This window comes from Paenibacillus sp. FSL R5-0810 (genome assembly GCF_038002285.1).
Taxonomy (GTDB): Bacteria; Bacillota; Bacilli; order Paenibacillales; family Paenibacillaceae; genus Paenibacillus_AQ; species Paenibacillus_AQ lactis.
In genome coordinates this window covers 1,556,418-1,614,088 of the sequence record NZ_JBBOCF010000001.1, presented here as the reverse complement: position 1 = coordinate 1,614,088, position 57,671 = coordinate 1,556,418, and the positions used below count along the sequence as shown (strand labels likewise).

52 protein-coding genes, 1 pseudogene and 2 other annotated features (2 of these 55 cut by a window edge) are annotated in these 57,671 nt (G+C 48.5%); of the genes and pseudogenes, 11 read left to right on the top strand and 42 right to left on the bottom strand.

The annotated features are described in order from the left end of the window. The 7 genes from MKX76_RS07295 to MKX76_RS07265 all read right to left on the bottom strand — a co-directional run. Positions 1-298, bottom strand: the start of a protein-coding gene (locus MKX76_RS07295; RefSeq protein ID WP_007128108.1) for a YhfT family protein. The gene continues 998 nt to the left of window position 1, outside the view; 298 of the gene's 1,296 nt are visible here — the first part of the coding sequence; the start codon lies at positions 296-298; its stop codon lies beyond the left edge, outside the window. A 31-nt stretch (positions 299-329) separates the two neighbouring features. Next, a complete protein-coding gene (locus tag MKX76_RS07290; protein ID WP_007128109.1) occupies positions 330-686 on the bottom strand; it encodes a DUF2620 domain-containing protein in 357 nt (118 codons plus the stop codon). Between the two features lie 27 nt (positions 687-713). After that, complete coding sequence (locus MKX76_RS07285) at positions 714-1,058, bottom strand: PRD domain-containing protein (RefSeq protein WP_007128110.1); 345 nt, start codon at positions 1,056-1,058, stop codon at positions 714-716. Positions 1,059-1,076: 18 nt separating this feature from the next. Next, positions 1,077-1,994, bottom strand: a complete 918-nt coding sequence (yhfZ, locus tag MKX76_RS07280; RefSeq protein ID WP_007128111.1) for a GntR family transcriptional regulator YhfZ — start codon at positions 1,992-1,994, stop codon at positions 1,077-1,079. A gap of 416 nt (positions 1,995-2,410) precedes the next feature. Next, positions 2,411-3,313 carry an RCC1 domain-containing protein gene (locus tag MKX76_RS07275; protein ID WP_007128112.1) on the bottom strand — a complete coding sequence of 301 codons (903 nt, stop codon included), beginning with the start codon at positions 3,311-3,313 and terminating at the stop codon, positions 2,411-2,413. A gap of 88 nt (positions 3,314-3,401) precedes the next feature. After that, positions 3,402-4,316 carry a class I SAM-dependent methyltransferase gene (locus MKX76_RS07270; protein ID WP_341033319.1) on the bottom strand — a complete coding sequence of 305 codons (915 nt, stop codon included), beginning with the start codon at positions 4,314-4,316 and terminating at the stop codon, positions 3,402-3,404. Positions 4,317-4,478: 162 nt separating this feature from the next. Next, complete coding sequence (locus tag MKX76_RS07265; protein WP_007128114.1) at positions 4,479-5,378, bottom strand: LysR family transcriptional regulator; 900 nt, start codon at positions 5,376-5,378, stop codon at positions 4,479-4,481. A gap of 144 nt (positions 5,379-5,522) precedes the next feature. On the opposite strand from MKX76_RS07265, the gene MKX76_RS07260 reads away from it, so the two are divergent. Further along, complete coding sequence (locus MKX76_RS07260; protein ID WP_341033318.1) at positions 5,523-6,554, top strand: alpha/beta fold hydrolase; 1,032 nt, start codon at positions 5,523-5,525, stop codon at positions 6,552-6,554. 180 nt (positions 6,555-6,734) lie between these two features. On the opposite strand, the gene MKX76_RS07255 is transcribed toward MKX76_RS07260, so the two are convergent. The 3 genes from MKX76_RS07255 to MKX76_RS07245 all read right to left on the bottom strand — a co-directional run bounded on the left by MKX76_RS07255 (position 6,735) and on the right by MKX76_RS07245 (position 8,807). Next, positions 6,735-7,115 (bottom strand): DUF6463 family protein, encoded by a 381-nt coding sequence (locus tag MKX76_RS07255; protein WP_340900483.1) that lies wholly within the window; start codon positions 7,113-7,115, stop codon positions 6,735-6,737. A gap of 73 nt (positions 7,116-7,188) precedes the next feature. After that, positions 7,189-7,977 (bottom strand): CPBP family intramembrane glutamic endopeptidase, encoded by a 789-nt coding sequence (locus MKX76_RS07250; protein WP_251534765.1) that lies wholly within the window; start codon positions 7,975-7,977, stop codon positions 7,189-7,191. Between the two features lie 329 nt (positions 7,978-8,306). Then, on the bottom strand, positions 8,307-8,807 hold the full coding sequence (locus MKX76_RS07245) for a DinB family protein (RefSeq protein ID WP_251534763.1): 501 nt from the start codon (positions 8,805-8,807) through the stop codon (positions 8,307-8,309). Positions 8,808-9,013: 206 nt separating this feature from the next. Here MKX76_RS07245 and MKX76_RS07240 point away from each other — a divergent pair, with 206 nt between their 5' ends. Further along, the gene (locus tag MKX76_RS07240; RefSeq protein WP_251534762.1) at positions 9,014-9,559 is read left to right on the top strand and encodes a DUF3995 domain-containing protein; all 546 of its coding nucleotides are present in this window, start codon (positions 9,014-9,016) and stop codon (positions 9,557-9,559) included. A gap of 77 nt (positions 9,560-9,636) precedes the next feature. Here MKX76_RS07240 and MKX76_RS07235 read toward each other — a convergent pair. Next, a pseudogene (locus MKX76_RS07235) lies at positions 9,637-9,758 on the bottom strand (ABC transporter permease); the annotation flags it as partial. A 95-nt stretch (positions 9,759-9,853) separates the two neighbouring features. On the opposite strand from MKX76_RS07235, the gene MKX76_RS07230 reads away from it, so the two are divergent. Further along, positions 9,854-11,587, top strand: coding sequence for a DUF7948 domain-containing protein (locus MKX76_RS07230; RefSeq protein WP_210094839.1), 1,734 nt, complete (start codon positions 9,854-9,856; stop codon positions 11,585-11,587). A gap of 16 nt (positions 11,588-11,603) precedes the next feature. Then, entirely contained in the window at positions 11,604-14,408 is a 2,805-nt protein-coding gene (locus MKX76_RS07225; RefSeq protein ID WP_341033317.1) for a DUF7507 domain-containing protein, read from the top strand. Positions 14,409-14,761: 353 nt separating this feature from the next. Here the strand turns inward: MKX76_RS07225 and MKX76_RS07220 are convergent, their stop codons facing one another. Beyond that, positions 14,762-15,307: a TetR/AcrR family transcriptional regulator gene (locus MKX76_RS07220; protein ID WP_007128120.1), complete on the bottom strand. Its 546-nt coding sequence runs from the start codon at positions 15,305-15,307 to the stop codon at positions 14,762-14,764. Positions 15,308-15,518: 211 nt separating this feature from the next. Between MKX76_RS07220 and MKX76_RS07215 the strand changes: the two genes are divergently transcribed. From MKX76_RS07215 to MKX76_RS07205, 3 genes are all read left to right on the top strand, one after another. Next, positions 15,519-16,559: an NAD(P)-dependent alcohol dehydrogenase gene (locus tag MKX76_RS07215; protein ID WP_213615683.1), complete on the top strand. Its 1,041-nt coding sequence runs from the start codon at positions 15,519-15,521 to the stop codon at positions 16,557-16,559. Positions 16,560-16,973: 414 nt separating this feature from the next. Further along, positions 16,974-17,855, top strand: a complete 882-nt coding sequence (locus tag MKX76_RS07210; RefSeq protein WP_144872942.1) for a helix-turn-helix domain-containing protein — start codon at positions 16,974-16,976, stop codon at positions 17,853-17,855. 108 nt (positions 17,856-17,963) lie between these two features. Beyond that, complete coding sequence (locus MKX76_RS07205) at positions 17,964-19,250, top strand: glycoside hydrolase family 27 protein (protein WP_341033314.1); 1,287 nt, start codon at positions 17,964-17,966, stop codon at positions 19,248-19,250. 159 nt (positions 19,251-19,409) lie between these two features. Here MKX76_RS07205 and MKX76_RS07200 read toward each other — a convergent pair whose 3' ends face one another. Continuing rightward, a complete protein-coding gene (locus tag MKX76_RS07200) occupies positions 19,410-20,357 on the bottom strand; it encodes an ArsR/SmtB family transcription factor (RefSeq protein ID WP_144872945.1) in 948 nt (315 codons plus the stop codon). Between the two features lie 170 nt (positions 20,358-20,527). Here MKX76_RS07200 and MKX76_RS07195 point away from each other — a divergent pair, with 170 nt between their 5' ends. Beyond that, positions 20,528-22,018: a glycoside hydrolase family 43 protein gene (locus MKX76_RS07195; protein ID WP_213615687.1), complete on the top strand. Its 1,491-nt coding sequence runs from the start codon at positions 20,528-20,530 to the stop codon at positions 22,016-22,018. Between the two features lie 324 nt (positions 22,019-22,342). On the opposite strand, the gene MKX76_RS07190 is transcribed toward MKX76_RS07195, so the two are convergent. Beyond that, a complete protein-coding gene (locus tag MKX76_RS07190; protein ID WP_213615784.1) occupies positions 22,343-22,837 on the bottom strand; it encodes a hypothetical protein in 495 nt (164 codons plus the stop codon). Between the two features lie 156 nt (positions 22,838-22,993). On the opposite strand from MKX76_RS07190, the gene MKX76_RS07185 reads away from it, so the two are divergent. Continuing rightward, entirely contained in the window at positions 22,994-23,587 is a 594-nt protein-coding gene (locus tag MKX76_RS07185) for a TetR/AcrR family transcriptional regulator (protein ID WP_341033312.1), read from the top strand. A 69-nt stretch (positions 23,588-23,656) separates the two neighbouring features. Here MKX76_RS07185 and gltX read toward each other — a convergent pair whose 3' ends face one another. Further along, positions 23,657-25,330: a glutamate--tRNA ligase gene (gene gltX, locus MKX76_RS07180; RefSeq protein WP_213615689.1), complete on the bottom strand. Its 1,674-nt coding sequence runs from the start codon at positions 25,328-25,330 to the stop codon at positions 23,657-23,659. 45 nt (positions 25,331-25,375) lie between these two features. Beyond that, positions 25,376-25,617, bottom strand: a binding site (T-box leader). Positions 25,618-25,697: 80 nt separating this feature from the next. Continuing rightward, complete coding sequence (locus tag MKX76_RS07175) at positions 25,698-26,150, bottom strand: hypothetical protein (RefSeq protein ID WP_007128130.1); 453 nt, start codon at positions 26,148-26,150, stop codon at positions 25,698-25,700. A gap of 232 nt (positions 26,151-26,382) precedes the next feature. On the opposite strand from MKX76_RS07175, the gene MKX76_RS07170 reads away from it, so the two are divergent. Then, the gene (locus MKX76_RS07170) at positions 26,383-27,351 is read left to right on the top strand and encodes a bile acid:sodium symporter family protein (RefSeq protein ID WP_341033309.1); all 969 of its coding nucleotides are present in this window, start codon (positions 26,383-26,385) and stop codon (positions 27,349-27,351) included. A gap of 105 nt (positions 27,352-27,456) precedes the next feature. On the opposite strand, the gene MKX76_RS07165 is transcribed toward MKX76_RS07170, so the two are convergent. The 23 genes from MKX76_RS07165 to MKX76_RS07055 form a co-directional block, all read right to left on the bottom strand. Further along, positions 27,457-27,876 (bottom strand): hypothetical protein, encoded by a 420-nt coding sequence (locus tag MKX76_RS07165; RefSeq protein ID WP_341033307.1) that lies wholly within the window; start codon positions 27,874-27,876, stop codon positions 27,457-27,459. Positions 27,877-27,907: 31 nt separating this feature from the next. Continuing rightward, positions 27,908-28,501 (bottom strand): hypothetical protein, encoded by a 594-nt coding sequence (locus MKX76_RS07160; protein ID WP_341033305.1) that lies wholly within the window; start codon positions 28,499-28,501, stop codon positions 27,908-27,910. A 46-nt stretch (positions 28,502-28,547) separates the two neighbouring features. Further along, complete coding sequence (gene vat(I), locus MKX76_RS07155; RefSeq protein WP_341033304.1) at positions 28,548-29,177, bottom strand: streptogramin A O-acetyltransferase Vat(I); 630 nt, start codon at positions 29,175-29,177, stop codon at positions 28,548-28,550. 404 nt (positions 29,178-29,581) lie between these two features. Then, positions 29,582-29,869, bottom strand: coding sequence for a hypothetical protein (locus MKX76_RS07150; RefSeq protein ID WP_341033303.1), 288 nt, complete (start codon positions 29,867-29,869; stop codon positions 29,582-29,584). After that, positions 29,866-30,432 carry a copper amine oxidase N-terminal domain-containing protein gene (locus tag MKX76_RS07145; protein ID WP_341033302.1) on the bottom strand — a complete coding sequence of 189 codons (567 nt, stop codon included), beginning with the start codon at positions 30,430-30,432 and terminating at the stop codon, positions 29,866-29,868. Before MKX76_RS07145 ends, MKX76_RS07150 begins: the two co-directional genes overlap by 4 nt. 217 nt (positions 30,433-30,649) lie before the next feature. Then, the gene (locus MKX76_RS07140) at positions 30,650-31,060 is read right to left on the bottom strand and encodes a DoxX family protein (RefSeq protein ID WP_007128135.1); all 411 of its coding nucleotides are present in this window, start codon (positions 31,058-31,060) and stop codon (positions 30,650-30,652) included. Positions 31,061-31,496: 436 nt separating this feature from the next. Next, on the bottom strand, positions 31,497-32,348 hold the full coding sequence (locus MKX76_RS07135) for a sulfurtransferase (RefSeq protein WP_341033301.1): 852 nt from the start codon (positions 32,346-32,348) through the stop codon (positions 31,497-31,499). Positions 32,349-32,388: 40 nt separating this feature from the next. Beyond that, entirely contained in the window at positions 32,389-33,162 is a 774-nt protein-coding gene (locus tag MKX76_RS07130; protein ID WP_341033300.1) for an ABC transporter ATP-binding protein, read from the bottom strand. A 22-nt stretch (positions 33,163-33,184) separates the two neighbouring features. Beyond that, complete coding sequence (locus tag MKX76_RS07125; RefSeq protein WP_341033299.1) at positions 33,185-34,201, bottom strand: ABC transporter substrate-binding protein; 1,017 nt, start codon at positions 34,199-34,201, stop codon at positions 33,185-33,187. Between the two features lie 40 nt (positions 34,202-34,241). Further along, on the bottom strand, positions 34,242-35,018 hold the full coding sequence (locus tag MKX76_RS07120; protein ID WP_007128139.1) for an ABC transporter permease: 777 nt from the start codon (positions 35,016-35,018) through the stop codon (positions 34,242-34,244). A 5-nt stretch (positions 35,019-35,023) separates the two neighbouring features. Then, entirely contained in the window at positions 35,024-36,364 is a 1,341-nt protein-coding gene (locus MKX76_RS07115) for an LLM class flavin-dependent oxidoreductase (RefSeq protein ID WP_028406851.1), read from the bottom strand. Between the two features lie 56 nt (positions 36,365-36,420). Next, positions 36,421-37,401, bottom strand: coding sequence for an aldo/keto reductase (locus MKX76_RS07110; RefSeq protein WP_251534748.1), 981 nt, complete (start codon positions 37,399-37,401; stop codon positions 36,421-36,423). 483 nt (positions 37,402-37,884) lie between these two features. Beyond that, positions 37,885-38,520, bottom strand: a complete 636-nt coding sequence (locus MKX76_RS07105) for a hypothetical protein (RefSeq protein ID WP_007128142.1) — start codon at positions 38,518-38,520, stop codon at positions 37,885-37,887. 16 nt (positions 38,521-38,536) lie between these two features. After that, positions 38,537-38,899 (bottom strand): hypothetical protein, encoded by a 363-nt coding sequence (locus MKX76_RS07100; protein WP_007128143.1) that lies wholly within the window; start codon positions 38,897-38,899, stop codon positions 38,537-38,539. 1,012 nt (positions 38,900-39,911) lie between these two features. Beyond that, positions 39,912-40,889, bottom strand: a complete 978-nt coding sequence (locus MKX76_RS07095; protein ID WP_341033297.1) for a hypothetical protein — start codon at positions 40,887-40,889, stop codon at positions 39,912-39,914. Then, positions 40,879-41,457 carry a sigma-70 family RNA polymerase sigma factor gene (locus tag MKX76_RS07090; RefSeq protein ID WP_341033296.1) on the bottom strand — a complete coding sequence of 193 codons (579 nt, stop codon included), beginning with the start codon at positions 41,455-41,457 and terminating at the stop codon, positions 40,879-40,881. Before MKX76_RS07090 ends, MKX76_RS07095 begins: the two co-directional genes overlap by 11 nt. A gap of 234 nt (positions 41,458-41,691) precedes the next feature. Further along, positions 41,692-43,035, bottom strand: a complete 1,344-nt coding sequence (locus MKX76_RS07085; protein WP_341033294.1) for an FAD-dependent oxidoreductase — start codon at positions 43,033-43,035, stop codon at positions 41,692-41,694. 191 nt (positions 43,036-43,226) lie between these two features. Beyond that, entirely contained in the window at positions 43,227-44,030 is an 804-nt protein-coding gene (locus tag MKX76_RS07080) for an undecaprenyl-diphosphate phosphatase (RefSeq protein WP_341033292.1), read from the bottom strand. Positions 44,031-44,148: 118 nt separating this feature from the next. Continuing rightward, complete coding sequence (locus MKX76_RS07075) at positions 44,149-44,925, bottom strand: NAD-dependent epimerase/dehydratase family protein (protein WP_341033291.1); 777 nt, start codon at positions 44,923-44,925, stop codon at positions 44,149-44,151. A 181-nt stretch (positions 44,926-45,106) separates the two neighbouring features. Beyond that, complete coding sequence (thrS, locus tag MKX76_RS07070; protein ID WP_341033290.1) at positions 45,107-47,014, bottom strand: threonine--tRNA ligase; 1,908 nt, start codon at positions 47,012-47,014, stop codon at positions 45,107-45,109. A gap of 337 nt (positions 47,015-47,351) precedes the next feature. Next, positions 47,352-47,589: a binding site (T-box leader), on the bottom strand. 45 nt (positions 47,590-47,634) lie between these two features. Beyond that, positions 47,635-49,089 (bottom strand): Msr family ABC-F type ribosomal protection protein, encoded by a 1,455-nt coding sequence (locus MKX76_RS07065; protein WP_341033289.1) that lies wholly within the window; start codon positions 49,087-49,089, stop codon positions 47,635-47,637. Between the two features lie 535 nt (positions 49,090-49,624). Further along, on the bottom strand, positions 49,625-49,981 hold the full coding sequence (locus MKX76_RS07060; RefSeq protein ID WP_232239373.1) for a hypothetical protein: 357 nt from the start codon (positions 49,979-49,981) through the stop codon (positions 49,625-49,627). 23 nt (positions 49,982-50,004) lie between these two features. Next, entirely contained in the window at positions 50,005-50,487 is a 483-nt protein-coding gene (locus MKX76_RS07055; RefSeq protein ID WP_007128154.1) for an SRPBCC family protein, read from the bottom strand. 172 nt (positions 50,488-50,659) lie between these two features. Between MKX76_RS07055 and MKX76_RS07050 the strand changes: the two genes are divergently transcribed. Next, positions 50,660-51,475 (top strand): AraC family transcriptional regulator, encoded by an 816-nt coding sequence (locus tag MKX76_RS07050; RefSeq protein WP_341033287.1) that lies wholly within the window; start codon positions 50,660-50,662, stop codon positions 51,473-51,475. A 209-nt stretch (positions 51,476-51,684) separates the two neighbouring features. On the opposite strand, the gene ppsA is transcribed toward MKX76_RS07050, so the two are convergent. The 3 genes from ppsA to MKX76_RS07035 form a co-directional block, all read right to left on the bottom strand. Then, positions 51,685-54,339: a phosphoenolpyruvate synthase gene (gene ppsA / locus MKX76_RS07045; protein WP_007128156.1), complete on the bottom strand. Its 2,655-nt coding sequence runs from the start codon at positions 54,337-54,339 to the stop codon at positions 51,685-51,687. 270 nt (positions 54,340-54,609) lie between these two features. Then, a complete protein-coding gene (locus tag MKX76_RS07040) occupies positions 54,610-56,817 on the bottom strand; it encodes a glycosyl hydrolase family 95 catalytic domain-containing protein (RefSeq protein WP_341033286.1) in 2,208 nt (735 codons plus the stop codon). 34 nt (positions 56,818-56,851) lie between these two features. Continuing rightward, a protein-coding gene (locus MKX76_RS07035; protein ID WP_341033285.1) for a glycosyl hydrolase family 95 catalytic domain-containing protein crosses the window boundary here: on the bottom strand, positions 56,852-57,671 show its 3' portion. It continues 1,574 nt past the right edge of the window; only the last 820 of its 2,394 coding nucleotides appear in the window; its start codon lies beyond the right edge, outside the window; the stop codon is at positions 56,852-56,854.

Here is a 57,671-nt window from a genome sequence, read left to right as displayed (position 1 = left end):
CTCCGGCAGCAGCTGTGCTCAATTTGCCTCGTTTAAAAGACAACCCGATGATATCGGTCCCGAGTAGAATGCTATGGATAAGCAAAATGCTTCCTGATATCGAAATGGGGATCCCGTAACCGATCACAAGCCCGAAGCTCATGGCAAAAGCGGTGACGCCCAGCTCCTTCCGGCTCATCCGCCCTTCCAGATTCTCAGGGACGATCGGTCTAAGACCGTCATTAAATACGGCGATCCCCAAGTTGGCCATAATTGCAGTCACGATCCCTAGCCCGATTAACAACAAAGCTTCCAGCATAAGATGTCCCCCTAATCATTTGACGTAACGCTTACTTGGTAAGTGCTTTCATAAGAAATTCTACTGCCTTCTCTTTGTGGTCTCCGGTAAAGCCGAATGCCTTAGCGCCTTGCGCGACGGCCTGATCGACTTTCTCTTGGGTCGGCGGCTGTCCCGGCATGGAAATCGTAGCACAATTCGACTTGCCTACCATCGCGATGGCCATGGCCAAAGCTCCGCCCCCTCCGGTATAGCAAGCGCCCACGTAGTAATCGGCTTGTCCCATCTTCAGAGCCATTGCAGCTTCCAGATCCGATTTAACGGTTACTTCCACATCGGCTCCGCCATGCTGTTTGACCAAAGCTTCAATTTCTTTCTTTTCCACTTGCCCGCCAATCACGATTTTCATGACAATTCTCCTCTTTTCGTTTGTTTTTTAGATTTCTGAAGCGTTAACGAAATGCATGATCAGGTACTGTCTTTCCTCATCCGGAAGCTCGCCGTCCATTTGGGACTCGATCCACTTTACGTTTTCTGCAGCTTGGGCAAAATGAGGAGAACGTCTGATTTCCTGCATAATCTCCTCAGGCGGAGCATTTAGCTCCTCGCTGCGCTCGATCCGGGTAACGGCCATCCCCAGATGAGTCACCAGCTTTTTGTATTTCTTCTCATTGTCCGGCTGTACGAATCTTTCAATCGTTGCCTCGCACAGCTTCATGGCGCCAGGTGTAATCGTGTTGGTAGAAAATAATATATCCAGTCGTTCTCTCAAAGCACTCACGCTTCTCCACACTCCCTGTCAGTATTTAGGAATGAGCACGCCACGCTCCACCTGCTTCTGGATCTGCATGACATGATCGGTTGATATCTGATCGAACATAAACTCCATTTTCTTATTGTTTTTGTTTACGACGCATACAGCCTGACTCATTTCCTTGTCCATTTCCAACGCTTCCTTGGAGGACAGCTCGGACAAATAGAATGAACCGTTGTCGATTTCATCCACATTCCATACCATTGCGTCGATCGACTTGGCTTTTAAATGCTCCAGCAAATGCATATAGTTCAGGTTGATCAGCTCGACATCCTTGCCCTTAACTTCAAGATTCGTTAATACTTGTTGGTCAATAGAGTAGCTGTCGATTCCGATTTTCATCCCGTCTTGGATCCCGCTTGTTTCCTCCGCAAAAACTACCGCATGACGCGAAACGTATGAACCGCTTCCGAATTCCTTTACAATCACGAGTTCTTCGGATTTGCGGATCGCCGTCATTGCGGCATATTTGGAAACAAGTGCGAAATCATATCGACCATCAATGACATTGTCCAGACGAACGGTCGCACCGCGCATAAAGGCACAGTGCAGAGGGATGCCGATTTTTTCGAAGCTTGCGTGCATTGCCGTTGCCAATCCCTCGTATTTACGGGAGTAAGGAAGCGGCATAACGCCGATGATACTGCTCACCCCGCAGCATTGAAGCAGCAGGTCCATGTTCTTATTTCGGAGAAAGGTGCCTAGATGCCCTCTGGACTCGAGCGAAATACATTGGCTTTCCTCCATTTTTTTCAAAACATTTTGAATCGTGCCGCGGCCAACGCCGTATTTACCCGACAGCTCCTCAATTCGGGGAATACGGGAATCCAGTTCAATAAAGAGAAGCTCTTCCGCTAGGTTTTTTAAAACCACGCTGCTTTTGGAATTCAATCCTTGAATCAAGTTACCCGGTTCACCTCCTCAATATACAATATTCTGTATTTTGTATTTGATGACATCATATCATCGTGCTACAGGGACTTCAATACTTTTTTCTGAATTTAAGTCAACTTATTTCACATCGTTATCGGGAAGTGTTGGATCAACATCGAATGTAATGCGTTTTCATGCGGGTTTTTGAACGTTCATCCGGGGAACAGGGGCTGTATCGACTCTTTTTTTTGTAATTATTTATGTTTTATTTTCAGAAAGTTTCACTTGTTGTCATTATATATAACATCATCAGATGTAGCTGACATCGCTGACAGTAGACAAACTGGATTCAACAAAAACCGGACAATGTAGATAAAAAAAAGCCGCATATTATGCGACTTTCAAATAAAAACCCCGACCCCTTTCTTCACCACGTAATGGATACCTCAGAACGATCTGCCAGGCAGTTGGATGCCCTGCCATTCGCCTACATCGCATTGGCCATTACTATTTCCACCCGCAGCAACCACCGAGCCGTCCGATTTAAGACCGAGCGTATGAGTGCAGCCCGCCGCAACGGCCACAATATCCCGCCAGCCGCTTACATTGCATTGGCCGTGCTCATTCATACCCACAGCCGTTACCGAGCCGTCCGATTTAAGGCCGAGCGTATGATAGCTTCCCGCCGCGATCGCCACAATACCGCGCCAATCGCTTACATCGCATTGGCCATGCCTATTCAAGCCCACGGCTACCACCGTCCCGTCCGATTTTAGGCCGACGGTATGAAGGTAACCCGCTGTTACCGCGACAATGTCGTGCCATTCATTTACATTACATTGGCCATAACGACTATTACCTACAGCCGTCACCGTGCCGTCCGATTGAAGACCGATGGTATGCCAGTCCCCCGCCGCTACTGCCACAATATCACGCCAGCTGCCAACATCGCATTGCCCCTCATCATTCCGACCCGCTGCCACCACCTTGCCATCCGGTTGAAGCCCGACGGTACGACGCCAACCTGCTGCAACCGTCACAATATCACGCCAGCCGCTTACATTGCATTGGTCATGCTTATTCCAACCCACTGCTACCACGGTGCCGTCCGATTTAAGCCCCACGGTATGAGCTCTGCCCGTGTTCGTCGCCATATGAACATTACCAACCGCAACCGCCACAATATCGCGCCAGCCGCTTACTTCACATTGACCATCATTATTGTCCCCCACAGCCGTCACCGTGCCGTCCGATTGAAGACCAACGGTATGACGACGCCCAGCGGCTATGGGATGTTTAGGCCACCATTTCACCTTTAGCACCGCTTCTTTCGGTGAAGTGTACTCCATGTTTTGCCTCCTTGAACACAAGAATTATTCTACTGTAATACGTCTCTTTACAGGCAAATGTCGCAATCGGGCTTCAGAGCTGCACATCTTATTTCTTTACGGCATGGATAAAATGAATGGTCTCGAAAGCAGATAAATAATCCGTCCGATCACGGAAGAAAAGCTCTTGGATCTTTGTTGGCGATAGATGTTCATAAATCAATAAACCGGATCTTTCCAGTAATTTTTCAATTTTTTGATAAGAAAAGCTTGATTTCATCGGCTCTCCACTTGCATAAGCCATTTTCACCATATTTTCAACTCTATTAAACTTTCCTTTTTCTATAAAGAAATTCTCATCCGCATAATCAAAAACAATAGAACTTCCAGATGGGACATTGGCAAATAATTGAAGAATCAAGGATGCATTTTCCTCTTCCGTTAGATAATAAGAGACACCCAAAAGGCTAAAGAACGTTTTTTGGTTTTTAAATCCATTGTCTAATAAGGATTCATAGGGAAACTTAGTAGTAAAGTCTATTGAAACAAAATGAAGATTACTCGGAATATGGAGTTCTGCGGCCTCCAGCTTCTTCCTTTTCATTTCCTGTGTAGCTGGGTGATCGATTTCAAATACATTTAAGCTGTGCTCCAGCTCCGGATATCGGAAACAAAATGTGTCTAGGCCAGCTCCAAGTATGACATACTGCTTTACACCAAGCATAATTTCGTTAAGTAATACTTTTTCACAATAGGCGGAGCGTGCTAAGGAAACTGGGGAAAGCTGGATCTGTGTGATCCATTTCAATATTTCCGCTGGACTATCTTTAAATTGTTGCCCAATCTCACTATTGATAAACTGGATTCCATTAATCATGTTGTTACTGATTGCCGAGAATTCTTCTTCGGATATCAAACGGTTCGCGATAAAATCATCAAAAATTATCGGTGTGTCATATTTGCTATGATATGACCGGCCAAAAGCCGATATCAAGGACGTTATACTGGATTCATTTTGTTTCATGCTTTGTTCTCCCATAAAAAAATAAGATTCCCCTGGCCAGGAGAATCTTATTGTAAATCATATTATTAAGAATGTAAATTATAGCATAAATAAATTATTTTGTCAAGCATTTTACTCACACCCCCGCTCCACGCCGGGTCTCAACACCCTAAGCTAAATGTATTAGTTCTCCTCCTCTACCGCAATAACCTCCCTTGCTGCCTCGATGAAGGATAATATGATCGGTGAAAGCCACTTGTCTTTATGCCATAGCATCTGTGTATACACGTGCAAGTCCGGAATTTGCCATGGAAGAGCAACAAGCTCACCCCGTTCAACCTCGGCTTCTACGACGATTTCAGGAAGAAAGGCAATGCCGATTCCCGTAATTGCGCATTGTTTAATAGCTTCAGCACTTTGAAACTCTAAATACGTAATACTATCAATGCCCTCTTTCTCAAATGATCGGTCAAACATGGTTCGATAGGGGCAGCCCTTTTCATTCGTCAGGAACACTTCTCCGTGAAAATCCTCCAGCTGCAGCACCGTACGTTGTGCGAGCGGATGGTCCGGAGCGGCGAATAAGCGGAACGTTTCTTCCAGCAACGGCTCCACCGCAAGTCCGCTTGAGCGAATGGGTTCGTCCAGCATAAAGACGACATCAGCGGTTCCCTCAAAGAGCGATTGCTTGAGTTCCTGATTGGGAACGGAGCGGAAGATGAGGCGCACGCCCGGATGGCGCGAACGAAAAAGCTGAAAGACAACCGGAAGGCGATAGGCGCAAAGCACCTCGTTGGCGCTAATCGTTAGGGTGCCGCTTAAGTTTTCATTGTCATGAACAACACTGCGAGCCTCGTCCAATTGGTTTAGCACGCCTTCGACATGACTCAAAAAGCGTTTACCCGCAGTTGTAAGAACGAGCTGCTTGCCCAAGCGGTCAAAGAGACGAACCCCCAGCTCCTCCTCCAATGCTTTCATTTGCATCGTTACGTTGGAGGGGACGTAGTTCAACACTTCCGCTGCCCGGCTGAAATTTAAGGTGGATGCCACCGTGCGGAACGTGTTCAGTTGGCGCAATTCCATCATACGCTCCCCCTTTTACCTTCAATATGATTGAATATAGCTTTGAAATTCATTCACTTTTATTGAGAGTATCACGGAACTATACTAACAACAAGAATTACATTCTTAATAAATGGTTTCATTTTGAAGGGAGCAAACAATTCGATGGATTATGAAATATTTGATTTGGGTGACGTTACCTTGCAGTCCGGCGTGACGTTACCGAACGCTTTTCTTGCTTATAAGACTTACGGACGATTGAATGAAAAAAAGGATAATGTCATCGTCTATCCAACGGCATTTGGCGACCATCATGTTCAGAATGAATGGTTGATTGGAAACGGCATGGCACTAGATCCGCGAGAATATTTCATTATCGTACCCAATTTGCTCGGCAACGGGTTATCCTCGTCTCCCAGCAACACGCCACCCCCATTCGACCGGGCTAATTTTCCGCAGGTAACCATCTATGATAACGTTCAATTCCAGCATCGGCTGGTGACCGAAAAATTCGGCATTCAAAAAATCGCGCTCGTCGTTGGATGGTCGATGGGAGGCATTCAAGCTTTCCAATGGGGAGCAAGTTATCCCGACATGGTGGAGCGAATTGCTCCCTTCGCCGGTGTTGCAAAGACTTGGCCTCAAACGTATGTCGTCTTGGAAGGAATGAAGGCTGCACTTATGGCCGCAGTTCGCTTCGATTTAAGTAAACTTAACCAGTTGACTGCTGCAGACATGCGTGCCGTTGGCCGTGTATATGCGGGATGGGGCTTATCGCAGGCGTTTTACAGAGAGGAACTTTATCGTGAGCTGGGATTTGATACATTAGCCGATTTTGTGGCTGGCTTTTGGGAAGAGAGCTTTATGCAGATGGATCCGCACAATGTTCTGGCCATGTTATGGACAGGTCAGAATGCAGATATTAGTGCAAATCCATCCTATAACGGAGATTTCGATCAGGCGCTCAGAAGCATTCAAGCACTCGCCTGCGTCATGCCAGGGAGCACGGATCTCTTCTGCACGGCGGACGATAACGAATACGAGGCTAAGCGTATGCCTAATGCAGTTTTTAATCCGATCGAGTCGATCTGGGGACACTTTGCCGGTCGCGGCATCAACCGTGCCGATAATGAATGGATTGATGACAATCTTAAGCGCTTGTTGGCGCTGCGGACGAACGGGTCGTTCGACAATTGATACTACTCTTCAGTCGTTTCCTTTAAGAGATAATGATCTTGCCCGAAGATCATAGGATGAGGTCACCAGATTTTCTGGTCGACCTCTTTTTTTGTATTTCGTACTAGTTGGACAGTTTTGCCGGTTAGCTGAATATGTCGCCAATTTCCATCCGGACATAAACTTGATTCGCCCTTCACATCACTTTCGTAATAATAACCATGCCTGAGGCAAGCCAAGCCAAAAACCCGAAGCCGGCATTACGATGGCGCCGAACAAACAGATAACCAGCAGGATCCAACCGAAAATTGCGGGAGGAGCGATTCCATTCTTTTTAATCAGCCAATCTACCATATAGCCAAGCAACATTAGCAGAAAGCCGAACATCATGTACCAGAACGCGGTTCCACGATCCCACTGATCATCAGCCACCGTACTCCACAAGCCTTCGGTAACGATGGGCTGTAATTGACCTGTGTAAGCAAATAGTCCAAAAATAACATGGAGCAACCCCGTCAACATAAGCATTATTCCAACATGGCGCTTTATCCCACTTATCATAGTGCCCCCTCCTTTCTTCATAACCCACTCGCCTCCCTATTTCGCTCCAAGCAATCCTCAAACATGATTTTATCCTCAAACAGATTTCAAAGCATCAATGGGTGCGATAAGGATTTAAGGTCTTAGGATCCCAAAAAAACAATAGGCTTACAATCGTGATTACCAAAAAAGCTGACGTTATGACCGGGTCATAATGTGAACCATTATCGGGGAATACCGTTATACTGACGTTTACGAAAGCATGGAACAAGATTATCGCAAAAATGCTTTTTCCGGTGTTGTTATAGAGCCATACCATGAGGATTCGAAGCAGGATTGCCGTGAAGCACTGCCATACGATCCACGTTACACTATGGTTTGTTTGAATATATGGAACCAAGTGCCATATCCCCCACAACGTCCCCATGATCATGCTGGTGGTAAGTGCGTTCCAACGGTTTAGCATGGGCTCTACGGCATATCCCATCCAGCCCATTTCCTCGCAGGCAGCTGCAATGAAATACATTAGCACAAGGATCGGTATCGATAGAAAAGGTATGTTCGGTTCGGGGAGCGATCGCCCGATCAAGCTCATGAACCAATATGACAGTAACATGATCATTGGCATCAAAAATAGTATGGGTAAATACCAGCTCTTCTGCTTGATTCGCTTATAATCGAATATTCGTTTCAATAACCTCCGTACGCCACTTTCTCCCTCTTCTCGGTAAGTGAGTATCAATGCGGCTGCCATTGGACAGAAGAACATAAGTGCACTGACAGGAAGATTCATTGGAAGCCATTTAACCGGCATAGAACCAAATAGCCAAAATGGTATCGAAAGGGCGAAAACCAATACATAAAATGTTCGTGGCGACCTATTCAATGAACGTTCTACATTCATGACATGCAACCTCTTTTAATACGAATTCGTAGTATTTACAAATAATGATTAGCCCGCTGGGGGCAGTTACTCCTTAACTCTGATCTTCACCGGATGATTTGACGCGTTGCCGGTCATTGAACGATTTGGCGACTCTATCCTGATTGGCGGCCTTTTTATTACGATTTCGTAGTAAGCCCTGCACACAATTTAATACGTTTTCGTAGCATTGTCAAGATGCAATTAGCGCTGCTATGTTGTATGCAGAAGTTATTTTGTAAATATGCCCTCTTCGCCCGCTTCATTCGTTACCTTGAATAACCCGCTTCACCCCCCCCTTCACATTAATATCAAAGCTCCAGTTTTTGTTCCAGTTCGGCCTTCTGGCGTAAGTGATGGCGGAAATGCATACCGACCAAATCGAACCACTCCCGTGCGTTAAGCCACCCAAACCCTTCATGCCTCACTTTATAATTGGGGTTTATTGCATTTGCCTTCTCCTCCCATTCATACATTCCCTTAAGCACCGTATCGAGTCCTTGAATGAGTTCATCCACGGTTTCGGAATTACTTGGGGTATTTTCAGGTCCATCCGGTAATCTGATTTTTATCGGAGGAAATGAACCGGCGCAAAACAATTGTGCGCCAGCCTCTGTCTTTCCTTGGGGTTGCACTTCACTCGAGGATGCGCATTTTTGGACTTGGACAAGGTAATCGAGAGCTGTGAGGATCATATGATCATACATTTGACCGAGAGACCATACTCCTGGTTCAGATATATGTCTTAATTGGTCGATGGAATACTGCTGCAGATTGATCTTGTAAAAATCGATTAGTTCCGAATAATTCAATGGCATCATCTTTCCAAAACGTCAAGCTCAATTCATTTTAATGCTATTCCAGAAGTGGATTTGATATTTCTTTTCATTTGCTATGTTGATCAGTTCGTTTTTCGAAACCCTTATTGATTAACCTTTCATCATTGGATAGTATTTGTGTAAGTATGGACTTCGGAATTTTTAACATAGCTTTTTTTATATTCGCAGCACGACGAATCATGAATCACGAACGAACATCCTTGAAAGGCGGTGTCGATATGTCCATTCAACAAAAGCGATGGCCGATCACTTGGGGAATCGTCTGGTCTTTACTGTTCGCCTTGATGAGCTTTTATTGGGCGAGTGGCGGCAAACTTGGGGTCCATACGCTCGGGCCGGAAATTTCGCGTCAAGCCGATTTGCGCGATGGCGGCTTCATTCTCATCGTATGGTTAACGGGGGTGGCCAAGGTTGCAGGGGCTCTTCTATTACTCGCATTAAAGATCAGATGGAACAACAGTCTGGTCCTAGCAGTTTTCCGAATCGCAGCCATGGTGGGCGGAGTACTTCTTGTCCTCTATGGGCTATTTAACTTCGTAGCAGTGCTGCTCGTGCTGGCCCAAGTTCTGGATTTGCCAGCAATTGACTCTTATTCGGCGTGGTGGCGACTCTTCTTCTGGGAGCCGTTCTGGATGCTGGGCGGGCTGTTATATTTCTTTGCCGGCCGGACGGCGGGAGCTGGTAACGCTGCCAGCCGGAATGGGGCAAGTACGTTTCGCAAATGAATTAACGAATACTCCCTTTTTCAAGAATATAGTCTTCATTGGAATTCCTTATCTCCATCACTGAATTTTTCTCAACAGGCGCTTGAGCCATCCACCGATTTTCCGGATAGTCCGGCGATCGCCGCCACCCAAGTCAGGGCCAGCGCAAACCACAAGAGTATACCGGCTTCGTACGCCAAGTCAGAATCCCCGCAGACGAACAATAATCCCATACATATGGAAAGTCTTCAATTGAACCTTTCAGACAGGATGTTCATACCCTAATGATAAATGTCTTGAGAGGAGTTTATTTCGTTGAGCGTATTAGAATCCGGTTCAAGAAAAAGCATTCTTCCCTACGGAAAGCTGCCGCTCTTGTTCACGCAAAATGTCGGTCAATTCGACCCAAACACGCTTTATTTCGCGCAAGATTCGGGATTGCGCGGTTCATTCGAGGCGGATCGAATCTTGCTGACGCTCTACAAGTCCGATTCCACGGAAGCGGAGCGAACGATGAGCGGCGTCGTATTGGCGTGGCGTTTCGAATCCCCAGGGAAGACATCCAGGCTTGAAGGGATGTCAAAGGATGAGGGCAAGTTTCATTATTTTCGCGGCAATGATCCAAAGCGTCATATTACGCATGTCGATACGTATCGGGGAGTGGCATACCGGGAGCTATGGCCAGGTATCGACGCCGTGATCCAAGGAAGTGGCGGAAAGCTCAAATTTGACTGGCTGCTAAGTCCGGGTGCGCGGGTGGAGGATATTCAGCTGGTATGCAGCGGCTCAGACGAGGTTCAACTCGACGAGGAAGGCAATCTGCTCTTGATCACGCCTTATGGTACGCTTATTGATCAGAAACCCATCGCCTACCAGGAAGTAGACGGCGTACGTAAGGAATTGGGGTGCCGATATGTCGTGGAATCCGGACAGGAAGGCAGGAGTCGGATCGGGTTCGAAATGATCGAAGCGTATGACCGTGAACTTCCCTTGGTCATTGATCCGGTCATCTTGTATTCGACTTATCTTGGCGGATCGGACATTGACGATGGCATGGACATTGTGGTCGATGAATTCGAGCAGGCTTATGTGACTGGGACTACAGCCTCGGCCGATTTCCCCGTGACACCAGGGGCTTTCCAGGTGTCGTTTCAAGGAACGGATGACGTCTTTGTCAGCAAGATCGATGCTTCGGGAACATTTTTAATCTATTCTACCTTCATCGGAGGAAGTGCTTCGGATACGGGCAGAAGCATTGCCATTGACTTCGCCGGGAATGCTTACATTACCGGCACCACTTTTTCCAGCGATTATCCGACAACCCCCGGTGCTTTTCAAACCACGGCCGTATTCACTAGCAGTAATGCGTTTGTAACCAAATTAAGCCCTGATGGCGGATCGCTCGTATATTCCACCTATTTGGGAGGCTCCGCAGAAGATACAGGATTCGACATTGCCATCGATACTTCTGACAACGCGTATGTGACCGGTCACACGATGTCAAGCGATTTCCCGGTGACCCCGGGTGCTCTTAGAACTATCAAACCCATTTCACCAACTTCGTTCGTAACAAAATTGAATGCCGATGGAACGGGGTTGATATACTCGACCTACTTGGGGGGAGACTTGGGAACAACTGACACCTTCGGTATTGCCGTGGACGACTTCGGCAATGCTTACCTCGCCGGTCAGACGGTAGCCTCGGATTTCCCGACAACGCCTGGGGCGTTTCAAACAAGCACTCAAGGCGATGTCGACGGATTTGTCGTGAAGCTCAACCCAACGGGAACCGCGCTCGTATATGGAACTTTCCTGGGCGGCAGTTTGAGCGATGTTGTGCGTGATATTACGATCGATACGGCGGGTAATGCTTATGTTACCGGATTATCGGCCTCTCCCGATTTTCCGACGACGTCCGGATCGTTTGTCACGCCTCTAGGGACTGCCTGGGCTTTCGTTACAAAACTGAACCCCACGGGAACCGGTCTCATCTATTCCGCGCTGATCGGGGGGGAACGGCTCCAATACGGGCCTTGCCATCACCATTAATTCGGCGCGCAGTGCTATGATTACGGGACAAACAACGTCTACGGATTATCCATTGACCGGTGACGCGATTCAATTCTCCCTCTTCGGCACCACCGACGCTTTCGTCACGGTTCTCGATCCTACCGGCTCGTTTCTTGAATTTTCCACCTATTTGGGTGGCAGCTCGACCGACATCGGCAACGGAATAGCCGTGGACTTGAATAATCAGATTTATATTACCGGCCAAACGTTCTCCTTCGACTATCCGGTGTCTTCCTTCACCTTACAACCTTTCCTCAACGGGGTGAGTGATGCGTTTATTACAAAGCTCGGGGAGCAAGCTACTATATTTGTTAATAAATTCGCCACCCGATTCGAAGTTCGCCCGGGAGAAGTAGTCGAATTTATTATAGAGGTCATAAATGAAAGCAGCATTCCGCTTACCAATGTATTCATTGAAGATCCGTTCCTTGGTTTTTTTCATATACTTCCTGTTCTCAATCCGTTTGAAGCGTTCGTCATTCCTCTCCCCTTCTTTGTTCCAGATCAGTTTCCTCCGGGCTTTATCATTAACGAAGTGTTCGTTAGAGCAGATCAAGTACGGGACCCGGTCATTGCAAAAGCTGAAATCTTCGTTACGGAAAATCCCATACTCGAAGCAACGAAAACAGTGAATCCATCTTCGGCCGCTCCCGGTGAAACCGTCGTGTTTACCATTACGCTTACCAATTTTGGGAATGTGGATTTGTTTAACGTCCGGATCGTCGATCCGCTGCTAGGACTGGATCAATTGATTGGCACGCTCCCTGTAGGCTCCAGTTTCACGATTGATTGGCCTTTCGTAATTCCTCCCGGACAGCCGGCTGGTTTGTCGATTGCAAATCGGACCGAGATTACGGCCGATAATCTGCCAACACCGCAAACGGTGGGAACCGTGGTTGAGGTGCTTCCTGCGCCGCGGCTCAGTCTGGTGAAATCCGCGGACCGTATATCGGTATTACCTGGTGAAACCATTCAATTCTCGTTTGAAGTTACCAATACGGGAAATACCGACTTGAACAATATCATCATTACCGATGATACGATCGTTAGCGAGATCCAGGTGCCAAGTCTCGCCATTGGTGAGACCCAAGTGCTTACGGTACCGTTTCTCGTACCGCTGGAGACACCTTCACAGACCTACACCAATACGGCGATGGCCACCAGTGATCAGGCACCAAGCGTCACATCGAGCTTTGACGTACTGGTCGTTGAAGCGCCGCAGCTCGGCGTACGAAAGATCCCTTCCGTGACTTCCGTCATGCCGGGCCAGACGTTCCAATACTCGATTGTCATCGATAATATCGGCAATGTCCCTCTAACCAGTATTGTCCTTGAGGACCCATCGCTCGGCTTTGCCGAGACGATCGAAAGTTTCGCCATCGGCGAACGACGCGAGTTTATTATTCCTTTTACGGTCCCGCTGGATGCTGAGCCGGGATCAAATATCATGAACGAGCTCACCGTTCAATCCACGCAAACCGGATCGCAGCAAGTCTTGGCAACCGTTACGGTAACGGCAATTGGGCTTGCGCTCACCAAGACGGCAGATCTTGCCGTTGCGGCACCGGGCGATACGGTTGTGTTTACCCTTACGGTGACAAATACCCTTACCGAGCCACAGACCAATGTCGTCCTGAGCGATCCGCTGCTTGGCCTAAGCGAGACGATACCCCTCATTCCTGCTGGCGGAACGATTACCCGGACGGGTTCCTTTACGATACCCGCTGATGCTGCGAACGGAAGCGTAATTACGAACAGCTTTACGGCCGTTTCAGACCAGACACCGCTGCAAACCGCTGAAGCCGAGGTTGTCGTTGTATCCATACCCGGCGCCACGACGACACTGACGGTAACCAAGCTGCCGGACCGCAGTGTAGCCGCAACGGGTGAAACGGTAACCTATACGGTTGAAGTAACGAACACCGGCAGCAATCCTGCAACCAGCGTTACCGTCGTCGATTCCTTGACCGGAACCGTGGTCGTGATCCCAGTCATTGCGCCGGGAGCAACAGAAGTCGTGATGTTTACTTTCCAAATACCGACAAACGCACTCCAGGGGACCGTATTTGCGAACCGCGTCACCGTGAGCTGGCCGGAAAATCCGGTGTCCTCTCCGATATTTAGCGAAACGCGCGTTGTAGTAGCTCTGCCTTCCACGCTAGTTGACATTAACGTCGTAGCCGATCCGCCTACAGCCAGTCCGGGATCAGTAGTTAATAAAACGATCAGAGTTACAAACGTATCGAATGTAACGTTGACGGATGTTCCAAACCGAACGTTGACGGATGTGCGCGTTATTGATTTTCTCCTGGGTTTCAATGTCGTTATCCCATCCTTGGGACCGGGTGAAACGCGGGTCTTTACGCTTCCGTTTACGATTCCTGCGACCTCTGTGGGAGGCGAGATCTTCCAGAACAACGTTGTTCTTTTCTCGAACCAATCTCCGCTGCAGACGGCATCGGTCGATATCGTAACCGAGCTGCTGCCGAATGTCATATTAACCGAAACGGTGGACCGTCCGATAGGAAGACCGGGTGAACTCGTCCATTTCTTCATCTTCTTTCAAAATACGGGAAATGTGGTCCTTCGAAATGTCGTAGTGACCGCACCGCTCTTCAACCTTCAGGTACGACTCGAGCAACTGGACATCGGTGCAGATGAAAATATTCGTATTCCGTTTATTTTGCCGGATGTTGAAGAAGATACTATTATAACAAGCCCGGTAACTTTGACTTCGGACAATGGACCGACAAGGAATGCATCGGCGCTCGTCCGGGTTATTGCTGAGGAAGAGGAATAAGCTCGCCCAAAGCGTCCAGCAGCTCTTCTCCCTCTGAGTCATATAGATGAGTTGGATACCTTACTAACGATTCTGAGTGCTCACTCATTGCTAACGATGTAAGCTCTTGACTCACACGAGATAAGGGCTTACATCGTTATAGCTAATATAACCCCCGGTACACGCGAAGCTTCGGGAGCACGCAATTATTGGCTTTTACATAAAGTCGGGCAAATATCATTGGTACAGGGCACGAGGGCTTGTACGAAGAAGCCGGCTCAATTGCTTAAAACGGTGGGATGTCGCGTTGAGCGGCTCTGCTCTTCATCATGCATCCATTTTTGAATCCTCTTCGTCTCGGCGAACCCATACAGCTAAATAATTCTCTCTAATAAATCCCCCACTTTTTCTGCCATTATCCGCGGTGGATAGGGCATCTTATTCTTGATCCACCATTCCACAACGCCAACATAAGCATTCGCTGCAAATTCAACAACGACATCTTCATTTTGACCAAGATTTTTACCTTTGGTGATATCCACGTCTTTTTTGAACTCCTCGATATGATGTTGAACAAACCGGCTGCGAAAATAACGGGCTCCTTCACTCGCCAGCATCGTTGAAAAGAATAAATAATTTCGTTCAAGATATTCCATGCAGTGAACCGTTCCTTCAATCCAATCCAAATCGGCTTCCGCTTCGCAAATATCGCTCATATTCTTGATGTGTTCTTCGATGACCTTATCCAGCAAATCAAATTTGTCCATATAATGAAGATAAACCGTCGCACGGTTAATATTTGCCCGGTCCGAGATCTCCTGAATCGTAATGCTGTCGAAATCCTTTTCGGCCATCAATTCAAGAAATGCTTTTTTAATGGCTTCTTGAGTTCTAATAATTCTCCGATCCACCTTCGCCATGTATACCACCTCATACTTTTCAAAAGATCATCGACAATTTTTATGAATTTGTTGTTTAAACAATAAAATCGATAAAATTAACGATTTATATGTCTTGTTTTCAACATTCGTATATTTTAAATTATAGACAGATGTCGTGAATACATCAATCGTCGTGGTTTTTACTGATCAAGAAGAGGTTCAACATGTTATACCATAGGAGGTTTTATTCATGATTACTGCTAAAGCAAGAGCTGTAGATGGACCAGATAAACCGTTTCGAGCTGCTGAAATCCAAAGACGAGATCTTGATTCGCATGATGTGCTGATTGAAATCAAATATGCCGGCATCTGCCATTCTGACATCCATACGGCTCACGGTGAATGGGGACCTGTAAACTATCCGCTCGTTCCTGGACACGAGATCGCGGGAATTGTCACGGGTGTAGGCGCAGAGGTTACAAAATACAAGGTTGGCGACCGGGTTGGGGTTGGATGCATGGTGGATTCCTGCGGCGAATGTGAGAACTGCCGTAAAGGAGAAGAACAATACTGTCTTAAAGGAAATATCCCCACCTACGCCGGCGTTGATAAATACGGCGAGCCAACACAAGGCGGATATTCTACCCACATTGTTGTTACTGAGAACTTTGTAGTCAGAATCCCGGATAACATTGAGCTTGATGTGGCTGCCCCATTGCTTTGTGCAGGGATCACGACTTATTCGCCGCTCAACCACTGGGGTGCTGGTCCAGGTAAGAAGGTAGCTGTACTTGGTATGGGCGGTCTCGGCCATATGGCTGTCCAAATTGCTCATGCCATGGGTGCCGATGTCACCGTTCTGTCGCAATCCTTAAAGAAAAAAGAGGATGGGTTGCAATTGGGGGCGGATCACTACTACGCCACTAGCGACCCGGAAACATTCGAGAAACTTGCGGGAACCTTCGATTTAATCATTAACACGGTGAGCGCAAAGATCGACATGGATGCCTATTTCTCATTGCTCACGCTTGACGGCACTTTGGTTAATGTTGGTGCACCGGGAGAACCGTTGTCGCTGAACGTAATGTCGCTCATCGGTCATCGCCGTTCGTTCGCGGGCTCAATGATTGGAGGTATTCAAGAGACTCAGGAAATGTTAGAGTTCTGTGCCAAGCATAACATTTCTCCTAAGATCGAAGTGATCTCAGCGGACCAAATTGATGAAGCCTACGAACGTGTATTAGCTTCAGACGTAAAGTATCGATTCGTCATTGACATTAGCACGATGTGAGAAATGGATGTGTTAACTTAACTCTCTCATATCCTTATTATTAAAAATGCCCCCAAGCTTCTTGGGGGCATTTTGTTTGAAGACAGGAGGTATTTAGAGACTTCAATGTTGCAACGTTCTTGGTACGCAGCATTTTCGTACCTTCCATGTTTAAAAACGGCCAGCCCCATTTGGTGACCAGCCATTCATACCTGCTTATACCCCAATTACCGCCAAAAATGAAGCGCTGTCCATCGCCCTGCTTTCTCGGCATTTATCATTTATTATATAATCGCATTTGAGGTAAAGTTTAATCCAAATCCGATAGGATTTTATACTGAATCAAGATCGTTATACACTTCAATCCGGACGCGGATCAAATTCTTTACACACCGCTCTAACTATTATTGCATCATCCCTGCGAGGAGGACGATTATGGACATTCCCAAGGGTACTTACGGCTTTCGGTTCGCCGAAGATAAGGAGCTCCAGTTGTGCGTATTATTTGCTGCCGGCTATGATTCGATCACAACTTCTTCTTATCGCTGGGACGGACTTGAGCGGGCCGATGGCCCTCTCCTGCTGTTCCAATATACCCTCTCTGGCGAAGGCGTATATGAATCCGGGAACCGGACGCACCGCGTCACCGCCGGACAGGCTTTTCTCGCCGAAATTCCGGGCCCCCATCGCTACTATTACCCCGCGGAGTCGAACGAGCCTTGGGAATTCATCTTCTTGCTGTTCCGGCCCAATCTCATTCTCCCCCATTGGCGCAGATTCCTGCGCGAGGCCGGGGAAGTCCCTTATCTGCCTGTAGATAGTGCGCCAGTCCGCTTATCTCGAATCATTGTGGCCGATGCGGGAGCAGGCCGAATCTCCGATCCCCTGATCGCGTCGTCTTGCGTCTATCAGTTTATGACAGAACTGACCAGAATGCACGTCACAACGCTGCGGAACCGGGAGAACTGGCCGGAGAACGTAAGGCGCGCAGCTGAATTCATCGAGCTCAACTATTCACGGATGATCAGCATCGACCAGCTTTCTGAGCATGTATCCCTATCCAAATACCATTTGATCCGCCGGTTTTCCGCAAGCACGGGCATGACGCCCGGCGCTTACTTAACTCGTATCCGCACCGAAAAAGCCATGGAGCTGCTTCGGGGAACCGGCCTTAGCCTGGAGACCATCGCCGAGCGGATTGGTTATTCCAGCGGTAGTTATTTCATTAAATCGTTTCGCAACTTGACGGGGCTCACGCCGGGAGAATTTCGAAGCGGAGTCGACAGCCTTGCTTATCGTAAGCTGTTCTTCGATTAACCGCAATATTCTGCTATCGAGTCTTCAAAATTACTATAGATGTGGCTAGGCTCCTTTATTATGATGAACATGGAAAGAGCAATAATGAATCAGTAAAGGAGCTTGGACATGGATCATAAGCTTGCAGCACCTACACCGCCGCTTGGCTGGAACAGTTGGGACTGCTACGGCGCGGCCGTAACGGAAGACGAGATTCGAGGCAATGCGGAATACATGGCGAAGCATCTAAAGGCATTCGGCTGGAGCTACATCACCGTTGATATCCAGTGGTACGAGCCCTATGCGAATTCTTCGCAGTACCGTCCGTTTGTTCCGCTCGTAATGGATGGATATTCCCGGCTCATGCCTGCCGAGAATCGGTTCCCCTCCGCTGCTGGCGGTCAAGGCTTCAAACCGTTAGCCGATTATGTACACAGTCTTGGACTGCAATTCGGCATTCACATCATGCGCGGCATTCCCCGGCAGGCTGTTCACGCGGCCGCTCCGATTCTGGGGACGACGGCAACGGCACGTGATATTGCGCATACGAATTCGATCTGCCCATGGAATACGGATATGTACGGCGTGGATGCCTCCAAGGAAGGAGCACAGGCCTACTACGATTCGCTCTTTGAATTGTATGCAGAATGGGGCGTAGACCTGGTGAAGGTTGACGATATCGCAGCTTCCAAACTGTACGATACCCATCAGCCGGAGATCGCCATGATCTCTAAAGCGATCGAGCGATGCGGCCGGCCTATGGTGCTTAGTCTATCCCCTGGCCCTGCTCCAGTGGAATATTCTCCGTTCTTCGCAGAGCATGCCAACATGTGGCGAATCACGGACGACTTCTGGGACCGGTGGCCGCTCTTGCTTGATATGTTTGACCGCTGCCGGGCATGGCAAGGCGTTCCTCAAGGTGGCTGCTGGCCGGACTGCGACATGCTGCCGCTCGGTCACATCGGCATTCGCTCGGTGGATGGCGGGGGATCAGACCGCTGGACCCGCTTCACGCGCGACGAACAGTTGACCATGATGTCGCTATGGAGCATTTTCCGCTCGCCACTTATATTCGGCGGCGAGTTGCGGGATTGCGACGACTGGACGTTGTCGCTGCTTACTAACCGAGAGGTTCTGCGCATGCACCGGGAGAGCCGCGGCGCGAAGGAAGCATTACGTGAGGGCGATCTCATAGTCTGGACATCCGAAGAGCCGGAGGGCTCCCGCTATGCGGCCGTATTCAACATTGGAGAGAATCCGCTGCCATTGAATCTGATCCTTGAACGGATCAGCCTGACGGGCGCCGCCTCAGGCACCGAGCTGTGGAGCGGAGCGCCAGCCGAGCTTGCGTCAGATGTGCTGCAGGCCACGGTGCCGCCACATGGGGTACGCCTTTATCGGTTCTTTTATTCATAGCATCACGACGTATTCTTCAATGAGCCAGACCGCGTTCACCGATAGCTTCATTGCGGTATCAGGCTGCTGATGTTCCGAAGTTATCCTTTCAATTTTTTAACCAAGAGATCCGTCCGCGATGAGACGGATCTCTTTTTATCCTCTAAGTCTCAACGATATTCAAAGCATAACTCCCGTCCTGTTGCTGATTTTATGGTCATCGTTAAGGTATGCACGAATCACGATGTCTTGATCGTGATTGCCGAATCCGGCTCCGTAGAGCGTCAATCCCCCTACATTAACCGCATGCTCATCCACCGCGAAGCGAAGTGTCCAGAACGGTTCCCACAGCTTGAGATCCCCCAGGGTCACCTCCGACATCCGTTCTTGATCCATGTACGTACCCGATGCATCAATCCGAATCGTCTTCAATAACCCGTATTGATTCACGTTTCGATGCCACCATTCAGGTGTAAATCTCCCCCGGGCCGCTCTTCCGAAATCAGCCGGACTCGTCCATGTGCCAAGGGAGATCCCGTTGAAGGTAAATTCAATATCCGATGGCCAATAATCTCTTAAGCCTGGAGCTTCCGAAGCAATCTCCATGGAGATTTCAATCGCTTCCGCGGTTTGATCAGCCAGCAAAAAGTTAGGCATTTTGTATTCTACAAAGCCCCAGCCAAACCACAGAATGGCGGCGTGTACCCGTTCGGGATCTAGAAAGTAGCGCGGATCGTCCCAAACTCCGATTTCTTTCTCGCGTGTACCTAGCCCGCAAGTCGGATGGACCTCAAAAGCGGTGTAATGACCGACTGAGATCCGCTGCTCTCTGATTCTCGCGGGCTCGCTGGCAAAAGGCAGCTCAATCTCGATGGTTTTTTGTTTGAGAAAACACATTTTGTGCGTCCCCCCGCCCTGCCGGACCCTCCGACTTCCGATGAGTCCGGCTTGTTCGAGTTTTCGGATATGCATGGTGACGATAGATGGACTGAGTTCCAATCGATTGGCAATATCCTTCACATTCATCTCGTGATCGGCAATGAGACTCATGATGCTCCATCTGACCTCGCTGGCTAAAGCTTCATACAACGGCATAAATTTCGGTTCCCCGTTTGCTTTGATGATCATCATAATCTCCTCACCGCTTCTATTGGATTCACATATATATTAATTTAATGGATTTAACATGCATCTTCAAACCGAATCCATTGCAAGACTTTAATCCATGGTGTTTAATTTCATTAGCTGCTCATCCTGTTAGATTTATATACATGTGAATTTATGAAAGAGGTGCCCCAATGAAATACAATAACCCGGTCATCAAAGGCTTCTATCCTGACCCCAGTGTATGCAAAGTTGAAGATACATATTATCTAGTATGCAGTTCCTTTCAATACTTCCCCGGTGTTCCGATTTTCGAGAGCAATGACCTGATCAACTGGAAGCAAATCGGTCATTGCCTAACCAGAGAGAGTCAAGTTCAGCTCGGCAAGGTAAGCAGTTCCGGCGGCGTCTTCGCCCCTACGATCCGGCATCACAACGGAAGATTCTATATGACCACGACCAACGACACTACACGTCAAAACTTCTATGTATGGACGGACGATATTTACGGTGAATGGTCCGAACCGATTCATGTAGATCAAGGGGGGATCGATCCCGATTTGTATTTTGAAGACGGAAAAGTGTTCTTTATGAGCAACGGGAAGGACGATAACGGGATTGGCGGAATCGTTCAGTGTGAAATTGATATTGAAACGGGCGACAAGCTGTCGCCAAGTCGTTCCATATGGCAAGGAACCGGCGGACGCTATTTGGAAAGCCCTCATATGTATAAAATAAACGGGCGGTATTACCTCATGGCGGCAGAAGGCGGTACAGAATACGGACATATGGTGACTTATGCGCGGGCTGATTCGATCTCCGGCCCGTTCGAAGCCTATCCGAACAATCCCGTATTGACCAATCGCAATCTGGGTGGTTATGAGCTGCAGGGAGTTGGCCATGGCGATCTGATACAAGATAACGACGGAAATTGGTGGATGCTCCACCTGGGTTTCCGTCAAATCGGCCAATGGCTTACCTATCATCATCTAGGCCGCGAAGTTTTCCTTACGCCGGTAACGTTTAGCGAGGATGGCTGGTTTACGGCAGGACATAACGGCACCGTCCTTACGAGTTTTGAAACCGATCGGATCTCCAGTCATGTCATCCAGCAGGAGAAAAAAACCTTTACGTTCGAGAACACGGATTGGAATCTGGACTGGTGCTTCCTCCGCCATCCTGCTGTTGAGAACTACCGGTTAGAATTCGATAAGGCACAGCTTAAAGGGACCGCATTGAGTTTGGATGTGCCGGAGTCCCCGACGTTTATCGGCATTCGTCAAAGAGACTTCAACGCTGAAATCTCATGCGATGTGCAGCTTACAAGCGGAGAAGCCGGCATCACGCTCTATATGGATGAACATCATCATTACGATTTAGCCTTAAGTAAAGAGGATAACGGTTATAAAGTGATCGAGCGGCTGAATATCGGTGATATTAAATCCATTGAAGCTCAAGTAGAGCTGGGGAATGTCAACCAAGCAACTTTGAAAATACGGGCAAGCCATGAGCGCTACAGCTTCTTCATTCACGCTAACGGCAGGGAGATACAATTAGGAACGGCGCAAACCAGATACCTTTCCTCTGAGGTTGCGGGAGGATTTACAGGCGTACTCATCGGTTTATATGCCTTTGGAGAAGGCTCCATGGCCGAATTTTCAAGGTTTACTTGTGATTATTTTTAAAAGCTCCACCTGATCGGTTTGTCTAGACAAATAGAGGGCCGGTTACTCAGGATTAACCTGGGTACCGGCTTTCATATTTACCATGGCTTATGAGTTCAAAGCTATCAAGCCAGACCAATATATTATCTACCAACCATTCCTAACAAGAGTTGTTATTTTGAATCAATTTCCCTAAATAAAAAAAGAACCCTTTTCAGGGTTGGATATTCAGTAATAAATGCGTGAAATTCTTACCTATTTTTAATTCGGGACCGTGTCGTAGACATATCGTACGCCGATTCAAGCGGAACCAAATGAACTAACGTCCTTATCATTTGATGAGGATCAAGCAGAGAGGCTGTTCTTCTTCCCCCGTCGCACCAAAAGCCATCCGATCCCGTTGACCAATATGAGCCCGAAAATCGTATTTCCCAAAGGCGCCCAACCGTCCTTCCCGGTCAACGTAACGCTCAGGACGACTTTTCCGATTAACGCTAGATTCAGAATGACCAAACCCATTTTCAAAGAATGCTTCCAAAATGCAGTACCAATCGCAACGACGAATGCCATCATTAACGTTAAAGTGATCACGGCCGTAACTGGATCGCTTAACAGCATCTTTTCATATTCCAAGACGGTTTGCATTTGCGGATTGATCGTATCCGGAGCCGGGAACCAAACCATGCTGCTCATCATCAGAATAAAAGTAATCAGGATCCCTTTCCAACTGCGTTTGTAAGCGTAAAAAGCCAGAATTACAAGGAAAATAGGGCGGATATACCAGCTTAGAGGGTTTAAGTGGCGCTGAAACGCCCAATCTAGCCATTCCTGGATCATCATGTTCTTATTCACCTTTCCACTTTTGTGTGTTTTGAATTAAAACCATTCAATACATTCATTTTATCCACAAAATTACATGACGTCAATATATTTTGAATGATTTTACTTGTTTTCATTCAAAACATTGCGTATGCTAAGCATGGAGGTGCACTAAGAATGAACGGATATCAAGCCCGTACAGAGATGAAAAAGGAACGTATTCGTAAAGCGGCGCTGGAGTTATTTAATAAATGGGGGGTCGAGAAGGTAAGTCTTGCCCAAATTGCCAAGCATGCGGAAGTGTCCCCTGTAACTATTTATAATTATTTCGGAACCAAGCCTCAGCTTGTGCGGCATGTAATCATAACGATGCTTGAAGAAGCGTGGCAGCAGCGCATCGTCTTGTTGCAAAGCAACCTGCCGTTTCATGAAAAAATTGAAAAGATGTTCTTCTCCACCACGGAGATGGCGGAAAACGTGGCACCTGAATTGCTGGAACCGTTACTTTCGAACAATCCAGAAATTGTAACTGCAGTGGAAAACATCTACCGGAAATATGAACCGGAGCTCATTAGCTTCATCGAATCCGGCCGGGATGAAGGTTACGTAAACCCGGGGGTCTCATCGGAAACGATCCTGTTGTACTTCACGATCCTGAAGGAGGTCAGCGCCAAAATCAAACGTTTCGACGGAAGCGAAGAAGCTGCACGACAGACGCGTGAATTGATGGAGATCGTATTTTATGGTTTCCTGGTCAAGCCCTCCTGCTGATATCCCGCCTGGAAATGGCTGGTCTTTTCATCTCGTCCTAAACGAAAAAATGACCGGCGGCTCGACCGGTCATTTCCCTTTAAACTCCGATGACAACATAAATCTCTGCATTCGTGCAAGAACCCGATTCTCGCCCATGACTTTCATCATTTCAAACAAATCAGGTGTATGGGTTCTATTGGTTAAAACGACCCTAATGACCATCGCGACATCACCAACATGCCCCTTGTACCGGTTAGGATCGCCTCTATATTGCTTCATGTCCTTTGCATATCCGAGTTCAGCAGCAAGCTCTTTCAAGGTTTCGAACCCATCCTTGTCATGATTAAACCTATGCGATTTGCTGAAACCTCGTACAATTTCTTTCGCAGCATCTATACTTATACTGGCAGGTAACTTATAGCCGCTCAAGACATCCTTTTCAAACCATTCGTCATAAAAGAAAGCAATTTTTATCTTTACATCTGACCACTTGGCATAATCTTTTCTTGGCTTCTCGATGGTTCGACCCATGTTTAGAATTTGAACGGTGTATTCCTGGTTCTTCTCGATTAATGTGTATAGCTCGGGATCAAATTCCTTAGACCAAGTGGACAAATGGTCAAACATTTGTTTACCCGTAAGCTTTGAGATCACATCCTTGCTGATATCGCTAAGTTTATTCATGTCTAACAAGGCACCGCTGGCATTCATTTTGTCCGTATCGATTGAAAAGTCTCTAAATGAGGCATGCGGGTTCCCCTTCCTCCATTCTTCAAAGTCAGAATTAATGAGAGTCATAAAGTATTCGCTTATTGCAAATCCGGGGTATCCTTGTTCTTGGTAATACGCAGAGGTACCATCAAGATCCTTACGTTTACTGAACTTCCGTTTAGAAGCTCCGACTTGCTTCATGATTGGAGCAATATGTCCATATTCCGGTGCTCTAAATCCCAGGGTTTCAAACAGCTGAATGTGGACAGGGACTGAGGAAAGCCATTCATCGCCCCGAATGACATGGGTTGTACCCATCAGATAATCATCGATGGCATGAGCAAAGTGATAGGTTGGTAAACCATCCGTTTTCATGATCACAATATCTTGCTCATTTTCGGGTAACTCTATCGGGCCTTTCACCAAATCATTGTACATGATCCTCCTGTCTAGTGAACCTGAAGATCGAAGCCGGAGCACAAACGATTTGCCCTTTACAATCTCCTCTTTGGCTTGCTCACAGGTGAGATCCCGATGTTTAGCCCAGCTGCCATAATATCCTGTTGTTACTTTTAACTTTTGCTGGGTTATTCTTATCTTTTGTAAATCACCCGGATCACAGAAGCAAGGATAAGCCAATCCATGCCGCACCAAGTGCTTCATAAAAACCTTATAAATTTGGATACGCTCGCTCTGTTTATAAGGTCCGTATGCCCCTTGATCGACACCTGAAAGATCAGGTCCCTCATCAAAATGAATCCCGAAGGATAACAATGAATGGATCATGTCTTCCACGCTGCCCTGTACTTCTCGTTTCTTATCGGTGTCTTCGATCCGCAGGATAAAAACTCCATTGCTTTGGTGAGCTAATCGTTCCGATATGAGAGCTGCGTAAAGCCCGCCAATATTCAATGAACCCGTTGGGCTCGGTGCAAAACGCGTCACCATAGCCGATGCAGGCAGATTTCTCGGCGGATATAGGGAGTCCATATCTGTTGGTAACTGCTTGACATCCGGAAACAACAGTTCTGCCATATTCTCATTTGACATCTTTTATCCCCCTCATGGTTCAATAAAAAAAAGCCCCTCATCCTGTTAAAGGACGAAAGGCTTTGCTTCCGCGTTACCACCTAAATTGGTTATACACCCGCTCATTATGCAGCAATCCATGATGTTGCCGCATATTTCGTTAACGGGAAATCCCCGATAGACCTACTCCCGTTATTTTCGGTCTACTGCTCCAAGGCTTCCTTCATTAAGCTCGAATACCCATTCTCACCGGCATGGGCTCTCTAAGATTCGAGGGATTAACTACTCTTCCTCTTCCCTGCATTTTACAATATGTGGATGTCATTGCTAATACAATAATTTATGATGACCACGTTGTCAAGAATCGATTCGAATCTGTGACCGTTAACTATGCACCTGCGAAAGAACTGAAGTATTTATTCGCTGACGGCCGATACATAAAGATTAATGCAGCAATTACAGAGGCCAAATGAACGATTCGACTTATTCCAAACAAAGTGGAGGATACCGTCATCCCCGTTAAGGCCGTATCCAGCGAATTTCCTTCCATTAACCATTGGATTGGGTCCATTAATAAGCTAACCGTTCCAATCCCCCCTAGAAGAATGGTTAAGACGATCCGGGCCCACTGTTTTCCTCGTTGCATTTTAACAATAACATATACGAGTGCGGCAAAAATAAGGCTTCTGATTCCCACTTGAATCATAATGCCCATCCCGGCTTCTGATCCGCTTGATAGCATTTGAGTCACAGCTATAGCCATCTCGAATACCCCCGCTCCAACTGCAACAAGCCACAACAAATAAGACTTTTTAATATCAGATGGAATCCTCTTATTCATCAATACACATTCCTTCCATTTGGTTGTTATCGTTATGTTACTTGAATGAGGGTTTACTGCAAAACCGCCTCAAGACGGATTGAGAGCTCAATCTACAGCATCATATTACGATCATGAATGAAATTAGCGGAGGAAAGGAAGTCGAATGTGTATCGTTTCCCATAAATACGAACGCCTGACTCTATTAAAGATGTATAATAGAACATCATATGGTAAAAGGATGTCTACTTCTATGCTACAGGTTCTGAATCAACACTTGAATCGGATTATGCCCCTGATTACACCCTCGAGCATTCTGCTTGGCGTGCTCTGCGGTAGCTGGCTCTCTCCTTATACCTTTCTGTCTCCGTGGCTGTTTGCTTTTATGACGTTTTCAGGCAGTATCAGCCTCAGCTTCCGGGATTTAGTCGGAGTTCTTCGCAAGCCGCTTCCTCTCTTTGTATGTCTGTTCATCTTGCATCTTGCCATGCCTCTTGTTGCTCTGGGACTCGGCCATATCGTTTATCCGACAGATGCATATACCATTACAGGAATGGTGCTGGCTGCCGCGATCCCCACGGGGATATCGAGCTTCGTCTGGGTGTCGATCTATCGCGGCAACATCGCGCTTACGCTGAGCATCATTCTGATTGATACACTGCTTGCGCCCTTTATCGTTCCGGGAATCATGTCACTTCTGCTCGGTACGAGCATTCATCTGGATTCGGCAGCCATGATGGGCAGCTTGTTCTGGATGATCGTGGTTCCCTCCCTCCTCGGCATGCTATTGAATGAATGGACCAAAGGTGCCATCGCACCGGTTTGGGGACCCAGGCTGAATCCCATCTCAAAGCTGTTCATGGCTATTGTGGTAGCCATAAACGGCTCCGTTGTTGCCCCTTATTTAAAGAATATTGACTGGCCCCTTGTCTTAATGGCCCTTGTCATTATTCTGCTAGCCGCCACAGGGTATCTGTTGTGTTATCTGAGCTCCCGCTTGCTGAGATGGAATAAAGTTGATCAGGTAGCTCTCATGTTCAACGGAGGGATGCGAAATATTAGCGCAGGAGCCGTACTGGCTGTTACCTATTTCCCTCCCCCAGTTGCAGTTCCGGTCATCTTTGGGATGATTTTTCAGCAAATGATGGCTTCGATGATTGGCTATCTGATTGGTCGCCGCTTGGAGCAGCGGCAAGGTTCCAATAAAGCGAATGCAGCTTAGGCGAACGGGTCGGACTCAGACCTAAGACATGAATCAAACCCTGTTCACATAAAATGATTCGAATTCAGCAACCGAGTCGAACTGATTCAAAGCCACACCTTCTATTCAAAGGTGATTCTCTAATTGTTCGATCATCTGCAGGACAGCTATTCGCAATGGTTCGAAATCTTTGGGATCCAGAAGCGCTGTGAGATCCTGATAGCCGAAGCGATGGTAAATTTTCCGATATTCGCCCAATTCGAACATACCCGGCCAGCGTCCTGTTTCGGCTGCGTACAACATGCGTGCCAAGCTATCCTGTATACTTGCAGCAACGAAAAATGCGGTTTCATAGTGGCCTTTTTCGCAAGCGGTAAGGAGTTTGTTAAGCATTTCTTTCTCCTCTTCGTAGTATCCCTTCATCCAAGCTTGGTATGAACGCAATCCTTTGAGTTTATTTCTTCGTTCTGTAATGAGATAAAGCGTGTCTAAAGTCAGTTTCTCGCAAGCAGACTTGATTTCCTCTATTGATTGGCTGAACATCATTGTATCAAGGTAGAGATCCAGTTCGTCTGGCTTAATTAGGAGGTCTCTGACTTGCTCGCGATAATGGCCCCACATGCGTGTATAGTAAGTTTTGGTTTAACAATGCAAGAGCTTTAAAAATGTTAGCGGCAATTTCATGTGCCAATATCCGACTAAAGGATAAATCCATGGCTTCACCGGCAAGCTGGAACTTCACAAGGCCAGTAAAACAATCACGCACGACACCCTCAGCCCTGTTAATGAATGTTAATGTGTTGGACGGCTCCCGCATAGAGGATATCGTCCTGCGCAGTTTCATGAACCTCGCAAGGTCTTCTTCTGAACGCACATACAATAGTTTACAATCCGCGATAATGGTCGTGCTCCAGTCTTCAGAGGTTGACATTCTTTCAGCACGATCCCATCCGATCGGCCAGAAATCAAAACTAATCCCGTCGATGATAAACTGTAATTCTACTTGTTTTCCTCTAGGTGTGGCCGGAATGAAGAAAAAGTCTAAATCCGACCGCTCTGTCGCCCTTCCCTGCAAATAGGATCCGTAATATCCGACAATCGCAACATCCTGCGGGTAATGGGTATTAATATGCTTGACGATGATATCGGCTACGGCAAAAACATCAACCATCTAATAACCTCCTTGTGTATCGTGTCCCCCAATCCAATCATGAAGCCTACCGTCTCATTTTTCTGAGCAAATCCATATCACCGCTTACAATCGCGCCTATATATTGATTGATGACCTCGATGTCGCAATCCCACCACTTGATCTCTAATAACTCTTGAATGACTTCGGTGGAATACCGCTTGCGAATTTCCCTTGCAGGATTCCCTCCAACGATCGTATAAGGCTCCACATCCTTTACAACGACAGCTTCTGCGGCAATGATAGCCCCGTCGCCGATCCGTACACCCGGCATGATCGTTGCCCGCCTTCCGATCCATACGTCATTTCCAATGACCGTATCTCCCTTGATCGGCAATTGATCTAAAGATGGAGTGAATGTCTCCCAACCGTTTCCGAAGATGTTAAATGGAAAGGTTGAACCATCCATCCGATGGTTTCCTCCATCCATCATAAATCGGGCTTCAGAAGCGATTGAGCAAAACTTGCCAATTATTAATTTCGTTCCAATGAACTCGTAATGGTACAATACTTGATCCTCGAAGGATTCACCGTTTAACGCATAGTAATAGGAATAATCCCCTGCGGTAATATTCGGTTTGGTAATCGTGTTCTTAATAAACTGGAGATTCTTATCCCCGGGTATTGGATATCTCTCATTTGGATTCGGTCCTGTCATGGTTACATCTTCCCTTCTCTTGTCAATTGATCCGGCTGGAACGCTAATATCTTTCACATCATAATCGGCCGCACAACAAAAAGCCCCCTTTCCGGTCATCGGATAGGAGGCACATATACAAACAAAAAGACGTCCTGCAAGCCAAAACAAGCAGTCGCTCTTTATGGTTATATAAAAAAGCCCGCACGAATCCTATCCCGAAAACCTGAAAACATAGTTTCCTTTGGTGGATAGGATTAGTAAATCATCGGCTTGTGGTCACCCTTTCTTTACTGAATAAGATAAATTTACCATACCCCTAAAGGTGAAATCAACTCCCTTTTTACCAATTGCGTTCCCCAGTCGTTAAACAATCGAGAAACCCAGATACCCTTGACTTACCTTACACAAGTTCGCTGTACCGTTTATCGGGCAAACACGTTCAGCACATTGCCGCTTTCATCTTCGATCATACGGATATTGTGATCATCAATGAGTTGAATGGTACCGTCCGGCTTTAAGGTTTCATGCCTCTCCAATAATCCATGGGCAATGGATTTACGAATCAATCCTTGATTTTTAAATATTAGCGTATACAGATCATATTCTTTGGTCTCTCGATTCGTGTATTCAATCGTTACAATAAGCAGACCCTTAGGAGTCCAATTGAAGTTTTGGGTAAGATTATGCGTATTCGCATTAATGTCTTTCATCCTAGCGGAATTATAGTTTTTTGATCCGTGTACGCATTCGTAATTTCCAGATCTCCTTTTGCTGCCCGAATCGTATAGCTGTATCCCATCTTGCCGCCGCCATAGAAGATATCCGCGTAATTATTGAGGCCCGTCACGGTTACTTTTCCCGTCTTGGCGTCCCGATTGGTCACTTCCCCATCCAAAGCTGCCGCGAGGAACCGAATCGGTACATAAAGGTGACTCATATACCGTACAGGTTCTCTGCCCATATCCACTTTACGACCATCGACTTCAGCAATGCTGCTTCCCATACGTATAGCAATGCGTTTTTGATCCGACTTGAGCACCACCGTATTGTCTGCATCCATCCCCGAATACAGATGTGCCATGCTGCCCAGCGAGTAAAAGCTTCCGTAAGTCACTCCGTCCTTTTGAAGCGTCTGAATACGCGAGGTACGACCATCTTCCCATTGCAGCTCCAGCACAACGTACTTGGAGGCAGCATGAGATTCTTGAGCTCCCATAGGCAAAAGCACGGAGATAAGAAATATAGCGGCAGCTGCATGTTTCCAGTGCTTCATCTTCACAGTGATCTCTCCCACTAATTGTATTTTTTATGGCTATAATAGAAACGCTTTTAGGTTCATAAAAGTTACTTGCATATCAAAAGCCATCATACAGAAGAATGACTTTTGGACGAAAATATAACGGGACAAAAAACACCATCGAAGCCATTGGGTTGTTGTTCGGGTTATGCGCTTGCGTTTTCGCTTATGTAAGTCCGGGAACCTCAGATGCCTATTTGGCCTTTCGATCCTCAGGTCTGAAATACCAGGAGACACCGGTTAGGATGAAAAGCAATAACGACTGATAGATCTCGCCAAATGAATCGCCTAATCCAATATGTGAAATGATGGCTCCTGACATTGTAAAGAAAAAACCGGCGTAAGCCCATTCTTTAAGCAGAGGAAATTTAGGGATTAAAATTGCAATCACGCCCAAAATTTTAGAAACGCCAAGGATAATGAGAAAATAGGAAGGGTAGCCTAAATGCTTCATCATCTCCACTTCGGCATCCATTTTCATGAGTTGAACAATCCCCGCTGAAAGCATTCCTAGTGCAAGCCAAGCGGTAGCAATCCAATAGATCATTTTATTTCTTTTGGTCATGCTCCTTGCGTTTGTTTTCTTACCAATCACCGTGTTCATCTGTTTCCTCCTCCATATCATGTGGTTCAACTTAACATACTCAAGAATCCAGTCAGCTCAAATGGATTGCTCTTATTAAGACACCATTTGGTGTCTGTTTGATTATAGGTCACCTTTTGGTGTCGTGTCAACGCCCTTTTTAAGCACCGAATGGGACGGGAAGGTCGGTCCGGGAGATAAGGCTAGTCAAGTCCTTGTAGGTAACCCAAAAAAGAATGAGCGCAGGATTTTATCCTGCGCTCAACGTGGTACTAGGGCTATATGTACTAGTCAAATGAAGCTACGGTTGCAGTTGCTAAACTGGCCATCGGCTCCTCAATGCATTGCCATCCTAATGCTCATTCTAATGCGCTTAAAACTTCAATTAAAATGTATCATCGATAACTTTACCTCTAGGAATAGGAAAGCTGCGAGACATATCTTATATCAGGCATATTCAGCCCTCTGCAGCTGCTCCTACGGCAATCTCATTCTCCTCATAACTAATCCAGTCGCTCCAACTGCCTGCATACAATTTTACCTTACGGTATCCGGCTTCCTGCAAAGCCAGGACATTGGGACAAGCCGAAAGTCCCGAGCCGCAATACACGATCACTTCATGCTCGGGAGGTATCGCGGCAAAACGCTCCTTTTGCAGCTCAGCCCCCTTCATGGTCCCATCCTCGTCGACCCCGTCCTTCCAGAAAGCGTGCACCGCCCCCGGGATATGGCCGGCCACCGGGTCCAGCGGCGCCGTTTCTCCCGTGTACTGTTTCCAGTCCCTTGAATCGAGCAGGGTTATACCGCCTGCACCAATCTTTGCTCTCACCTCGTCCACGTCAGCCAGCCAATCCTTCCGTACATTTGCGCGGAAAACACGCGGGGCTGAATGGCTAATCGCCGGTGTAAGCGGATATCCGGCCGACTTCCAGCCTGCGAACCCTCCATCCAAAATATATGCCGATTCGTGGCCCAGGTATTTCAAAACCCACCATAGCCTCGCAGCTTCAGGCCGAAGGTCATCGTCATAGACAACGACAGGCGTATCCGCATCGATCCCAAGCTTCCCGAGTCGCCGGGCCAGCTCCTCCGGGGGCGGAAGCGGACTCCGGCCGCCGTGCTCCCTTGGAGGATCCATTAAATCCTTTTTCAAATCAACGAATACGGCACCGGGCAGATGCTCGCGCTGATAGGCTTCGAAACCGTAACCCGCAGCATCCGGACGAAAGCGGACATCCGCAACGATCACTCCACGCGGATCGGATCGCAGCTGCTCGAGCACCCATTCTTTACTCACGACATTTGACACAAGCTCCTCATCCCTTCTAAATTCAAGCTAATGTTGCCGTTTAAATCGTAAATTCCAAATCTGCTTCCGTCTTCACGTCATAAATCGCGGAATAGATGTCGTTCTGAATCTTTAGAAGGCGGGCATCCTCCCGCTTCCGCGGACGCTCTTGGGAAACGTCAAAAATATGATGAATGCGACCTGGACGCGGGGACAACAAGACAACCCTGTCCGCAAGAAAGACGGCTTCGGATACGTCATGCGTAACAAATACAACCGTCTTCCTCTCCTCTTGCCATATGCGGAGCAGGTCATTCTGAAGCTGTAGGCGGGTAAGATGATCCACTGCCCCAAAAGGCTCGTCCATCAAGAGGATGTTCGGACTGCTCACGAGCGCCCTTGCGATCCCTGCACGCTGCCGCATGCCTCCGGATAGATGATGAGGGTATTTCGAACCAAATCCCTGCAGGCCGACCATGCTCAGGTATTTGTCTACAAGCGCCTGCCGCTCGGCCTTTCTCATGCCGCCCAGCTCCAGGCCGAGACCCACGTTCTGCGATATCGTCCGCCATGGGTACAGGGATGCATCCTGGAATACAACGCCTGAGCTCCGCGAGGGGCCCTGTACCTTCGCGCCATCCAGTCGAATTTCGCCTTCCGTCGGAAGCTGCAAACCCGCCAGCAGCTCCAGCAGCGTGCTCTTCCCGCAGCCGCTCGGACCAAGGATGCACAGGAATTCGCCGTCCCTAACCTCCAGGTTGATACGTTGTAGCGATACCGTAGGAAGATCGCCGTCATACACCTTCGAGACATTCTCCACCGTAAAGCCGGCCATATGTAAGCCTCCTGCCATAACTTTATTTTTTCGGAATAAACCTCAAATCAAGAATGTCCTCCAGCTCGTAAATCTCGTCCTGGAAGCCCAAATCCTTCTGAATTTGCTGGGTGTCGTTCAGCGCGTTGATGTCAACGTCCGGATTGTTCTCCCACAGCACCTCTTCACGCTTTAGCGCCAGATCCAGCACCTCGGGAGCGATCTCGATATTTTTCAGATAGTAAGCCTTATACTCGTCCGGATGGCTTTTAGCATATTCCTGCGATTTGAAGTAGGCCCGCAGCAGTTTCTCAACCAACTCCGGCTTTTCTTCCAAAATGCCGTCGCGTGCTGCCAGCACCCCGGTGTGGAAGGTCGGCAGATAGTCCCAGCCTGTTGCGATGATATGACCTTTTCCCTGCTTCTCCGCCAGGGACGCGAACGGCTCATGGATGATGGTTGCGTCGACCTGTCCGGTCTCCAAACTCGCGTAAGCGGCCTGATGCGTGCTGTTGGCAATGAAGGTCACATCGTTTGGCGTCAATCCGTGTTCCTTCAGGATAAACTGCGTATACACCTCCAGCCCGCTGCCAAACACGGCAATCCCCACCTTCTTGCCCTTCAGGTCTTCCACGTTCTGGATCTCCGGCGAGGCGATCAGGTAGAACGGTCCTTTGGTCCGAAACATGGAGGAGACGATTTTGACAGGTGCGCCTTTGCCTGCAGCTACAATCGCCGTCGTTGTAGCAACGTCCACCACGTCAATGTCCTTGCTGGTCAAGCCTGCAATCGGATCCTTGGTAGAGATAAACTCGACATCGAGTCCTTCCTCTTCAAAGAAACCCTTTTCGGCCCCGAAGGACACCGCTAATCCGCTGACGCCGCTAAGCGGTGCGTAGCGGATCTTCTCGAGCTTGCTGCCTGCCGCGCTTTCTCCATCCCCACCGGACGCAGCCGCTCCATTTCCGCTGTTTGGACCGCTTGCGCAGCCTGCCGTCATGGCGATCAGCCATATCACTGCAAACGCAATTATGTATGAACGTAATCCTCTTCTGAACATGTGGACCTCTCCCCCTGTAAGTAAGCACATTTTTGATGATCTATGACGATTTCCATTTCAAAAACACGCTGCGTTCCAACCAATCGATCAATGCAATGATGAGTACGGACACGACGGTAACGAGCGCTACGATAGCAAAAGCCTGGGCCGTATTGTACAGCGACGTGGCCTTCACAAGTATGTTGCCAAGGCCATCCTTCGAGGCGAGCATCTCCCCAAACAGGGCTCCGACTAATCCGGTTGCCGCCGATAATCGAAGACCGGCAAAAATCGTGGGTGCGGCAGATGGCAAAATCACCTTCATGATCGTTTGGTAACGCGTAGCCTCAAATACTTTGGCGACCTTCAGATGATTATCCGCCGTCTGCTTGATCCCGGTCATCGTATTGACCGTAATCGTAAAGAAACAGAACAGGAACACAATGGAAATTTTATGCGTGATCCCGATCCCGAGCCAAAGCGCAAGCAAAGGCACGATCGTGACCTTCGGAATTGCCATCAATGCCGAGAGATACGGTCGGAAGAATTGCTCTGCCCAAGGGATCAGCACCAGAGCCATGCCGACGGCCAAACCGCCAAAGGCGGCTAAGCCGTAGCCTACAGCGAACTCGGCCAATGTAACGTACAGATGCCTCCAGATTTCCCCGTCGCCGAACAGCTTGAACAGCTCTCGAAATACCTGGGAAGGTGCAGGCAAATACAAGCTGCTGATGGTCTCCGTACGAACCAGAAGCTCGCAGATCCCCAATATGACCAGCAGCAAGCCGGTTTGTCCCGCCCAGATCATCTTCTTATTCTTGGCTTTCCTTGCTTTCATCAGGCTCACCCCTTGGCAATCCGTTCAAAACGGTTCCGCGGGCGGCTTAATCCCAGATGCTCTCGGAAGGTGCTGCCTTCATACTCGGTACGGAACAAGCCCCGGCGCTGAAGCTCGGGTACAACCAGTTCCAGGAACAGGTCCAGACCGCCCGGCATATAAGGAGGACATACATTGAACCCGTCGGCGGCTTCATCCCTGAACCATTCCTCGATAATATCCGCAACCTGCTGCGCGCTTCCGACCACGAGCAGATGCCCGCGTACCGTTACGGTGAAGAAATAGAACAGATCCCGGACCGTAATATCCTCTCGCCCGTTAGCCGCTCTGGCCAAGTCAGCCCACTGCAGCGCGGTTTCCGAAGCGGATACATCCGGCAGCGGATCGTCCAGCGAGTATCCCCTGAGGTCGATTCCGATCTTATCGGACAACGGCCCCAAATCGTAATCCGTAACGACCAGTTCATTCAATTCCGCATATTTAGCACGGGCCTCTTCTTCCGTTCGGCCGACGATCGGAACTAAGCCGGGAAGGACCTTCAAATCCGAATCCTTCCTCCCATACTCCCGCAAACGCCCCTTCACTTCCTTGTAAAATGTTACGGCGACTTCCTTCACATTCGTTCCTGTAAAGACCATGTCGGAATATTTGGCGGCCAGCATTTGACTGCGTAATGAGGTTCCAGCCGTGATCAGCGGCAGCTGTCCCTGTATCGGACGCTGAATGTTCAGCGGCCCCGCAACGGAAAAGTGTTCTCCGACATGGTTCAGCTCGTGCACCTTGCTGCCGTCGGCGAATACGCCGCTAGCCTTGTCCCGCGGGAGTGCATCGTCCTCCCAGGTGTCCCATAGCCCGCTGACGGTTTCGATAAACTCCTCCGCATAATCGTAGCGCTTGGCGTTATCCCAATGCTTCTCCCGGCTGAAATTCAGCGCAGCCCGGGTATCGGAGCCTGTCACGACATTCCATGAAGCTCTGCCCCGGCTTAAATGATCCAGCGAGGCGGTAAACCGCGCGATGTTATAAGGCTCGGCATAGGTGGTGTTCACGGTGCCGATCAAACCGATTTTATCCGTTGCCGCCGCCAGATAGGACAGCATGGTGAATGGCTCGAGCCGGGTCATTTGCGAAGGAAACAAGTACTGCATATCAGCGCTCGTGGCCAGTCTGTCCCCCAGGAAAAAGAAATCGAACTTGGCCTTCTCGAGCTTTTGGGCAACCTCCTTCAGGAATTGGGGATCGTAAGCGCCGTCGGTTTTCCCTTCGGGCAGCCTCCAGCCCGCGGGATGATAGCCTGTCCCGAATAGAAACAATCCAAGATGCAATTGACGTTGATTAGAACTCATAATGATGTCACCTTCCTGATCTGTAATGGTTGATATCCTTTTGGACGTATTCCTTTTTAGCCCCGAAGCTCCTCTGTCAACCGGTCGACCTCCTTTAACTCTTCCTCTGTCAGCCGTTCATCGGAATGCTTCAACGCCTCTGAAATATGCTCGGGTTTCGATGCACCGACAATGGCCGACGTGATGCCCGGGCGGCTGAGCACCCAGTTCAGAGCGAACTGGGGAAGCGACCATCCCCGCTGTTCGGCTAACGGCCGGATCCCTTCCACGATGGCGAGCGAGTGCCGCTGGTTCAGCAGCAATTTCAATCTCTGCTCACCCGCCGCAAGGCGCGAGTCCGTCGGAGGAGCTTGGCCCGTCCGATACTTCCCGGACAATATGCCGCGTCCGAGCGGGCTGTATACGATAACCCCGACTTGCTCGGATTGGGCGTAAGGAATCAGCTCGCGTTCAATCTCCCTCGTAATAAGGCTGTATTCCGGCTGCACGCTCTCGAATCTGCGAAGTCCATGGAGCGCACTGATGCCATGGGCCTTGGCAAGCTGCCAAGCCGCATAATTCGAGCAGCCGATGTAGCGGATTTTGCCTTCTCGAACAAGATCCGTAAGCGCCTCAAGCGTCTCGTCCAGCGGGGTGATCTCATCAAATCGATGGACCTGATACAAGTCGATATAATCTGTTTGAAGCCGGGTAAGGCTGTTCTCCAAGGCGCGATAAATATGGTAGCGGCTTTGGCCTTGGTCATTGATGCCGGGTCCGACCGGGTTATGCAGCTTGGTAGCAAGGAGAATATCCCGTCTTCGCTCCTTCAGCAGCCTGCCCAAAATTTCTTCCGATTCTCCAAGCTGGTTGACATTCCCGGTATCCATCCCCGTGCCGTACACATCAGCCGTATCAATCAGATTGATGCCAGACTCAAGCGCCTGGTCCAAGACGGCGGCTGAAGCCCGCTCATCGATCCAGCGGCCGAACGCCATGGTCCCGAGGCTCACCTCGGAGACCCGAATCCCCGTTCTGCCGAGTGTTCTGTACTGCATACTTGCTGCCCCCTCATATTGAATCGAATAAAAAAACAACCGGAAGACACACCTCAGATCACACGCATGATCCAAGGATGCATCTCCGGTTGTCCGGTAGAATACGCATCCATCCTATTGATATAAAAATCATCCACCCTTACAGGCTAACCTTTCACTTCCAATGGTTTGGTAGGTGAAACAAGTCTATAATTATAGATATATCCGATAAGTTAAGTAGGATTATAGCACCGTCTAATTTCTTCGTCAATTGATTTCTTATTGGAGCACTTTCTTGAAAACCTAGTCCAACGGAAGTCCGATTTATGCAGGGACCATTTGCCGTGTAACTGGCATACCAAAACTCGCCTACCTCGCTTATCGGTTAGCTTGCCACCGGTTGCACGTTGTCTTGACTAACCAACTCGAGAATCTAATAAAAGCAGTTATGAAACCGGCCTTCCAAAACCGTTCTCCCATAAGAGCAGTCCTCATGGCTGATTATCATGCACCCTCATTATCGGAACAGCAGATACAAACGAACTCTCTAACCTCCACAAAACCATTGCAAACTGCCCCGACTGGTGGTGGTTGGACCGACGATTCACATCTAATCGATACACTAGCGTAATTATCTAACTCCAAGAAGATCACTTCTTGAAAAAAACTAGGAGGGCGCCTTGGAGGCAATTCCCTTTCGATAATCGTCCCATCCTGCAAAGTTACAGCCAGTATAGCTTGACAAGGAGCGGTAACCAATTGGCTCGAACTTGCAATGATGAATACTCTCTCTGGTGGAGTAGAAGCACGCTGCTGAATGATCGTACTGCTTGTTCCGCAAGGTATTGAGAAGCCTTGAGATTGATTAAATTGTTGAACTGTGCAATTCGATTGGCTTCGATTGTTCATATTACTAATCACAGTGTTCGTCGAAGTTGTAACTCGATTGCTTAGGCTCGCGTTTAATGAGCTGATTGCATTCACCACATTAGCGTTCAAGTTGCTGTTGTCGTTGCTGATTACACTGCTGAGGTTATTCAGATCATTGTTCATCGTCGTATTAATGCCGATCAGTTGACCATTAATCGTGTTGAGCAAACGAACAACTTGATTGATGTCGTTCTTTCGACGTGCTTTCAAGTTAACCTTCCTGCATTTAGTTAGTGTTCTCACCGCGAATCATCGCTCCCTTCGCTGGTGACTCAGTGCTTCCGCAACCGCAATCCCAGTCTTCTCCTACCACTTTTAACATGAAATAAACCATTCGAAACTGGTGATCTTTGTGGATCCCCTCTTGAATAAATCTGTCCTTCATGATGCTTAATATTTGCTGTGAAAGGAACTGTGTCGTATTTTGCTGCAAGAACCGTTGGTACTCCTCGCTTCTCTCGAGAATGAATGATTCGAATGCATCCAGAATCACGATTGGTTCCGCACCGTTTCTCAGCAGCTCCTCGACATACGGCATCTTCAGTCTCGATAGACGGTCCAACAGAAATTCTCGTTGTATATCGTTCAACGAATATCCTCCTCTCAATTATCGATACTGAATACCACTTTCTTGATCCTTAGCAACAGACACAGAAAAACTCATTTATACCAACAAAACCGTTACAAGCTGCACCGGCGGGAGGAGGTACGCTGGATTCGCAGCGAACCGATATGCTAGAGAAGTTATCAACTCGTATGCTACTAAACGTTTGCGATATGGGTTCTTCAAGCACGCTGCCCTCACTTGTTACGACTACTAACACAGGCTGGCAGGGATTGGTGTTTGGCTGGAAGCTTTGGAAAAAGATAATGACGGTTTCCGGTGCGGACGCCGATAGATTTTCAAAATAGGTTGTACTTGTGCCGCAAGGAACGTCAAAGTTTGTTGAGTTGTTGAATTGTTGAACCGTACATGTAACGTTATCCCCGTTATTCATATTGCTAATTATAGTGTTTGTGTTCGTCTCGATGGTATTGTTCAAACTGGCGTTTAATGTGTTCAAAGAATTAATCAGGCTAGCATTCAAGTTGTTGTCCGTGTTGCTGATTACCGATGTTAGGCTGTTAATATTATTGTTCAAGTTCGAGTTGATGCCGGTGAGCTGCGTATTAATGGTGTTAAGGACGTCGACGACCCTGGTAAGCTGCGCTTTACTTCGTTTCCTTTTTATGCGAATACCTGATCGTTCGCAGCTCTTACTGTCCTCCTTCTTTGTTGTACCCAACCCTGATCACACCTTTCGTTCACTTTTAAGCATGTGGACGTTTGAGATGACCCTCCATCTGTCTAGAACCAGCATACACAGGTGCCACTGCCCTGGTCTGTGCGAATGCAGGATGGCAGTCCGCGGATATTTCGGTACAAGCGCCGCAGAAGTGAGAATCCCTCTTAATTGAAGAATAATGCTGCTTAAACTGTCTAAGGCGCAGGGAAGTAACCCTGCGCCCAAATAATACATGGATGTATTCATTGTATCTTGCATGGCTCCGGGCTGAATCTCCCGGAAACAGTAGATTCAATTAACCTCGCCTGCATCAGCCTACAGATTTTTCGCAGCCTCCATCAACTGCTCTTTCGTCATAGCAGGCGAGTCGCTGCCTAAGCGATAGATGATCGACTCGCCGTCTTGTTCAATCATCCAGCTGATTTCTTGGTAGAAATGATTATCGGTATATACATAGGCATCGTTTTTAAAATAATGAGCCCCGTGTCCATTTAGGTCCAGCTCTTCATATTCAGCTGAGGGCGGGGCTAACGACTGTATTTTCACTTTGGAATCAGGTGCATTTTCCATGATCAAATATAGCGTCTCTTGATCTGCATTGCGATATACGGTGGTGTACGTTAACAACGGAAATGAGGCTGGTACGGAAGTTTTTCTCCATATAAGGTCCTTGCCTGTCTCCTCACTTTCGGCCTTTAACTCTTCCAGTAAAGCTGCACTATCCGTTTCGGAGCCCACATAAGCGCCGAAGGGAGAAAGCTCCATTCCTCCCGCGAACCTGTACGTTCCAAGCAAGGATTCCGGAGGCATCCTATCAAAATGACGGTCCATTAATGCCTTCCGCCAGACATCCAGGTCCTCGTTCACATCCGGTTGCGAGACCGGAATGAACGGCAAGCTCCTGACGTTGCCCATATCGGTTAAATAGATAACGGCCGATTCTCCCGGGTTCAACTGGGTCTTCACCTCATCTCGGGCCTTGTTGATCCGCTCGAGTTGAGCCTTGCTTAACTTTAACTCCTCCAGCGTTTCGGCAGACATCGTCATATTGCCTTTCGTCTCCTCAAAGAGCAGCGTTCGACCCGCATAAGCAAAGCCGCTGACGACCGCAATCAGTAAAATGACCATTACCGCCTTGGACCATCTCCGTCTTCTTCCCATCGATTGTACTCCAATCTCCTCCAGCATTCGCTCCCTGTACGCGTTCATTACTCGGATATCTATGGAAGGAGGACACACGACGTTTTTATCATTTTGTTGAAAATCATCTTTCAATTGCTGCTCAATAGACATAGCCGTCCCGCTCCTTTCTGTGGTCGCGCTGACCATACATATGGCGCAGGCGCTTCAGGGCATGATGGTGCCTTGATTTTACCGTCCCTATCGGAACCTTCACCAAGTCGGCGATTTCTTCAAGCGTCAAATCCTGATAATACCTGAGAACGACAACCTCTTTAAGCTTCAAAGGCAGCGCTTCGAGCATTGGAATCAGCTCCAACCGATCACTCAGGTGGGATACTCGATCTTCCAACGCCAAAGGAGGCGGTTCGGAAAATACATCCTTCACCCTTTCCAGCATACGACTCCTTCGCCAACTTTTTCGCCTCCAGTTACGAACTTGCCTGATAATCAAGCCGTTGAACCAAGAGCTGAATTTCTGCCCCTGCTCATAATTGTCCAGACTCTTGATCAGTTCAATATATACCTCGCTCATAATGTCCGGTACCTCTTGTTTGTTGGGAGCCAAGTAGTAGATTAATCCGTATGCCTGATCGCGCGTTAAATCATAAACTGCCCGGAACGCTTCTTCATCTCCCTGGCTCATCCGGATGAGCCAAGGTTTAATATCCATTTCATTCATAGGGCCGGCCTCCATTGTAAGACTTACACTTGATATTGGCTCCATCGCCCAATAAGGTTCAAATTTGATGTTACAAAAATTTTTGATAGAGGGCATGCCACCCCCTTTGTTCGAAATTGCAGCATCGGGTAAGCCTTCTCTTACCCTACGAAAAAACGCAGCACTCCTGCTGCGTTTCATCGAAAATATGAAGTTAGGGTCATCATTGGTTTATCGCTATATATCTGACTAGCGTCAAAGCCCCAGCTCCGCTCCCCCCGCAAGAAGTGCCGCCTGCAAGCGATCAATGGGCACATCCGCAGTGCGGTAATCGATACGAGCCGCCAGAGCCGCCGCCGCGCCCGCCGCTTCGCCTATGGCCATGCAGCTAGGGGTCAGACGCGTCGTTGCTTGCGCTTCATGCGTAGTCGAAATACAACGCCCGGCAAGCAGCAGATTATCCACATCTCGTGGAACGATGCTGCGGTAAGGAATGTCATACGCACCGCCTTCACGGATGAAGTTAGCCGTAACGCCCGTCCCTTCCGGGTTGTGGATATCGATCGGATATCCGCTTCTCGCAATGACATCAGGGAACCGCCGCCCATCCAACACATCCATGCCGTTCAGCACATATTCGCCAAGGATTCGTCTTGTCTCCCTGATGCCGATCTGAGTGCCGACTGCGCTGACAACAGCGTTCTCAAACCCCGCGATATGTTCCCGGAAGAACCGTTCGAGCAGGAGCACCTGTTTCCTGCCTTCAATTTCTGCAGCGGTAAGATGGTCCGCATCCGTCGGATCCAATCCCGAGACACGCGATACGTTAATCAACACTTCATCCGGACCCGGTCCGGTAAAGAATAGCACGCCATCCCTAGGAATCGGCAATCCCGCCTCTTCCCATTCTTTGTAGAATCCCATCACACCTGTCAGCGGGAGCTGATCCAATTCGGAGATTAATGACTTTTCATAAAACTGTTCCGGATTGCGCTGCATGTATGCCTTAACCGCATCGAGATTAACGCCGCGCATGCGAAATTTCATTGTCATCGGCTGCACTTTCCGGTTCTGATTCCCCTGCTCCCAAGTCGCACCGGCGGCAAAGGCAACATCTCCATCGCCCGTCGCGTCAACGAATACTTTGGCTGCGATTCGCCTGCGACCGCTTTTATTCTGAACGGTTAACTCCGTAATGCGCTGGTCTTGTACTTCAACATCCGTAACAAATGAATGCAGCAGCAAGTGCGCTCCGGCTTCTTGCAGCATGTCAAAGGCCAGTACTTTATACACTTCCGGATGATATGGGGTTAACGAATATACAAAACCGACCGTATCCCGCAAATGTCCCGGAGATGCGCCGAGCAGCATCAATCGGTCCACTATTTCTTGCGCGACGCCCTTAATGACCTGTTCTCCGACAGCCGTGTGAAACGTCATCCAAGGGTAAACCAATGCCACGGTAGACATTCCCCCAAGAAAGCCGTAACGTTCGATAAGAATCGTACGCGCTCCGTTCCGGGCCGCGCTGATTGCTGCAGCGATGCCGGCCGGTCCTCCTCCGAGAACTGCGACATCAAAGCGTTCACTCTGTTGCAACCTGATCCCACCTCTCTTGTACAACTTGTGACGAGCCTGATGGGCTAACGATTCTCTTCTCTTCCTATTGTTAGTCCATCGATGAATTGATATTGCTGATTTTTGTTTATTCTTCATATTCGATAAAGCAATCCTCAATCCTATCTGAAAACCAAATATTAATAAAGAAAAAAAGAGCGGAACAATCCCGCTCAAAGTATGATGATAAAATAGAAGATCGCTGCCAAGACGAAACGATATAGAGCAAACCATTCCAAACGAAGCCGTTTAATCAATTTGATAAATGTCACGACTGCAATCATTGCCACAAGAAAGGATGTCACAAAGCCAATCAACATCAGGACCAAATCGTCTGAGCTTAGCAAATCCCGACTATCGTATAAATCCAGTAAGGTTGCGCCAAACATAACCGGCACGGAAATGAGGAACGTAAAATCTGCGGCGGCTTTCTGGCTGGTGCCAAGCAAAAGACCGCCTGAAATCGTCGAGCCCGATCTCGAGAACCCCGGCCACAATGCCAAACACTGGAACAGGCCGATCCCGAAGGCTTGTTTATAATTTATCCGATCCATCGTATCGGCGGTTTCGGTTCTCCTGCTCCGTGCAGCAATGATCATCAACACGGCTCCGGCCACTAAACCGATCAAGACAGGGGTTGGGCCGAACAAATGGCTTTTTATCGTGTCCTTGAGCAGGAGATATACGATTAGTGCCGGTAACATTGCCAAAATCATATGTATGACATTTAGTCCTCGACTACTAGAAAAATCCATTCGTATCAGATTAGTCCCAATCGCCAAATATCTCTTCCAATAAAGGATGAGAACGGCCATGACCGCACCCAGCTGTATAACGATTTTAAAAGTTGTGGCAGCGTCTCCCTCAAAGTTTAGTAAGCTGCCAGCTAAAATCAGATGTCCAGTAGACGATACCGGTAAAAATTCGGTTAAGCCCTCTATGATGCCGAGTATAATTGCTTTAACTACATCACTCATTAATGGATATCCCCCTTCGGAAATCTAACATTTCCAGTATAAGGGGGACATCCAATGTTTCCCATCGATTCATATAACAAAATTCCATTTCGAGTGACAACATTGTCACATAGCTCTTTTACGCTTGCTGTCCACCCTGATAGATCGTTTCATCCTGACGCACGTTCCGTCCTGCTGCCTTGGCCAGCTCAAGCAGCTTTGTCGCATCATCCTCAGGTTTGTATCCGATCAGTTCCTCCAGATAATCGATGTTGTAGTAGTTATCACTGTTGGCTGAGGTACCGTACAGATTCAAATATTTCAGCTCGTCATCTGCTTCAATACAACAAACGATCAATGAAAGCATATCACGCTCGGATATCCAGATATGACCCGCACGCTCAGAATGAGGACGATCATCCCCAGGAAAGTTGCCAATACGAATATTGAACGAGGAGATCTTGCCTTGATCCGAGTAAAGCCTGCCCAGCAGTTCAATATAACATTTGCTGAGACCATAAAAGCTATCCGGACGGTATGGATCATGGGGACCAACCTTCTCGTCAGTCCTGTAATATCCGGTTGCGTGATTGGAGCTGGCAAATATCATACGACGCACGCCGTTTTGTACCGCCGCCTCGAATAATTTGTAGGCACCGCTCACATTCCCCGCCAGGACCTTGCCGAGAAAATCCCCGTCGTCCTTGATCCAGGCAAAATGAATCACCGTGTCAATCCCCTGCGTTAGCTCTGCCAGCCGGGCTTCGTCACCGATGTCCATTTGTACAATGCCCAGCTTCTCGTCCGCATGTATATCAGCTCCGACAACGTCATACCGATTGTCTTGCTGCAGTCCCTTGAATACGACGCTTCCGATAGTACCTGCCGCACCCGTGATTAACAGTTTGCGTTTCATCTCCTCTAACCCCTCTCTCGCTTCATCCTCACCTGATTGCTGTCCTGTTAGTTATTACCCGCTTGGAAAAGGTTGTATACGGAAATTTCGGGAGCTGTTGATTCCGTACCATTTCGCTAGACGAAAAGCCGTCCGGGATGATGAGAGTGGACTAAGCAGAACCATTACCGAACCATCGCTATCACTTTTTCTCGCGGATCTCGTTCAAAATTTGATCCATGAAATCCTCCACTTGCTTAACGCCAAGGTCTCCTTCGCCGCGTTTCCTCACAGCGACGGCTCCGGAGGCAACTTCGTTTTCTCCAAGTACGAGCGTGAAAGGAACCTTCTGCAGCTGTGCTTCCCTGATTTTATAGCCTAATTTTTCGTTGCGCCCATCCACTTCTGCCCGAATCCCCGCATCCCTCAGCGCTTCCTTTACTTGAAGGGCATAATTGAGTTGGTGATCCGATACCGGCAAGAGTTTGACCTGAACCGGGGCGAGCCAGAGCGGAAACGCGCCGCTATAATGCTCTGTCAAAATGCCGACAAACCGGTCGACCGAGCCGTAGATCGCGCGATGAATCACTACCGGCCGATATTTCCGGTTATCTTCCCCGATGTACGAAAGATCAAATTTCTCCGGCATTTGAAAATCAAGCTGGATCGTTCCGCACTGCCAGCTTCGTTTTAAGGCATCAAGAATGTGAAAATCAATTTTGGGCCCGTAAAATGCGCCATCCCCTTCATTCAATCGGTAAACGATCCCCATGCGATCCAAGACGTTTCGAAGTGCCGATTCTGCCTGGTTCCACAATTCCTCGGAGCCCATTGATTGTTCAGGCCGGGTCGACAGCTCGATTGTGTATTCAAAACCAAACACCTGATAAATCCGGTCGATCAACCCGATAACTCGGCCGATTTCATCCTCGATCTGATCGGGTCTGACGAAGATGTGCGCATCATCCTGACAGAATGTGCGAACTCGCATCATCCCGTTCAAGGCACCCGAAAACTCGTGACGGTGTACTTGGCCGAATTCGGATATTCGAATCGGAAGCTCTCGATAGGAATGCAGGCTATTTTTAAAAATCAGCATATGTCCAGGACAATTCATGGGCTTCAGCGCAAATTTTGTTTCGTCGACCTCGGTAAAGTACATGTTTTCATGGTAATGATCCCAGTGGCCGGATTGCTCCCACAGCTTCTGGTTCATCATGAACGGAGTGCGGACTTCTTCGTAATCCTGCTTCCTCTGTTCTTCACGCGAGAAATGTTCAAGTTCATTACGGATAATCATTCCCTTAGGCAAATAAAAAGGCATGCCGGGCGCTTCTTCGGAAAACATAAACAATCCGAGCTCTTTGCCCAGCTTCCGGTGATCGCGCTTCCTGGCTTCTTCGAGCATTTGCAAATGTTCATCCAGCTGAGCCTTTTTGGGAAACGCCGTTCCGTAAATCCGCTGAAGCATTGGATTGTTTGAATCCCCACGCCAATATGCTCCGGCAACGCTCATTAATTTAAATGCTTTGATTCGTCCTGTAGACGGCAAATGCGGTCCGCGGCAAAGGTCGAAAAACTCGCCCTGATCATAAATCGAAATAACCGCATCCTTGGGCAGACCATGAATCAGCTCCAGCTTTAACGGATCCTCGCTGAAAATCTGTACCGCTTCTTCACGACTGACAACTCGACGAACAATGGGAAGATTCTCTTGCACGATCCGCTCCATTTCCTTCTCGATGGAAGAAAGGTCGTCGGTTGTTAATGCTTTTCCGAGGTCGATGTCGTAGTAAAAGCCATCGTCGATGACAGGTCCTATTCCCAGGTTGACTGCTTGATTCCCGTATATGCGTTTGATGGCCTGCGCCATTACGTGTGCCGTGCTGTGTCTGAGGATTTCGAGTCCATCCTTACTGTCAAGCGTAATGATTTCGACCTGACAGTCCTCCTTCATCATCCAGTTTAAATCGACCGGTGCGCCATTGATTTTTCCCGCTACCGCATGTTTCATCAAGCTTGCACCAATGGACTTCGCGACTTGTTCAATTGTCGTGCCCCGATCATATTCCCGTATATCCCCATCGGGCAGCATTACTTTCAATTTCATGAGAAATCCTCCACTCCATTTCGATATTTTTGAACGCAAAAAGGCGCACTTGTCCGCAAGGGACGAGCGCGCTCGTGGTTCCACCCTAAATTTGACCCGCCGTAATCGCGAATCCTCATTGGATCCTGTAACGGGAATACCCGGCGAAGTATACTCTCAAGGATAAACCTTGATTTCCATATCGCAGCTGCAAGGTGGTAAATCCTTAGGGGTGCCGAAGAGGATTTCAGCCCATGTCCTCTTTCTCTGAACGGCCCTTGGTTAAGGATTCATGTCCTTGGTCATCGCTATTCTTTCTTTCGTTTTCAATCTCACGCAAAAAAGCGCACTGATCCCGCAAAGGGACGAGTGCGCTCGTGGTTCCACCCTAATTCGACCCGCTTATAAAGCGAATCCTCATTGGATTCTGTAACGGGAACACCCGGCGAAGTTTACAATCAAGGATCATCCTTGATTTCAACATCGCAGCTACAAGGTGGTAAATCCTTAGGGGTGCCGAAGAGGATTTCAGCCCATGTCCTCTTTCTCTGAACGGCCCTTGGTTAAGGATTCATGTCCTTGATTACAGCTTTTATGTTTTTACATGGTACTTGAAATATTTGCCGGCGTCAAGCTGGAAGTTACTCCAATCGAACAAGCCCGCCATCCTTCACTTCATACACCTGATCGGCGACGCCTTCGAGCAGGCGAACATCGTGGGATATAAATAGGATGGTGCCTGTGTAATTTCGCATCATCGTCTCAAGCGCTTCCACGGCTGGAACGTCCAGAAAATTGCTTGGTTCATCCATAAGCAGGATGTTATAGCGCCCAAGCAGCAATTTGGCCAGCTGGAGCTTGATGATTTCGCCCCCGCTTAATACTGACAGCTCTTTGCGAACATCCTGCTGCGTGAACCCCATGGACGCGAGTACCGCTCGAATGTCCGAAACCGGGTATTCACAGTTTTCCTGCATGAATGCCATGACGTTCTGATTCCGATCGAACTTGTAACCGGTTTGGACAAAGCAGCCGATTTCCGCCTTGGGCGATAACGCAATACCGCTCTCCCGATTGCGGATCATGTTGAACAACGTCGTTTTTCCTGCTCCATTTGCGCCCGTGATTGCAATTTTTCCTCCAAGCGGGAATTGGAAGGACATATTGTCGAAGATCACCTTATCACCGAATCGTTTGCAGATATCCTGCCCTGCGATCGGAAATGGATTGTGGAGCTCCAGCGCTTTGCTCTGTCGGAACTGGACATTTCGCATGGCCTCGGGGGCGGTAACTTCGCCAAGCGCTTTGATTCTCCGTTCCGTATTTTTGACTGCGTTATGGAGCTTTTTTTGTTTGCTCCCTTGGGACTTTTGATGGCCGAGGCGTCCTCCGCTTTCCGATCTGTTCTTGCTGTTCTTTCCCTTTGAATCAAGCTTCCGAGCCTGATTTTTCTTCTCGATGATAACCTGCTCCAGTCGCTCCCGCTCTGCCACGTATTGTTTATATTGGGTTACTTGGCTTTGTCGTTCCTCTTCCTTCTGAACCAAGTAATCGGTATATCCTCCCCAATATTCGGTGATCTTTCCGTCTCTCAGCTCCCAGACCTTATCGACAACCTGGTCCAGGAAATAACGATCGTGACTGATGATGAGCAGAGCTCCGGAATAATGTTTAAGCTGGTTAACGAGGAAGTCGATGCCGCCGCGATCCAGATGAGATGTCGGCTCGTCGGCAAATATGCCGTGCGCTTCGCCCGACAGTGCCTGTGCAATTTTTAGTCGTGTCTCTTCCCCGCCGCTCATGGTCTCGGCTTGCACTTGGTTGATGCCTAATCTGCCAACGATGGCGTAATCCTGCACATCTTGGACGACTACCTCATCCAATTGGGGGAGATAGGTAAACGTTCCTTCCCTTGCAATCTTGCCGTGCTGTACAGGCGCTTTGCCTAGCAACGCTTTGAGCAGTGTACTTTTTCCAGCTCCGTTGGCACCAACCAGACCGATTCGATCAAACTCATATAACTCCAAATGGTCGATATCGAGCACAGTGCGTCCCAGATATTCCACATAAAGATCCGTTGCTTTTATCAACAACATTTAAATTCCTCCTTCGAAAATCGCAGTTTCCGTCGTTTCGTTCGCAGGTTGGACCTGCGATTTGCAAAGAGAGGATTATATAAAGAAGAACCAGTGTATCCTATGCATCGTCATGCCTCCTTTTCATATCAATGACTTTGACGTTACATTGCCAGCAGGAGAGCAATAAAAAATGCAGATTCAAGTCCACGTGTGGGCTTGAATCTGCATGGGTTACGTGCCAGAACAGAGCGAAATAAGGCACAGCAAATATGCCGTCCAGGTCGCAATCAATGTCCTCATACGTAAAAATAAGCAGCTCAAAAAAAGCCCACACGAGTGGAAATCCGCTTCTTTATCGCATACTTACCATAAACGCATGGAGTGAACCATTGATCGCAATCCTCCTCTTCTTTAATAGCCGTATCTTAACATCATCAGCTTCAACCGTCAATTGATACGCTTCCTGATATACAGTTAGTTTACTTGTCCGCATGATCTAACCCTAACGGTTTAACTGCAAGAACGCATTCTCTTCCCCGCTGGAATCACTCATTCAAATCGCCTCCGCTCTAATCAATTCCAGCCAATGTTCAAGCGTTTCTTTAATCTCAAAGCGATTTCTAGACCGCATTTCCTTTAATGTATCCCAATTATCATTTACGACCACCAACAGATATTCTCCGCTGGCACTCGAATCCGGTGACCAACCTAAGTCGATAATCAATCTCTCCTGCCCGCTTTTGGGCACGATCCATTCACCTTTCTCCAGCCTCATCTGAATGATTTGCAGCAGATCCTCGGTGAAATAGTGCCAGTTCTTGATAAATCCATCTGCATCGGGCTCAGGTTCAACATCATAGAACTTATTGTAGCAAACGGCAAAACCTGCCGGAATTCGAAGCTCCATCATTTCCAATGTTCATGTACTCCTTATCAATGTCCGCCAAGCTTCTCAAACTCTTTTTTATACAATTCATATTTAACCGCCCACGCATCTTTGCGGGATTCCATCGTTCTTTCATCGAGCAGCGCCTCGATGACATCCAGGCATACATCCCATCCGGCAATGTCCTTAGGCGTATGGTCCGTGATGCTCGTGATTCGCTCTGTCAGCACCAACCGGCAGCCCCCTCTTTCCGGATGCAATTCGAAGCGGACCCGGTCCTCACCCCACGTATATTCCAGAACGGACAGCTCTTTGTAATCGGTAATCTCAAATACCTCGAATGTTCCGTCCTGCATATCAAAAGTAATGGTTCCGCCCAAACGCAAGTCTTCCACCTTGAGTTCAGAAAACCACCTTGTCAATTTTTCGTTATCCGTCAGGTAAGACCAAACGTTCTCCACGGAATGCTTCAATGTGCGTTCGAATCGGACCCTTGTTCCAAACTCGTCTTGCTCTACCACAGCCAACATTAAATAACCTCCTTCCCGTTATCGACGATCTCAAACTTTTAGAATGACTCCATTGACATTAAGGATAAACTGCGCTTTCCTTAATTTAATAGAATTATAGCTCCATATGCAGCTATTTCATACCTGCCATGGTCCTTCATATAATTTTCGATTAGGAAAGGAGAACACTTCATTGTCCGGAATTACCTTTGTTCGCAACCCCGATTTGCCGTTCCTGGAGCTTAAGCAATGCGATTCCCTAGATCATTTGTCGTACAAAAAACATTTTCATGAGGAGCACTCCATCGGTTTGGTTGAGGAGGGAACCACACGCGTCTGGTCAGAAGGACAGCAGTTCCAGGCTTCAGCGGGACAGGTCGTCTGTTTTCCCCCGCTGGTCCCTCATGCCTGTCATCCGGAGAATCCCTCCATTTGGAAATATACGATGATATTTATTCATCCCGAATGGTTTGCCGATGTTCCTTGCGATCTTCCGATCCGCCGTCCCCATTTCCCGGTTCTTCTCCAAGGGGCTCGGGGGAGCCAATGCCGCCAATTGATCCTTGCTTGCAGATCGCTGCTTCACGAGGATGCCTCGCCCTTAGAGATTGAGTCGATGCTTCTGGAATTAATGCATTTAACGAAGGTCATATTGCAGCCCTCAACCCCCGTCTCGGACATGGAACGTGCAGCCCCCGCCGTTCTGCAGGTCAAGTCATATCTCGATCTTCATTTCAAAGAGCGCATTACGCTGGATACACTCCAAGAGATCTCGGGTATCAGCAAATTTCATCTGATTCGTCTGTTTAATGCGACATTTCACCTTGCTCCCCATGCCTATCAAAATTTACTGCGCATCAATTATGCCAAGCGGGAGCTGTTAAGCGGCCGGCCGATTGCCGACGTCGCTTTTGATGCCGGATTCTACGATCAAAGCCATTTTACGAGAACTTTTTCAGGCTGTGTCGGCACGACTCCGCTTCAATATATAAGGGCAGCTACAACCTGACCGCAATTTTTTACAAGACCGCCTTGCGCACGAATTGTACAATCGAAAAAAATCGAGGGTGCCTTGACGAGAATGATCAAGGGCAATCAGGGAAGAAAACCCGTCAATACGGGTTTCTTCCCGAGAGTGTCCTCAGCTTTGCATCGGTGCCTGTTTCCATGTAATGCCGTCAATGAGGCCAAAGCCCTTTTCCTTGACGTAATCGGTCTTTACAGTAATTCAATATACCCTTCCGTTCCATGCACCCGGATTCGCTGCCCATCCTTTATCCGTTTGGTGGCATTCTCCACGCCGACAACGGCCGGCAATCCATACTCACGTGCAATTACGGCGCCATGGGTCATCAGTCCGCCAACTTCGGTGACCAGTCCTTTGATGGATACAAACAATGGCGTCCAGCTGGGGTCTGTAAAGGAGGTGACTAAAATATCTCCCTCATCCAGATCGGCGTCTTCCATGTTTAAGATGACGCGTGCGCGTCCCTCGATAACGCCGGAGGAGACGGCAAGACCTGCAATTGCTCCGTCAGGAAGATCTTCTCGTTTGTAGGCCCCTGTGATGATTTCACCCTCCGATGTGATGAGACGCGGCGGCGTTAATTTTTCATACAATTTATACTCGTCTTTTCGCTGGCTGATCATCTTTCTTGGCGCAAGCCTCGCTTGCTGCTCGACCATGCAACCCGGGTCATCCAATGTATTGGTGCGCACGACTTCGTGAAGTTCCTCAAAAGTAAGATAATAAATATCTTCCTTTTCATGAATAACGCCCGCTTGCACGAGCCGTTCGGCTTCTTTCAGCAAAGCCTGCTTATAAACGAAGTACCGACTCACCATGCCGTATTTGGGATATTCCCGGTAACCGATGAAATTCCGGATGAGGTCGATCTTTCGTTTGGTTTCTTTGGCTTTTTGTTCACCATCCGGCAATTGCATCAATCGCTCTAATAGTTCTTTTTCTTTTTTCAAAGCTTCCTGGCGCCCCTGCTCAAACTTCCGAACACTTTCATTTGGTTCAAAGTTTTTGATGTTGCCCAGGATCAAAGGGATAAGCGTGCTTGGTTTTTCACTCCACCGGGTTCTTGTGATATCGATTTCTCCGGCACATCGCATGCCATACTTGTCGAGAAAACTTTGAATTGCGTCAAGGGCTTCCTGCCCGCCATCCAGCTTAACCAGTTCATCCAAGAAGGCGTCGTCTTTGACATGCTGTAAATAATCGATGACTTCCGGATAAGGACGGATTGCATCAGCGACATCGAGCAGGGCCAAGCCCATTTCCGAAGTAATATTGTGGGGTACAGATTGTGAAAGCGTGTCTGCTGCGTTTTTTTCACCTAACCATTGGTTCATTCGCTCATTAACCCATGCTGAAGCATTCATGGCAGCCATAAACACAGCCGAACTTTGCGGGTCAAACAAGATCTTCTTTAATTGCTGAATATCTTCCAGGATAAAATCAAACAAATCCGATCCAGACTTCGTTTGGATGTGTTGTTTTAACTCTTCGATCGATGTCTGACTACGTTTAATCAAATCAGAAACGATCGTCGGATCGTTATCGAATTGCGGTTGGGCACCGGCAGGCGGCATACCTTTATTGCTTTTACCCGGGCTTGATTCGTTTTTATCGTTTGGTAATAGTTTTATGAAATCTCGATCGATTATGGTCATAAGCGCGTCTTTTAGAAGCGGATCGTGTTGTCCCATGCCATTCACTAAAAATTCTCTGCTGTCAGGTGATGCCAGATTCCGTGTGACATCAACAAACAATCTTCCGCCAGCTTTATGCATGGGGGCTGAAGTCGTCATCAGAAAAAATGACAATCCAAGCGGCTTTATGGGATCCGTCATCATTTGTTGATGACCCACAGAGATATAGACGTGATTTTCTTCATCATTCGCTTCAGGGATCGGAAATAAAGTCGTGATAGGCCGGCTTTGGACCATATAAAATATGTCATCGACTAGGCACCATTCGATATCTTGCGGCTGACCGAAATAAGCTTCAATCTGTCTCCCGATGCTTGCCAGCTGTAATATTTGCTCATCCGTCAGGGTTTGAGCCTTTTGCCGATCCGGATCCAGCTGCTTTGTTTCTGTTCCTCCTTCGTTCCGTGCATAGATTGCCAAAGTTTTAGTGGCGATCCGCTTCTCGGCGATTTTTCCTTCCCGTACTTTGTAACCATCGGCAGAAACCAAGCCAGAGACTAGCGCTTCTCCAAGTCCATAACTGGCATCAATGGAGAGGAGCTTTCGGTTTCCGGTCATCGGATCAGCGGTAAACATGATCCCAGAAGCAAGCGGGAAAACCATCCTTTGAACGATAACGGATAAATAAACTTGACGGTGGTCAAATCCATTTTGCATACGGTAGATGACCGCGCGGTCCGTAAATAGCGAAGCCCAGCATTTGCGGATATGCTGCAGGATGGCATCTTTGCCGATGATGTTTAAGTAGGTGTCTTGTTGCCCCGCGAAAGAGGCATGCGGCAAATCTTCGGCGGTCGCGCTGGAACGTACGGCATAAGCATGCTCTTCGCCAAACCGGGAGAGAGACTCGGTTACTGCAGTCACCACGTCGGAAGGGATCTCAACGTTCATAAGGGTTTCCCGAATCTTCCTGCTGATTTCACCAATTTGATCTCGATCCTCTACGGATAGCATGGTTAGTCGATGGAGCAAAGCATGATACGTTTCGTTGTGTTCGACGGCTCTTTGATATCCCTCGGTTGTCACGCAAAATCCTTCAGGAACTTGGATTCCTTCGATTTTTGATAATTCCCCTAAATTCAATCCTTTTCCGCCAACAAGCCAAAGCTGGGATGTTGCCATTTCCTTAAAATCGATAACCAACGAACTCATTCAACATCTCTCCTAACCATGGATTTGAAAAAAAACATTTGACAAGAGATTTTTCGGCATGCTACAATGAAAATGTAAGATAAGATATTTATGACCTTTTACACAATCTCAGTCGTGGTCTGATTATATCACCGCGTCTGTTTATATGCAATACAAAAGAACCTGGTCCATCGACTCAGGTTCTTTTTTTTATGACCATCCGCTTCTTTGCTTCGTCGTTCCTGCTTCGGGCTTGGACAGTGCCTGTTCAATTTCCGATACGGATCGCATTTACCCAGGCAGGAGCAGAAGCCGCTCGCCGGGCATCGTCTCAAGCTGAATCCGTTCTCCTGCAATCGCTTGCCCTTCCGCCCCGTCCCGGTAAACGATGACGCCCCGATCCGGCCATGGATTGAGCAGCTTGAGCTCTCTTCCACGCTCGCTTGTAATCAGAACGTATCGCACCTTGCCGTTCTCAATCTCGCTGCTTACGACAAAGGCGCCTACGGCTCTTAGCTTCTTGAATCTCGCTGTTCTGTCTGCTGGCCAGGTCGGAAATAGGCGCAGGATGCCTTGATGGCTCTGCAGCAGCATTTCGTGCAGGCATGCCGGTACGCCGGCCGCATCCTCAATTCCTCCGCCTCCGTGATGGATCGACAGATTGGGCAGCGCGTACCGCTCGCATTCCGCTCTCAAACGTTCCAGAAGCTCGGCCGGGTCATGGCCGACCCGCGCGGCTGCAGCGTAATAGGTTGGAAAAGCGTTGAAGTCGGACCAGCGCTGCATCTCTGCCACCGTATCCTGCGCGATCTTCAGCTCTTCGGGCGAACTGTCGAGTCCAAGGTTCCCGGCCGGGAAAATATGCTGCACCGCCAATGAATTGCGGTCGTTCCAGCTCATTCCCTCCTCGGTCAATCTATAGACCGTTTTGCCGCTTCGTTCCATCAGCGGATAAGCGCTCAAGTTCGCTAAAATGTGCCGCCACTTCGGCTGTCTATGCGTATCCCGATCCAGCTCTACACTCAAATGGAGCATGGCTCGCATGATCATTCGCACGAAGCCGAGCGAAAGAATCGGGTTTTTCCGGTCTTGGGAGCGCTCGTGGATGTCATCATCGTAGATGACGTAACGTCCATTCTCAAAGACCAGGTAGTCTTCCCAAAAATCGGCGACCGCAAGCAGATAAGGATAGACCTTTCGCGCGTAGTCCAGATCGTATGTATAGTAAATATGCATAAGCAAGTTGACCGCCGCAAACGAGGCGTTTGATTTTTGGCCGTGAAACAGCGCGGAACAAACCATGCCGTCCGGACCGAGTTCGACCGGCATGTAGATGCCCCGGCAGCTCAACTTCTCGCGGGCCAATACTTTTCCAAGGGGAAGGAAGGCCAGCAAGGGATCGCAGTAGCCTGAAGACAAGGCGATCCGATTTCCGGTATACAAGCCGAAGTAAGGCGCTTCAAAGTTGTAATTCATCGTGTAGGACCCGGTCCATTTCGGCCGGTCCGTCGTCACCCAGTTGCCGAACAGGCCCGGCTGGACCTTGTCTGGACGCATACAGGATCCAATGATGTAGTAAGAGGCGTAATAGTACTTCTCTAATACGGGATCGCCGATTTCGATCGAGGACGCGCGCCAGTACTCGCGCCACCAGCCCCGATGGTTTTGCTTGCGTTTGGCCAGACCGTCCAAGCCTCCGGTTGCGTAATCATTCAGCAGGCCTAGTGCCCCTTGCAGGCAATCCGGCTCGTCTCGGTTGCTGACGATCGCCGTCACAACAGCCAATCGTTCTCCTGCCCGGATCTGAAAGGAAGCTTCCACATTCTGAAACAGCCACTTGTTTTGCGCGTTCGTACCGATGACACGACATGCGGCAGCCACGCGTCGAACTTGCGGCAGGCTGCCTGCATTGGCGGCGTAGCGGAACCAGATTGCTTCCGGGTCGGCCCCGTTATCGTAATGGTAGACCTCATCGGTGGCACTATCGCCGGCATGGAGTCTGGCGGTTACATCCAGCTTCCCTGCCATGCATTCCAGTTCGGTCACCAGTACGTTGGAATCTGCGGAAACCCAGGAACATAGCCGCAGATTCACCTGCTCATTTCGGAATGATCCCCTCGTTTCGGCATTCAAAATGTCCTGCTCCAGGTCATACGACGCATCCGTGAGCCCAGGCATCAGCAGCGATATCTGCCCGACCGTTATGATGCGCGCGCCCGTTCTCCGGCCGTTGTCCCGGAGCAAGCGTCCAATCCGCTGTTCTTCACTTTCGCCAAGATGAGGCTGAACCCAAAAATCGTTTTTGCCAATGTAAAAGGTCTGATGATGGGCCTCGCCGCCGATCGAAACCCCTATGTCGCCGTTGCCGAGCAGCGGCGCGTCCGTCCACGTATCCGTTGGGATCCGGGTTGGCGGACGTCGGAATACGCCTATACGGTCCTTCCATTGCTCTTCCCGAATGCTTATTTCATCCTGGTTCATCCATACACTCGATTCCATTGCTCTCCTCCTTGGATAAAATCCTTGACAGATGCTATGACAAAGGCTTCAGCTCCAGCCGCAAGCGACGAGGCCTTTCATCCAGCTTGACATTCACCGGTTGTCCTGGCCTAAATTCGAACTCCTGGATTCGCGCCACCATGTCCGGCAATATGAGCCGGACAGCCTGCCTTCCGCTGCATGTTCGAAGCGTCACGTCTACCATCTGTTCTTCCCGATCCCAGCTTAACTCGCACTGCACCCCGCCTCTTGCCAGCAAAGGCCCGACAGATCCCCGAATCCACCGTGTCGGCAAGGCCGGAAGCAAATGCAGCTCGCCTGGCACAGAGAACAACAGCATCTCCTGCACTGCGGCCGTCCATCCCATATTCGCATCCAATTGAACGGGCGCCCAGTCCATATCCACGCCGATCCCCATGCCCCGCCAGTCGTTATGAAGCGTCATCAAATTATTCATGACGCAGGAGCGGCCGAGGATATCCAAACATTCTAGAGCCAGGTCCCCTTCTCCCATGCGCGCATAATTATTCGCCATATGGGCGAGTGACCAGCCGGACTGCTCCTTCAGACCGATGACGAGCCGCTTCCGGATAGCCTGGACGAAAGCATCGAACAGCGCCGGATCGTTCTGCCTGGTCACTTCAATCCCCGGAAAGACGGGGTACGCATGCGACTGATGGCGATGATGGTAATTGTCATCATAATCGGGATGCATCCATTCGCGGACGGCACCGTCCTCGTTGATCTGATATGGAGGTATGCGCTCCAGCATAGCTCTCCACTGATTCTCTTCCTCCTCACTTTCCCCGATCGCACGCAAACCGTCGGCCAGATTTATTATTAATTCCTTGGCG

Excerpts from the sequence above, each read along its gene's own strand:
- MKX76_RS07125 (WP_341033299.1), bottom strand. The coding sequence starts at position 34,201 with ATGTTCAGAAGAGGATTACGTTCATACATAATTGCGTTTGCAGTGATA.
- MKX76_RS07255 (WP_340900483.1), bottom strand. The coding sequence starts at position 7,115 with ATGAAGAAAGGAGGGGGCACTATGATAAGTGGGATAAAGCGCCATGTT.
- MKX76_RS07055 (WP_007128154.1), bottom strand. The coding sequence starts at position 50,487 with ATGTTGGCTGTGGTAGAGCAAGACGAGTTTGGAACAAGGGTCCGATTC.
- MKX76_RS07040 (WP_341033286.1), bottom strand. The coding sequence starts at position 56,817 with ATGGAATCGAGTGTATGGATGAACCAGGATGAAATAAGCATTCGGGAA.
- MKX76_RS07090 (WP_341033296.1), bottom strand. The coding sequence starts at position 41,457 with ATGAATGAAATGGATATTAAACCTTGGCTCATCCGGATGAGCCAGGGA.
- MKX76_RS07130 (WP_341033300.1), bottom strand. The coding sequence starts at position 33,162 with ATGGCCGGCTTTACGGTGGAGAATGTCTCGAAGGTGTATGACGGCGAT.
- MKX76_RS07150 (WP_341033303.1), bottom strand. The coding sequence starts at position 29,869 with ATGAAAGACATTAATGCGAATACGCATAATCTTACCCAAAACTTCAAT.
- MKX76_RS07115 (WP_028406851.1), bottom strand. The coding sequence starts at position 36,364 with ATGAGTTCTAATCAACGTCAATTGCATCTTGGATTGTTTCTATTCGGG.
- MKX76_RS07165 (WP_341033307.1), bottom strand. The coding sequence starts at position 27,876 with ATGATGTTCAGCCAATCAATAGAGGAAATCAAGTCTGCTTGCGAGAAA.
- MKX76_RS07140 (WP_007128135.1), bottom strand. The coding sequence starts at position 31,060 with ATGAACACGGTGATTGGTAAGAAAACAAACGCAAGGAGCATGACCAAA.
- MKX76_RS07290 (WP_007128109.1), bottom strand. The coding sequence starts at position 686 with ATGAAAATCGTGATTGGCGGGCAAGTGGAAAAGAAAGAAATTGAAGCT.
- MKX76_RS07240 (WP_251534762.1), top strand. The coding sequence starts at position 9,014 with ATGAATCACGAACGAACATCCTTGAAAGGCGGTGTCGATATGTCCATT.
- MKX76_RS07200 (WP_144872945.1), bottom strand. The coding sequence starts at position 20,357 with ATGATCATCAAAGCAAACGGGGAACCGAAATTTATGCCGTTGTATGAA.
- MKX76_RS07120 (WP_007128139.1), bottom strand. The coding sequence starts at position 35,018 with ATGAAAGCAAGGAAAGCCAAGAATAAGAAGATGATCTGGGCGGGACAA.
- MKX76_RS07215 (WP_213615683.1), top strand. The coding sequence starts at position 15,519 with ATGATTACTGCTAAAGCAAGAGCTGTAGATGGACCAGATAAACCGTTT.
- MKX76_RS07060 (WP_232239373.1), bottom strand. The coding sequence starts at position 49,981 with ATGATGGAGCTTCGAATTCCGGCAGGTTTTGCCGTTTGCTACAATAAG.
- thrS (WP_341033290.1), bottom strand. The coding sequence starts at position 47,014 with ATGAAATTGAAAGTAATGCTGCCCGATGGGGATATACGGGAATATGAT.
- gltX (WP_213615689.1), bottom strand. The coding sequence starts at position 25,330 with ATGTCAAATGAGAATATGGCAGAACTGTTGTTTCCGGATGTCAAGCAG.
- MKX76_RS07205 (WP_341033314.1), top strand. The coding sequence starts at position 17,964 with ATGGATCATAAGCTTGCAGCACCTACACCGCCGCTTGGCTGGAACAGT.
- MKX76_RS07185 (WP_341033312.1), top strand. The coding sequence starts at position 22,994 with ATGAACGGATATCAAGCCCGTACAGAGATGAAAAAGGAACGTATTCGT.
- MKX76_RS07210 (WP_144872942.1), top strand. The coding sequence starts at position 16,974 with ATGGACATTCCCAAGGGTACTTACGGCTTTCGGTTCGCCGAAGATAAG.
- MKX76_RS07260 (WP_341033318.1), top strand. The coding sequence starts at position 5,523 with ATGGATTATGAAATATTTGATTTGGGTGACGTTACCTTGCAGTCCGGC.
- MKX76_RS07270 (WP_341033319.1), bottom strand. The coding sequence starts at position 4,316 with ATGAAACAAAATGAATCCAGTATAACGTCCTTGATATCGGCTTTTGGC.
- MKX76_RS07145 (WP_341033302.1), bottom strand. The coding sequence starts at position 30,432 with ATGAAGCACTGGAAACATGCAGCTGCCGCTATATTTCTTATCTCCGTG.
- MKX76_RS07160 (WP_341033305.1), bottom strand. The coding sequence starts at position 28,501 with ATGGTTGATGTTTTTGCCGTAGCCGATATCATCGTCAAGCATATTAAT.
- MKX76_RS07265 (WP_007128114.1), bottom strand. The coding sequence starts at position 5,378 with ATGGAATTGCGCCAACTGAACACGTTCCGCACGGTGGCATCCACCTTA.
- MKX76_RS07250 (WP_251534765.1), bottom strand. The coding sequence starts at position 7,977 with ATGAATGTAGAACGTTCATTGAATAGGTCGCCACGAACATTTTATGTA.
- MKX76_RS07275 (WP_007128112.1), bottom strand. The coding sequence starts at position 3,313 with ATGGAGTACACTTCACCGAAAGAAGCGGTGCTAAAGGTGAAATGGTGG.
- MKX76_RS07170 (WP_341033309.1), top strand. The coding sequence starts at position 26,383 with ATGCTACAGGTTCTGAATCAACACTTGAATCGGATTATGCCCCTGATT.
- ppsA (WP_007128156.1), bottom strand. The coding sequence starts at position 54,339 with ATGAGTTCGTTGGTTATCGATTTTAAGGAAATGGCAACATCCCAGCTT.
- MKX76_RS07080 (WP_341033292.1), bottom strand. The coding sequence starts at position 44,030 with ATGAGTGATGTAGTTAAAGCAATTATACTCGGCATCATAGAGGGCTTA.
- MKX76_RS07225 (WP_341033317.1), top strand. The coding sequence starts at position 11,604 with ATGATTACGGGACAAACAACGTCTACGGATTATCCATTGACCGGTGAC.
- MKX76_RS07095 (WP_341033297.1), bottom strand. The coding sequence starts at position 40,889 with ATGTCTATTGAGCAGCAATTGAAAGATGATTTTCAACAAAATGATAAA.
- MKX76_RS07190 (WP_213615784.1), bottom strand. The coding sequence starts at position 22,837 with ATGATGATCCAGGAATGGCTAGATTGGGCGTTTCAGCGCCACTTAAAC.
- MKX76_RS07220 (WP_007128120.1), bottom strand. The coding sequence starts at position 15,307 with ATGGCGAAGGTGGATCGGAGAATTATTAGAACTCAAGAAGCCATTAAA.
- MKX76_RS07110 (WP_251534748.1), bottom strand. The coding sequence starts at position 37,401 with ATGCAGTACAGAACACTCGGCAGAACGGGGATTCGGGTCTCCGAGGTG.
- MKX76_RS07065 (WP_341033289.1), bottom strand. The coding sequence starts at position 49,089 with ATGTTGTTGATAAAAGCAACGGATCTTTATGTGGAATATCTGGGACGC.
- MKX76_RS07075 (WP_341033291.1), bottom strand. The coding sequence starts at position 44,925 with ATGAAACGCAAACTGTTAATCACGGGTGCGGCAGGTACTATCGGAAGC.
- MKX76_RS07175 (WP_007128130.1), bottom strand. The coding sequence starts at position 26,150 with ATGAATAAGAGGATTCCATCTGATATTAAAAAGTCTTATTTGTTGTGG.
- MKX76_RS07195 (WP_213615687.1), top strand. The coding sequence starts at position 20,528 with ATGAAATACAATAACCCGGTCATCAAAGGCTTCTATCCTGACCCCAGT.